Here is a 56,670-nt window from a genome sequence, read left to right on the forward strand (position 1 = left end):
TTTCAATGCGGTGCTGATGCAGAAGGCGCTTGGCTTCGTCCTGACTGACCTGCTCGGTGACGGTCACCAGATTGTCGCGGGTCATCAGTTCGTAGACGCGCTGGTCTGGGTCGGAAGCAAAGCGCAGATCGCGGTGGGTCAGGATACCGACCAGACGGCCGCCCTTGGCGCCGCTTTCCTTGGTTCCTTCAACCACGGGCACACCCGAGAAACCGTGTTTCTTGGTCAGAGCCTTGGCTTCAGCCACCGTGTAGTCAGGGGTGATCGTCAGCGGGTTGACGACCATGCCGCTCTCGAATTTCTTGACCTGACGAACCTGCTCGGCCTGCTCTTCATTGCTGAAGTTCTTATGGATAACACCCATACCGCCTGCCTGAGCCATGGCAATCGCCATCTTTGCTTCGGTCACGGTGTCCATGGCAGAAGAAAGCAGCGGCAGATTGAGCACGATTTCCTTGGTCAGATTGGTGGTGATGTTAACCTGACCAGGCATGACGACAGAATGATCTGGCTGGAGCAGAACATCGTCGAAGGTCAGCGCCTCGGTCCCGGTTGACGGTTTTAATATGATGGCCATGCCAACTCTCCTCTGAGTTTGGTCCACGCCACTTCATGGAAGCGTGAACGCGGTGCCAAAAGGATAAAAGCCTCTGCCTTGCCCGCAATGAAACCACGAGCCTGAGTACTTCAGACAGAAACAAATGGATAGAAGTTGACGCTGGTCACTACCATGGTTGAAGGGAAATGCATAGAGGAAAGATTGCCCCTGTTCAGCTTTTTGTATGCTTCGTGGTAAATGCGCAAGAATTGCAGCAGATCAGCGCAGAATGTTTGCAGAAAAAACCGAGAACTCGCCTCAGGATTGCGAAGTTGAAAAACCAACGTGTCCTTCTTTGCTGAAAAGGCCGTCGCCAAGCGCCATTCAAGACTCGGGGAAGACTCAGGCGTACCGAACAAATTACGCTAAATTCCACCTCCCGATGACCAACTGGCGACCTTCCCGGGCGATAGCGACACAATCATGGGGCACCATTGAGACATAAGGGAAATTACCTGAGGCATTTTAGCACAGGCCCATATGATTTTTATCAAGTAAAAGAGAACCTCAGGGCTTGAGAATGGATGCTTACAGCAGAGCTCCAGACCCGAGATCCGCTTGAACTGGCTCGAGAAACAGGGGGACACCCACATGTCAAACGGAACCGTGCGCAGCTTTCCGCCATTTGTCGCACGCGTCACGCGCTTTCTGCCGCTGCTGCCCCTTGAGCGCCTGATCTCTGAAGTTGCCAACCGAGTCGCAAGTCAGCATCCGGAATTCTTCGATCGTCTGGATGACTATGCCAGCAAGTCCTTTGTCATTGTCCCGACCGATCTGGACTGGGTCGCCAGCCTGACCTTTCACAATGAAAAGGTTCAGTTGCACCTCGCCCGCTCTCTCGACAGCTTCCCCAATCGCGACGTCACGGTAACAGCCCCCTTCTTCACGCTCGTCAGCCTGCTGGACGGCGAAGAGGATGGCGACGCGCTGTTCTTCTCCCGCGACCTGACCATCGAAGGCGACACCGAGGCCGTGCTGGCCCTGCGCAACGCGCTGGATGATGCCGAAATAGACTTCATCCACGAGTGCTCAGCCATTGCCGGGCCGCTCAGCCGTCCACTCGAAGCCGGAGGTAAGAAGGCCATCGGCCTGCTCAAGGCCAGCCCCTTCATGCGCGCCCGTCAGCAGGAGAACGCCGAACCGTCAATGGATGGCATGCCCGGCGCCTATCCGACCTGATCGAACCAATCGCAAGCTTTGGAAAGCACCCAATGACCCAAAAAGCCATGGAGCTGGTTTGCCCAGCAGGAACGCCCGCAGCACTGCGCACGGCAGTGGATGCAGGGGCCGACACCATCTATTGCGGTTTCCGCGACCAGACCAACGCCCGCAATTTTCCCGGCCTCAACTTTTCCCGCAAGGAAATGCAACAGGGCATTGAATATGCTGGAAAAAATGGTGCAAAAGTGCTTGTGGCCGTCAACACCTTCGCCCAGGCGGGCAACACAGACCTGTGGTACAAGGCCATTGATGACGTCGCAGCATCCGATGCGCACGCCATCATTCTGGCCGATATCGGCCTGCTCGATTATGCCGCCAGCAAACACCCGGACTTGCGTGTTCATCTGTCGGTGCAGGCAGCCGCTGCCAATGCCGACATGATCAACTATTACGCCAGCGAGTTCGGCGCCAAACGGGTGGTCCTGCCGCGCGTTCTGACGGTTCAGGAGATCGCGGCCATCAACAGGGAAATCAGCTGCGAGACGGAAGTCTTCATCTTCGGCGGTCTTTGCGTCATGGCCGAAGGGCGCTGCTCCCTGTCGTCCTATTGCACCGGCAAGTCACCCAACATCAACGGCGTCTGCTCGCCTCCCGGTTCGGTCAAATATGAAGACCACGGCACCCATCTGGAAAGCACGCTGGAAGGCATCACCATCAATCAGTATCCCAAGGGGGAAGCTGCCGCCTACCCGACCCTGTGCAAGGGCCGCTTCGAGTCGCTCGGCGAAACCGGCTATGTGTTCGAGGATCCGGTGAGCCTCAACGCCGCCCAGATCCTGCCCCAGCTACAGGAAGCCGGCGTTACCGCTCTCAAGATCGAGGGGCGCCAGCGCGGCAAAGCCTATATGGCGCAGGTGGTCAAGAGCTTCCGCAAGGCCGTCGACGCCGTTGCCAAGGGACAGAGTTTCGATCTCGATGCCCTGCTGGCACCATTGACCGAAGGCCAGAAGAGCACCAAGGGCTCCTATCAGAAGACATGGCGCTAGAAAGCGCGCAAGGAAAAGGGAAACAGAGATGAACACCGAACTGACCCTTGGCCCGTGCCTGTTCAACTGGTCGGAAGCCGACTGGCGTGATTTCTATTTCAGGATGGCCGACGAATCCGATTTCGACATCATCTATCTCGGCGAGGCCGTCTGCTCCAAGCGCCTGCCTTTCCGCAACAATGTCCTGCCGGATATTCTCGAACGGATGGAATCGGCTGGCAAGACCGTCATCATTTCCACGCTGGCACTGGTGACCACCAAACCGGAACGCAAGGTGCTCAGGGACCAGTGCGAGCAGGAGATGTGGACCGTCGAAGCCAATGACCTCACGGCACTTGCCTTCCTCAAGGACCGCAAGTTCGTCATCGGCCCCTATGTCAACATCTACAACGAGGCCACCATCCACTCACTGGCCGCGCGCGGCGCCGAACGGTTCGTTCTGCCGCCGGAAATTCCGGCAGAGACCATTGCCCAACTGATCAAGGCAGCACCGGAGCCGAAATATGAAATGCAGGTGTTCGGACGCCTGCCACTGGCGCTTTCGGCTCGCTGCTATCACGCCCGCCTGCACAACCTGCACAAGGACAGCTGCCGCTTTGTCTGCGATCAGGACCCAGATGGCCGTGACGTGAATAGTCTTGCCGGTCAGCCTTTTCTGGCAATCAATGGCATCCAGACCATGTCCTATGGCAGCCAGTTGCTGCTGGAGGAACTGCCTGCGCTGGCAGACGCCGGCGTCAGCGCCTTCCGCCTGTCGCCACACACCGGTGACATGCTCGGCGTGGCGCGCCTGTTCCGGGCCGTCATGAAGGAAGAAATGGATGCCGGAGAAGCCCGCGCCAAAATCGGCGAACTGATGCCGGGACACAGCTTCATCAACGGCTACAGCCACGGCGCACCGGGCATGGCCCAGATCGAGGAAGCTCTGGCGCTATAACGACCAACGCCACGGTGGCGATGGGCAGACAAACAAAAAACGGGCACCAGCAAACTGGTACCCGTCAAATCCAAATGGTCATCCTGTTGTCCGTCTACACGCGATCTTTCGAAAGTGTCACCTGTCCGGAACCAGTCGCTTTGTTCCGTAAGGCATAACGGAAAATCTAGTGCAGTCGAATCCACTCCCGTGCTTCGCGCAGCGCCTTGGCAACTTCCAGCGAAGACATTTCCTCAGCCAGTTCCTGACGGCGGATCGCAGCTTCGACGACACCCTTCATCGCAGCCAGGTTGAACCATTTATGCGCAGCGATCAGGTCCGGCTCGCCATCGTCACCAATCGAATGGGACAATCCCAGCTGAAAGAAAACCTCGCCGGTTGCTTCCATGCCCGAGCCGTGCAGCTCGCTTGCATCAAATTCCATACGTGCCATTTTGCTTCCCCATTTTACTCATCAAAAGCCTCTTTTCGAGGCCGGTTCCAAAGAGGCGTTATCGCCTGTTCTTATGAAGCCAATGGTGGAAGAAATCTCTCAATTCGACGTAAATACAATTGGTTACCGCAATAAAAACAAAAGGTTACACGCCCGTAAACTTAACTTTTTCTCAACCCTGGCTTTGGCGGGTTTCTGCCGGGATCGCAAAGAATTCGCGACAAATATGAACAAATGCCCTAACCCTTTTGTAACCATGGAATTGTTTTTCAACATGCCACTCATAAGGATATCGCCGTTTTCCCTGCCCGTCTGGCCCGGAATTGAATTGCACCGACACAACCAGAAAAGGCACCCCAAAGGGTGCCTTTGTGTAGCGGATACCAGGCCTTTTAGCGCTGGTTGAACAGCACGGACTGGGCGCCCTTGTCCTTGGACAGATCGAACCGGGCACGTTCATCCTTGCCAATGGCCAGACCGGTTGCCACGGCCTCCCGTGCCTTCAACGCCTCGAACCAGCGTTTGACATTGGGGAACTCTTCCAGATCGATCGCCTGCCGTTCGTGCGATACGACCCAGCCGACAATCGCCATGTCGGCAATCGAGTAATCGCCCGCAACATAGTCGCGCCCTTCCAGCGCCTTGTTCAGGACGCCATAGAGACGATGGGTCTCATCGCGGTAACGCTTGATGGCATATTCGATCTTCTCCGGTGCGTAGACGGCGAAGTGATGGTTCTGCCCGAGCATCGGGCCGAAACCGCCCATCTGCCACATCAGCCACTGTTCGACCGCGACGCGGCCCCGCTCATCCTGTGGCAGGAAGCGGCCGAACTTGCGCGCCAGATAGAGCAGGATGGCACCCGACTCAAACACCGAAATCGGTTCGCCGCCCGGTCCTTCCGGATCGACGATGGCTGGCATCTTGTTGTTGGGAGAAATCGCGAGGAATTCCGGCTTGAACTGATCCCCAGCACCAATGTTGATATAGTGGACATTGTAGGGCACACCCAGCTCTTCCAGCAGAATGGTGATTTTCCAGCCGTTGGGTGTCGGCCAGTAGTAGAGATCAATCGGTTTGGTCTGTTCAGTCATTGGTGTTCCTCACAAACGGCCCCACAGGGCCTGCAATCTGATGTAAGTGGCAATAAACGCGCGTCACGCGGACAGCCGTGTGACAGGTTTGTCCATAATGTAGGCTGTCACCGGGGGATGCTCAATCCGCATCATGCGATTGTGATCAGACCCCTTGTCAGCAAGATCAGAAAACCGATGGAAGAAAGCTGAGGTCCATGGCTTCCATGCCCGTGAAATACGGATGCGCCACAATGAGCAGCGCATAGACGACAACCGAGATCAGCACGATCCGCACTTCGGTTGCCCAGCTCTTCACAGCAGGCGGCACATTGGCCCCATCGCGGCGGTTTGTTCCGATGATGGAAAGCACCGACCAGATCAACATGCCGCCAAACAGCACCAGCGACCGTGGGTCATTGTTCACCAGCAAATGGCCGACAGCCCACAGCACCATGCCCGTCAGCATCGGGTTGCGAATGATGCGCCGGATGCGGGTCGGGGCCTTGGCCGCCCCGAACAGGATGATAGCAAAGAGCAAAAGCAGATGCGTCAGATGGCGCGGCCAGTCCTCGCTGTAGATATCTCCCACATAGCCAGCCTCACCTGCCCAGCGCCAGCCAAACACGATCATCACCAGCGACAGCACAATCAGCAGGGTGAACAGCCCCTTGTAGGGCCCTTCCCCAAGACGCACCACAACATCAGCCCGGGCAGCCGGCATGAAAATGGGAAAGAGATGCACCACGGACCAAAGCAGCACACCCAATAGCAAAATGGTCATCGTCAGGTCCTTTCAAGGATAAATAGTTATTGCAATAACTTTGCGGTCTTGCCCTGCCCGCGCCAAGCCCCGGAAAGCACGTATGTGCACAGCCCTTGGCCTGTCCGCTAGCCATCCGCCCCGCCATCCACACTGTAGAACGCAAAAAGGTGCGATGGCAAACCATCGCACCTTTCCATGACGTTTCTTTGCAGGTCTGTCAGATGACAGGCAGCAAGTCTTAAAGGCCGAGCTTGTCCTTCAGGATCTGGTTGACAGCCTGCGGGTTGGCCTTGCCCTGCGAAGCCTTCATCACCTGACCAACGAACCAGCCGATCAGGCTCGGCTTTTCCTTGACCTTTTCAACCTGGTCCGGGTTTTTGGCAATGATCTCGTCGATAATGGCCTCAATGGCGCCAGTATCGGTCACCTGCTTCATGCCCTTCTCTTCGACGATCTTTGCCGGATCACCACCTTCAGTCCAGACGATTTCGAACAGATCCTTGGCAATCTTGCCGGAAATGTCGCCAGCCTTGATCAGATCAATGATCGCGCCGAGCTGATCGGCGGAAACCGGGCTCTGGTCGATATCAAGCGATTCCTTGTTGATGCGGCCAAGCCATTCGTTGATGACCCAGTTGGCAGCGAGCTGGGCGTCGCGACCGGTTGCCACCTTCTCGAAGAAGGCAGCCAGACGCTTGGAAGCCACCAGTACCGAAGCGTCGTAAGGCTTCAGGCCCAGGTCAGAGATAAAACGGTCACGCTTGTCGTCCGGCAGTTCCGGCAGATCCTTGCGCAGCTCTTCGACATAGGCATCGTCGAATTCGAGCGGCAGCAGGTCGGGATCTGGGAAGTAGCGATAATCGTGTGCCTCTTCCTTGGAGCGCATGGAGCGGGTTTCGCCCTTCTTGGGGTCATAAAGGCGCGTTTCCTGATCGATGGAGCCACCATCTTCAAGAATGCCGATCTGGCGGCGTGCCTCATATTCGATCGCCTGACCGATGAAGCGGATCGAGTTCATGTTCTTGAGCTCGCAACGGGTGCCCAATGGATCGCCCGGACGACGCACGGAAACGTTGACGTCGGCGCGCATGGAGCCTTCTTCCATGTTGCCGTCAGAGGTGCCCAGATAGCGAACGATGGTCCGCATCTTGGTCATGTAGGCCTTGGCTTCCTCGGAAGAGCGGATATCCGGCTTGGACACGATCTCCATCAGCGCCACACCAGAACGGTTGAGGTCGACAAACGACATGGTCGGATGCTGATCATGCATCGACTTGCCCGCATCCTGTTCCAGATGCAGACGCTCGACGCCAATGCGCACTTCCTCGCCATCCAGCATATAGAGAACAACTTCGCCCTCGCCGACAATCGGATCCTTGTACTGCGAGATCTGATAGCCCTGCGGCAGATCGGGATAGAAGTAGTTCTTGCGGTCGAACAGCGAGCGATTGTTGATCTTGGCCTTGAGGCCAAGGCCGGTCCGGATCGCCTGACGCACGCACTCCTCGTTGATCACGGGCAGCATGCCGGGCATGGCCGCATCAACGAAGCTCACATGGGCGTTGGCCTCGCCACCGAACTTGGTGGAAGAGCCGGAGAAAAGTTTTGCTTCAGAGGCGACCTGGGCATGGATTTCCATGCCGATGACGACTTCCCAGTCGCCGGTAGCCCCCTTGATCAGTTTGCTGGACGCTTCAGCCATATTCTCGTCCTCAGCTTTCAATATCGGAGCGCGATGCGCTGCTCCTGATTGCAATGGCGGCGCGTTGCATCACGCGCCAGATGTCTCATTCCCCTCGCCATGAAGGGCGGCAATAGCCATCTCCTCATAGGCGATGTTGACCTCGATCAGGTCTTCCCAGAACTGCATGTAGAGATCAGGAGCCAGCTCATGTGTCTCCAGTTCGGCCAGAACCTTGTCCAGCACCGCCTTGACGCGATCATCATCGCGCGCCTCGGACGGGTCGGCCTTCAGTTCCGCCATGCGCCGCACATAGGAATCCCGCTCGGAAAACAGCGCCACCAACGCCCGATCAATCCGATCGATCTCGTCGCGAATATGAGCCTTTTCCGTGCATTCTTCTGGTTTACGCATTGGTTCGACCTTGTCGTTTCTCTGTCTGGTTACCACCATTTGGCCGGGGCTTCGAGGATGCCGGCAGCCTCTTCCAGCACACCGGCGGTCCGGAACAGGGTTTCCTCGTCAAAGGCCTTGCCGATCAGCTGCAAGCCCATGGGCAGCCCCTGACCGTTCTTGCCGGACGGAACCGAAATGCCCGGCAGACCGGCCATGTTCACGGTGACAGTGAAGATATCGTTGAGATACATCTCGACCGGATCGGTGATTTCCTTGTTCAGCTCGAAAGCAGCCGAAGGCGTCGCCGGTGTCAGAATGGTATCAACCGTCTGGAACGCCTTGTCGAAATCCTGCTTGATCAGCGAGCGGATCTTCTGGGCGCGCAGATAATAGGCATCATAGTAACCGGCTGACAGCACATAAGTGCCGATCAGGATGCGGCGCTTGACCTCGGAGCCAAAACCGGCGGCGCGGGTCTTCTCATACATGTCGACGATGTCGTTGCCATTGACCCGCAGGCCATATTTGACGCCATCATAGCGAGCAAGGTTGGAAGACGCCTCTGCCGGAGCCACGATATAATAGGCGGGCAGCGCATATTTGGTCATCGGCAGGGAAATGTCGACGATCTCGGCACCAGCGGCCTTCAACCAGTCAATCCCCTGCTGCCAGTTGGCTTCCACTTCCTCTGGCATGCCATCAACGCGATATTCCTTCGGAATGCCGATCCTCATGCCCTTGACGTTGCCTGTAAGAGCAGCCTCATAGTCAGGCACCGGCAGATCAACGCTCGTGGTATCCTTCGGATCAACCGAAGCCATCGACTTCAGCATGATGGCAGCGTCGCGCACGGTGCGGGCAATCGGGCCAGCCTGATCAAGCGAAGAGGCAAAGGCGATCATGCCCCAGCGGGAGCAGCGGCCATAGGTTGGCTTGATGCCGACAGTGCCGGTAAAGGCGGCGGGCTGACGGATCGAACCGCCGGTATCCGAAGCGGTCGCCCCGGCGCAGATGCGGGCAGCAACAGCGGCAGCAGACCCACCAGAAGAGCCGCCGGGCACGCGGTCGATGGTCTCGCCTTCGGCGCGCCACGGGTTCTTGACCGGACCGAAATAGCTGGTCTCGGTGGTCGAGCCCATTGCAAATTCGTCCATGGCCAGCTTGCCGAGCATGACAGCGCCGTCGTCCCAGAGATTCTGCGAAACGGTGCTTTCATATTCCGGCTTGAAGCCATCCAGAATATGCGAGCAGGCATAGGCGCCGACGCCCTTGGTGCAATAAAGATCCTTGATGCCGAGCGGAATGCCTTCCAGCGGGCGGGCTTCGCCCTTGGCGAGCCGTTCGTCAGATGCCTTTGCCATCTCAAGCGCCTTTTCCGGCGTCTTGGTCACATAGGCATTCAGCTGATCGGCACCATCAATCGCCTTGATGTAGCTGGTCGTCAGCTCGGTCGCGGTGAATTCTTTCTTTGCCAGCCCTTCGCGGGCCTCTGCAATAGTCAGAGACGTGAGATCTGTCACGTGGCTATCCTCACATTTTGCAGGACAGGAACCGGCAAGGTCCCCTCATCCCGACACTCTTCAATAAACGGGTTCTGATGCGGCTCGACAATCTGTCGATGCCAGCGGGGTCTATTCGATGACCTTGGGAACCATGAAATAATTTTCTTCGGAAGCAGGCGCATTGCTGACCACCAGATTGGCATAATTGCCATCGGTTACAACATCATCCCGCTTCTTCATTTCCTGGGTAACGACTGAAGTCATCGGGGCGACGCCGTCGACATCGACCTCATTGAGCATTTCAACCCAGTTCAGGATGGAGTTCAATTCACCCTTAAGGCTTTCCGCCTCTTCTTCTGTAACGGACAGGCGGGCGAGACGCGCCACGCGCTTGACCGTATCCTTGTCAATTGACATGAATGCAAGCCTTCCAAATAAAGGCCCGGACAGCGCTTGCCATGAGCGCACGATACCGGACCAACTACGAGTCTTATTCCACTCTCCTCCGGCTATAGCATCTCAGGACTTTTACGCGCAACTCCAAGGGAGAAAGGAACAGGCTCAACCGAGCATTTTTCCCACATCGGGGCATCAATGGCCCTGTTCTTTGCCATTCAGGCACCTCCGCGGCACCTCCCCGGCACCTCCCCACTACCTCCACAGTATCTCCCCTCGCATCTTTCCAAAGCCAAAGCCGCTGCCACGCCCTTCACGACGGCGCTCTGGGATTTGTGCTAAGGAAAGAGACGGGAGAGAAAGAAGTTGGCAGGAAGAGAAGAAGGAAGCCTACCCCTTGAGCAGTTGGACCTGTTTCGGCAACGGCCCCCGATAGCGCTCGATGAAGGCGCGTGTATCTTCGACAGTCATTGGCCGGCCAAGATAGAATCCCTGAGCCTGCTCACAGGAGATGCTGCGCAGGAAGTCCAGTTGATCCTCGATCTCCACCCCTTCGGCAATCACGGTCTTGCCGAGTGTCTTGCCCAGTTCCACGATGGCGCGCAGGATGACCGCTGAGGCGTCCTCAGGCCGATCCGCCCGGAAGGCACGCAGGAAGCTGCGATCGATCTTGATCTTGTCGAAAGGGAACTGGCTGAGATAGCTCAGGCTTGAATAACCCTTGCCGACATCATCAAGAGCGATCTGGACGCCCAGCTCCCTCCAGCTTTCAAGCTGGACGCGCTCGCCCTCATTGCCATCAAGCAGGACGGATTCCGTGATTTCCAGCTCCAGCTGTCCCGGACACAGCCCGGTTTGGGCCAGCACGCGCGCCACGATCCGAGCAAACTTGGGGTTCTTGAGCTGCAACGGCGACACATTGACCGCAACGCCAAGATCCTGTGGCCAGTGGCTTGCCTCTTCACAGGCAACTTCCAGCACCCAGCGCCCGAGCTGTTCGATCAACTTGTTCGCTTCCATGATCGGAATGAACTCATCCGGCGGCACGAAACCGCGTTCGGGATGGTTCCAGCGTGTCAGCGCCTCGAACCCGACGAGATCCCCGGACAGGGTATCGAACTGCGGCTGATAGTAGAGTTCGAACTCCTCCCGCTCAAAGGCAACCCGGATGTCTTCCAGCAGGGCAAACTGTTTCATCATGCGCGCCCGCATATCGGGATCGAACACCCGATAGGCGCTGGTCGGCTGCCTTTTGGCCTCATACATTGCCAGATCGGCATCCCCGAGCAACGTCACCAGATTGGCCTCCGGCCCGTTCGCCGTGGCAATGCCAACGCTGGCACCCAACTGGAAGGTCGTGATGCCGTTGCTGATCGGCGCACTGATGATCGTCAGGACGCGTTCCGCCAGAATTTCTAGCTCGGTGCCGGAAACTTCCCGTTCGAAGACCAGAACGAATTCATCGCCGCCATAACGCACAATGACATTGCTTTCCAGAACGCCCAATTGCAGACGCCGCCCGATCTTGCGCAGGATTGTGTCGCCTGAATGATGCCCGAAGGTGTCGTTGACATATTTGAAACCGTTGAGATCCACCCAGAAGACCGAGACGGCATTAAGCGCCCCACGCTTGAGACGCCCTGACAGCGTTTCAATATATTCAAGAAAATAGGCGCGATTGTGAAGGCCGGTCAGCGTGTCACGATAAACGAGTGACTGCAGCTGCTTTTCCCTCTGCCTGAGGCGAGCCTCGGCCACGGCCTGATCCGTAATGTCGATGCGCCGCGACATGATGGCACCGGAAACCGAGCGCGTGCGTGTATAAATGTAGGTCTTGTCGCCGATTTTCTGAATCTCGCGCTGGGTATCAACCAGACTGTCGGCCAGTTGTTTGCGGGTTTGCATATACCCGGCGGGATCCTCAAGCGCGACCCGATCGGATATGACCCCGGCGTCCAGATCCATCTGGTAAAGCTCCAGATGCTTCTTGCCGAGCAGTTCCTGACGTCCCGGATAGTGCGGAAAGACCCGATGATAGGCATCATTGCTGAAGATGACACCCTCATCATCCTCACCATAAAAGACGATCGCCTCTTCGCTCTGTTCCAGCGCTTCCAGCACCATCGTTGACATGCGCTTCCTGCGCAGTGTTACCAGAGACCGCGCCCCCAGCCGTGCGAAATTCTCGACCAGCGCATTGTTGATTTCCCCGCCATCGGGGTTGGGAAAGGCAAGAAAAATGCCCCCAAGCACATCGCCCCCCTCAACAAGCCGCACACAGGTCTGCAAACAAGGGCTTTCGACCGCGCAGTGAAAATCCGGCGCAGGCCCATCTTTCAAAAGCCAGTCGGACACAGCCTCATGTCCAACATCAATCCGGGCGGGACCAAACTCCGCCGATAGCCTTATGCCGCTTTTCTGGGAACCCACCACAAAAGCGCTAAAACAGGTCACCCCACGGATGGTCGAGACAGAATCAAACATGGCCGCAAACAGATCATGCTCGCAGGTCGCCTCGGCAATGCGCAATGCCAAAGACACCGCCATTTCAACATTGATTTCTAACCGCTTCATTGTGCACCCCAACCAAAATCCCCGGCCAATATAGCTTCATAGTTGTAAAGATTGAATTACCTCAAATATGGTTAAGAACAAAAACCCTTTTAAAATCAATGACAAAATTCAACACACATTCAAATATCCGCTTTTATGCGCAACCTGCAATTTCACCAAACCGTCAAAATGGAATTGTCAATTTCTACAATTGCTTACCAAAATTTTCCCTCCCCGATGCAGTAACGCCACCCAAATATTACTGCATATATTGCAGTGCAAAACAGGAATACTTTGAATGAAGACCTGCCCCCTCCAATGCCCGATTGGTATTGCAAAGGAGCCATGCTAGAACCAGAGAGACGCCCCCCAGCCCAGTGTGACCCCATACTGGAGCCTCAGACCCTTGACTGCATGACTGCAGCCCGGTCTGCAAAACACAGAGACAACGAGACGCAAAGACATGGCCCGCAAGAAGAAGAACAAGCCACCGATCGACATTTCGCTTGCAGAGCTGGTTGCCGGCCTGACAAGGAACCAGCGGCTACTGGGGTTGGATCTGGGCACCAAGACCATAGGTCTGGCCATTTCAGACACCGGTCGGCGTATTGCCTCGCCGCTGGAGACCATCCAGAGAACCCGGTTCGGCAAGGATGCCGAGCGCCTGCAGGCCATTTGCGCCGAGCATGAAATCGGCGGCTTTGTGCTTGGCCTGCCGCTCAACATGGATGGCACCGAGGGCCCGCGCGCCCAGGCCACCCGCGACTTCTGTCTTTCCATGCGGGATTTCTGGCGAGATCAGGACCTTCCTGCAATGCCTCTGGCTTTCTGGGACGAGCGCCTGTCCACAGTCGCCGTAACCCGCACCCTGCTGGAAGCGGATACATCCCGCGCCAAACGGGGCGAAGTGGTTGACAAAATGGCCGCATCCTTCATTCTGCAAGGAGCGCTGGATCGACTGCGACTGTCTGCTGACCATGCCTCTGCCGCCTCCCCGACCCCAAAGGATGACACCGAGGATGACAAAGAGGAAGACACCCCGGACTAAATGCGCTCCTGAGTTTCAAACCCAAGACACCTACTCTGCTCTCCTGCCCCGCTTTGTTCACCAGATCGTTTTAGAGCCACCCGGCTCCAAGCTTGCCTGAAGCGCCCCAGAAAGACCCCGCCATGTACGTGATCATTGAAGCCATCATCCCAACTTTCTTTCTTGTCGGGCTCGGGCTTTACATCCGCCGCAGCGGGCTGGTTCCGGAAGAGCAATGGAGCGGGCTTGAAACCATTTCCTATTGGCTGTTCTTCCCGGCACTGATCTTCAATTCGCTGTTCAAGGCGGATCTGCGCAACGTGCCGCTGGGCGACATGACCTTTGCGCTTGTCGCGGCAATCCTGTGCATGGCCGCCGTCATGCTGGCGCTCTATCCGGTTCTGCGCTCTGTCTTCTCGGTCGACAATCCGTCCTACACCTCGATCTATCAGGGCGTTCTGCGCTGGAATGGCTTCATGGCGCTGGCCATCGTCCAGAAGGCCTACGGCGATGATGCCATGGCGCTGGTCGCAGTGGCGATGGCCTCGATGATTCCGCTCATCAACATCATCATTGTCGGCATCATGGCCGTCTTTGGTGCCAACAGCCGCCCAAGCTTCGGCAATGTCCTGCTCAATATCATCAAAAACCCCTTCATCATTGCCTCACTGGTCGGGCTGACGATCAATCTGTCGGGCATCCATATCTGGGATCCGATCGCCTCCACCGTCGAGATCACCGGCCGGGCGGGGCTTGCCTGTGCTCTGCTCATCGTCGGGGCAGGCATCCGGCTGAAACATGCCTTCCCGCCGGTGCGTGAAGTCTGGTTCGCCTGCATCCTGCGCCTTGTCGGCATGCCCGCCATGGCGATCGGCTTTGCCATCCTGTTCGGCCTTGGCGGCCAGCCGCTGGAAGTGATCATCATAAGCACCGCCGTGCCAACCGCCATGAACAGCTACGTCCTTGCCAAGAAGATGGGCGGCAACGCTCCCTTGATCGCTGCCATCGTCACCTGGCAGACGCCCCTGTCCGCCCTGTCCATCACCTTCTGGCTGGCCTTTGTGAGGATGCTCGGCCTCAGTTGAGGCCAGTTGACAGCCTCTGGAAAATGGATTGAAAAGTCATCAAGATATATACAGAGTGCGAACACCTACTTGCGGCGAATCCGATTTCCTCCTATAGCTATAAATCTAGCGAAAACCCAGAAACGCTAGGAATGAGATCGTGGCATTTGCGCACCACCATCTGCTCGGAATTGCCGGGCTGACCCCCCCAGAAATCACGGCTTTGCTTGATCTTGCAGAAGATGCCGTTGATATTTCCCGTCAGGTTGAAAAGAAAAAGGTGATCCTCAAGGGACGCACCCAGATCAACCTGTTCTTCGAGGCATCCACTCGCACGCAAAGCTCCTTCGAGCTTGCCGGCAAGCGCCTCGGAGCGGACGTGATGAACATGTCCGTCAAGAATTCATCCGTATCCAAGGGCGAAACCCTGCTGGACACGGCAACCACCCTCAATGCCATGCACCCGGACATTCTCGTCGTGCGCCATAACGCCGCCGGAGCACCTCAGCTGCTGGCCCGCAAGGTCGGCTGCTCGGTGATCAACGCCGGGGACGGTGCCCATGAGCATCCCACCCAGGCCCTGCTCGACGCCCTGACCATCCGCCGCCACAAGGGCACGCTGGAAGGTCTGGTGGTGGCCATCTGCGGCGATATCCTGCACTCGCGTGTGGCCCGCTCCAACATCCTGCTGCTGACAGCCATGGGCGCGGAAGTGCGTCTCGTCGCTCCGTCCACATTGTTACCGGACAGCGTGGAAGCCATGGGCGTCAAGTGCTTCCGCGACATGCGCAAGGGTCTTGATGGCGCTGACGTGGTGATGATGCTGCGCTTGCAGCTGGAACGGATGAACGGCGCTTTCGTGCCATCCATTCGCGAATATTTCCACTTCTACGGCCTTGATGAGGAAAAGCTCAAATATGCCCGCGAAGACGCCATCGTCATGCATCCCGGTCCGATGAACCGCGGCGTCGAAATCGACAGCTCGGTTGCCGACTCCGGACGGTCGGTCATTCATGAGCAGGTGGAAATGGGCGTCGCAGTGCGCATGGCCATCATTGAATTGCTGGCCAAGAACAGCCTAGAAGCCCAGCCGGTCGAGCAGGATTGAAAGGGAAAATGAAAATGCCAGAAAGACAAAAAGCCCCCTTCGCCCTGACCAATGTCAAGCTCCTCGACCCTTCCACCGGGCTCGATGAGCCCGGCGCAATCCTCATCGAGGACGGCAAGGTCAAGGCCATCGGTGCAACCGTCGCGAGCCAGCTGTCGTCCGACATCCTGCGCGTCGATGGTGCAGGCAAGATTGCCGCCCCCGGCCTCGTCGACATGCATGTCACGACCGGTGAGCCCGGCGCCGAGCATCGCGAAACCCTCAAGAGCGCCAGCCAGGCTGCCGCAGCCGGTGGCGTGACTACCATGGCCTGCATGCCGGACACCGATCCGGTCATCGACGACATCGCACTGGTGGACTTCATCAAGCGTCGTGCACGAGATACCGCCAAAGTTCATGTCCACCCCTATGCGGCCATGACCCGTGGCCTCAAGGGCAAGGAAATGACCGAAATCGGCCTGATGATCGAGGCCGGGGCTGTCGCCCTGTCCAACGGTCGCAAGGCGATCACCAACGCCCAGATCATGCGTCGGGTGATGTCCTACGCCCGCGATTTCGACGCCCTCATCGTCCACCATCCGGAAGACCCGGATCTTGTCGGCAACGGCGTGATGAACCTTGGGGAAACCTCGACCCGGCTCGGTCTTGCCGGCATTCCGGCCGAAGCGGAGACCATCATGGTCGCCCGCGACGTGCGTCTTGCCCAGTTGACCGGTTGCCGCTACCACGCCAGCCAGATTTCCTGCGCCGAGAGCCTCGACATCATTCGTCGGGCCAAGGACAAGGGGCTTGCCGTCACCTGTGGCGTTTCGATCAACCATCTGACCCTCAATGAAAATGACATCGGGCTCTATCGCACCTTCTACAAGATGTCCCCGCCACTGCGCAGCGAAGCTGAACGGCAAGCCATGATCGAGGGCGTCGCCGATGGCACCATCGACGTCATCGTTTCCGCACACGACCCGCAGGATGTGGACACCAAGCGCCATCCGTTCGCCGAATGCGCTGACGGCGCTGTTGGTCTGGAAACCATGCTGCCGGCCGCGATGCGGATGATCCACAGCGGGCAATTGACCATGATGCAGGCCATCAAGGCCCTGTCCACAACCCCTGCCCAACTGCTCGGCCTTGATGCTGGCAGCCTCAAACCGGGCATGCCTGCCGACATCATCATTTTCGATCCGGACCTTCCATGGGTCATGGATCGGGACATGTTGCAGTCGCGCTCCAAGAACACCGCCTTCCACAAGGCGCAGCTTTCAGGCAAGGTTCTGCAAACTTACGTTGAAGGTCAGCTGGTTCACCATTACGATCCGCGCTGAACAAACCAATAAGAGAATCGCCCGGGTGGCAGACGAACTTGCTCTCGCCACCCGGACCACATGCCAAGGCACACGCCTTGCAACAAGGACGAGGGATCACTGCCCATGATCGACCCCACAAGTTGGAGCCATTCCTTGCCTCAATTCCTGATCGCCCTCCTGTTCGGATATGTCCTTGGCTCGACGCCCTTTGGCCTCATACTGACGAAGATGGGCGGGCTGGGTGACGTCCGAAAGATCGGCTCCGGCAACATCGGCGCCACCAACGTCCTGAGAACCGGCAACAAGAAACTCGCTGCGCTCACCTTGCTAGGCGACCTGCTCAAGGGCACGCTTGCCGTCATCATCGCACGGGAAGTCGCCATCGCCTTTCTGCCCGACAGCCCGCAGCAGATTGCCAGCCTCGCGGGACTTGGTGCCTTTCTGGGCCATCTCTTCCCTTTCTGGCTGAAGTTTCGCGGCGGCAAGGGCGTCGCCACCTATCTCGGCGTGCTGCTCGGCCTCTATCCTGCGGCCTTCCTCGCCTTTGCCTTCATCTGGCTGACGTCAGCCTATCTGACGCGTTATTCGTCACTTTCCGCCCTCATCGGCAGTGCGCTGATGCCCTTTGTGCTATTCGGCTTCGGCCAGTGGAATCTCACCGGCCTGTTCGCAGTCATGACGCTGTTGCTCTGGATCCGCCACAAGGAAAACATCACCCGCCTTCTGGCCGGAACGGAAGGCAAGATCGGCGGCAAAAAAGAGCGCCCATCTGACGCGCAGTCCAAATCCGATGCCTCCGATGCATCAGAAGAGACCGACAAATGACCAGCGAGGTGCCATCTTCATCGCAAACTGAAGCGGATCGGATGGCCCCATCACAATCCCTGCAGACCACGGCAGCAGACCGGCACGGCAATGGCTACGCCAGCCGCCCCGCCTTTCGCCTCAGCGAGAAACAGCGCTTCAGCTGGTTGCGTCTCATCCGCTGCGAAAATGTCGGCCCGGCCACCTTCCGCGATCTCATCAATCATTTCGGCAGCGCCGAAAAGGCCCTTGAAGCCCTGCCGGACCTGTCCCGCAAGGGCGGTGCCCGCCGCGCTTTTCACATCGCCTCCGAACAGGAAGTCGAAGCGGAGTGGACCGCGCTCCACCGGGCCGGAGCCCGTCTTGTGGCAACCGGTGAGCCGGATTATCCCGAAGCGCTCGCCCATATCCCCGCACCGCCGCCGCTGCTCACCGTCATGGGCAGTTCGGATCTGGCAAAAAGACCCGCCATCGCCATCGTCGGCTCGCGCAATTGCTCGGCGAGCGGCGCCAAACTGACGGAAATGATTGCACGGGAACTGGGCCAGAACGGCATTGTTGTGGTCTCGGGGCTGGCGCGGGGCGTTGACACCCATGCTCATCGCGCCTCTCTGACGCTGGGAACAATCGCCGTGGTGGCAGGCGGCCTCAACCAACTCTATCCCAGACAGAATGTCGAACTGGCCAAGGCCATCGCCCAACAGGGCATGCTGATTTCGGAAATGCCATGGAATGCGCCCGCCCGATCACAGGATTTTCCGCGCAGGAACCGGATCATTTCAGGCATTGCGTTGGGGACACTGGTGGTGGAAGCGGCCAAGCGCTCCGGCTCCCTGATCACCGCCCGCTATGCGTTGGAACAGGGCCGCGATGTCTTTGCCATTCCCGGCTCGCCACTGGACCCACGCGCAGGAGGCACCAATCATCTGATCAAGCAGGGTGCCTGCCTCGTCTGTGAAGCGCAGGATATTCTGGATGCCATCGCGGACCAGCGAACCACGCTTCAGCCCTTTGCTGCCGAACAGCTGCCACTGCCCTTGCGGGAGCTGCCCCCGGACGACACCGGCGACATGCGCCCTTGCGAACCGGAGGAAGCTGGCAAGAGCCGTTTCATCCAGAGCCTCAGCCTGACCCCGATTGCCATTGACGACCTGATCCGCCAATCCGAACTGACCATGGGACAGGTACAACTGCTTCTTCTGGAACTGGATCTGGCCGGAAGGCTGGAACGACACGGCAATCAGACTGTCTCGCTCAAGGCATAGGTGCCCAAACAGACAGTCAGACCGAGAACCGGGCTGACAGCCAGACCGGCGACAATATGGACAGAACCTAAGGCAAAACCAAAGCGCGTTTGCGTGACGCGCCCCGCCTTGGACTACACAAACACATAGCCGCGACGCTCCTGCGGCGATCCGTCACCCCGCATCACAATCCCAAGTCGCCTCCCGTCCATGGCTGGCATCAGGGAATGGAACGGCGAACCGGGCGTGACCAAAGCTTGTCATTTGCCCAAACTTTAAAAAGCCCGGGTTGGCCTAATCTGCTTGGCAACTTCCATGGCTTCTATCTGGGCCATTTCCAGCAGATAGACCAGCATAGCAAGGTCATTCTGGCGGGCCATGCGCGTGAGGTCTTGCAAATGAGCATATATATATTCAGCCGTTTTCGTCGGCGACCCGATTTCCAGCACTTGAGCTTCTTCTCTCACGTGGCTCTCCGCAAATATGATTTTTATAAAATGTTTCAGCAAACAAGCTTCTGCAGCTCCGGAGCATACAACCAATCTTTTTGATTGTATACAACCATATTATATACATTAGGTTGTATTTTCACAATCTACTTGCATGTATGCGAGAGAAATTATATCCGCTTATAGCGTTCGTCACCCTTGACGGATGGGGGCGAAGCAGTCATGTGACTAGCATTGACTTATAGAGAATCAGCTCCAGACACCAGCAACCAGCCACAACCCGATGATGGGTTGGAAGGCTGAAGAGCGAATGGATAGTACGGAATTCAAATGGACGTCGTAATCGTAGAATCGCCAGCAAAAGCCAAGACAATCAATAAGTATTTGGGCAAGAATTACAAAGTCTTGGCTTCTTATGGGCATGTGCGAGACCTCCCTTCGAAAGACGGTTCCGTGCTCCCCGAAGACGACTTCGCCATGACCTGGGAAGCGGATGCGAAATCGAAAAAGCGGCTCTCCGAAATTGTCGAAGCCGTCAAGGATTCCGACCGTCTGATCCTCGCGACTGACCCTGATAGAGAGGGTGAAGCGATCTCCTGGCACGTGCTTGAGGTGTTGAAAAAGAAGCGTGGCCTGCTCAAGGACAAGCCGATACAGCGGGTTGTGTTCAACGCGATCACCAAAGAGTCCATTCTCAACGCGATGCAACATCCGCGCGATATCGATACGCCGCTGGTTGATGCCTATCTGGCCCGTCGCGCCCTTGACTATCTCGTCGGTTTCACCCTGTCGCCGGTGCTTTGGCGCAAGCTGCCCGGCGCCCGCTCTGCCGGACGCGTGCAATCTGTTGCCCTGAGGCTCGTCTGCCAGCGGGAAGAGGAAATTGAAGCCTTCGTGCCACAGGAATACTGGTCGATTCTGGCCGATCTCCAGACGGCAGCAGGCGCTGACTTCCAGGCTCGCATCACTGCGGTTGACGGCGAGAAGAAAAGCCGCCTCGACATTCGAACCGGGACAGAGGCAGCCGACATCAAGAAGCTGGTCGAAGGGGCCAGCCTCGCCGTGCGCTCCGTCGAGGCAAAGCCGGTCCGCCGCAATCCCTTTGCGCCATTCACCACATCGACCCTGCAACAGGAAGCCTCGCGCAAACTCGGGTTTGCAGCAGCGCGCACCATGCAGATCGCCCAGAGGCTCTATGAAGGCGTCTCGGTCGGCGGGGAAACCACCGGCCTCATCACCTATATGCGTACGGACGGCGTCGAGATTGCGCCCGAAGCCATCGCCCCCATTCGCAACGCCATCGAGCGGGAATATGGCAAGCAGTATCTGCCCGACGCGCCGCGTCATTATACTGTGAAGGCCAAGAACGCACAGGAAGCGCACGAGGCGATCCGGCCGACCGACATCAACCGCCATCCCAAGCAGATGGCAAAATATCTCGATGACGAACAGCTCAAGCTCTACACTCTGGTATGGCGCCGGACGCTGGCCAGCCAGATGGAATCGGCCCAGCTTGAACGCACCACCGTCGAGATCACCGCCACCAACGGCTCCCGTAGCGCCGAGCTGCGCGCCACCGGTCAGGTCGTCCGCTTCGACGGCTTCCTGACGCTCTACACAGAATCCAAGGATGACGAGGACGACGAGGACAGCAACCGCCTGCCGCCAATGAGCGAAGGCGAGGCGCTCAAGCAGAAGGCCGTTACCGCCAGCCAGCACCACACCGAGCCACCGCCGCGCTACACCGAAGCAACGCTGATCAAGCGCATGGAAGAGCTCGGTATCGGTCGCCCGTCCACCTACACGGCAACCCTGTCCGTGTTGCGGGATCGTGGCTATGTGGTGCTTGACAAGAAACGCCTGATCCCGGAATCCAAGGGACGTCTGGTCACCGGCTTCCTGTCCAATTTCTTCGAGCGCTATGTGCAGTATGATTTCACGGCGGAGCTGGAAGAGAAGCTCGACCTGATCTCCAACGGCGAGCTGGAATGGAAGGACGTGTTGCGCGACTTCTGGAAGGAGTTTTCCTCCCACGTCGACGGCACCAAGGAACTGCGCGTCAGCCAGGTTCTGGATACCCTCAACGAGGTGCTCGCCTCCTATGCCTTCCCGCCACGCGAGGATGGCTCGGACCCGCGCGCCTGCCCGTCCTGTTCAGATGGCAAGTTGAGCCTCAAGACCAGCCGCTACGGCGCCTTTGTCGGTTGCTCCAACTATCCCGAATGTGGCTATACCCGCCAGTTGTCGAACGATGGCGATGGCGACGCGCAACAGGTTGGCGAAAACGGCACCAAGCTGCTTGGAACGGATCCCGCCACCGGTCTCGACGTCACCCTGCGCTCGGGCCGCTTCGGCCCCTATGTCCAGCTCGGCGAGGAAGCAAAGCCCCCCCGCTCGTCCATTCCGAAGGGATGGGACATCGAGAGCCTTGATCTTGAAAAGGCCCTGCAGCTGCTCTCCCTGCCGCGCGAAGTGGGCGAACACCCCGAGGACGGCAAGATGATCACCGCCGGGCTTGGTCGCTACGGTCCGTTTGTGTTGCATGACGGCACCTATGCCAATCTACCCGGCATCGACGATGTCTTCACCGTCGGCCTCAACCATGCTGTCAGCCTTCTGGCTGAAAAGCGCGCCAACGGCGGCCGTCGTGGCGCCGCCCAGTCCCTCAAGGAACTGGGTGAGCATCCCGATGGCGGCGGAGCCATCACCGTGAAGGCCGGTCGCTACGGCCCCTATGTCAACCACGGCAAGGTCAACGCAACCCTGCCCAAGGACATGAAGCCGGAAGACGTTACCCTCGAGCAGGCGTTGGAACTGATTGCTGCCAAGGCTGGCAAGACCCCGGCCAAGAAAGCCACTGAAAAGAAGGCTTCGGCCAAAAAGACGGCAGCGAAGAAGACAACCGCCAAAAAATCGACAACCAAGAAATCAACGGCCAAGAAGAAAGCAGCATCCGACGACGCGGCAGACGAAGCCGGGGAAAAAGAGGATAGCTGAGATTTCGGCAACAACCAGTATCCGTTGCCCGCATCGCCTTGTGTGTAACCCTCCCGTTGCCCATGGTGCATGCGGCCTTTCGGCCATGATGAGAAGGACCGCCCAGTGATACGCAAACGCAGACCCACGATGGAGGACGGCCTTCCCTCGAAAGACGAGATCCTCGCCTTCATTGCAGAAAACCCCGGCAAGGCAGGCAAGCGTGAGATTTCCCGCGCCTTTGGCATTTCCGGCGGCGCCCGCATCGGGCTGAAACGCCTCCTGAAGGAATTGACCGAAGACGGTCATATCGAGAAGAACCGCAAGCGTCTGGTCAAGACCGGCGAGCTGCCCGCCGTGGGCGTCTATCGCATTCTTGAGCGCGATGCGGAAGGCGATCTTATCGGCGTTCCCGTCAACTGGGAAGTCGGAGAAGAGGGGCCGCCCCCTCGCCTGCTGATCGAGCCTGACAAGAAATCAAAAGCCATTCCCGGCGTCGGCGACCGTGTGCTGGCCAAGCTGATCGACCGCGAAATCGACCAGTTCGAGATGCCCGGCGTGCGTCAGGCGGTCCGTGTCATCAAGATCCTGCCCAAGCGTGAGGATTCCATCCTCGGCATCTATCGCCGCGACCCGATCAACGGCGGCGGCAGGCTTGTGCCCATCGACAAGAAGACCCAGGAACTTTCCATCGACGATGCCTCCAAGGGGGATGCGTCCGATGGTGATCTGGTTGCCGTGTCCATCACCCGCTCTGGCCGTTCCAAGACACCGCGGGCCCATGTGCGAGAAGTGATCGGGCCGATGGCCTCCGAGCAGGCGGTCAGCATGATCGCCATTCACGCCCTTGGCATCCCCTATATCTTCCCTGACGCCGTGTTGGCCGAAGCCGAACGCGCCACCCCGCCCGATCTTCGGGGCCGGGAGGACTGGCGCGATGTGCCGCTGATCACCATCGACCCGGCCGACGCCAAGGACCATGACGACGCCATCTACGCCGAACTCGATGAAGACCCGGCCAACGAGGGCGGGGTCATCGCCTATGTCGCCATCGCCGACGTCGCCTATCATGTCCGCATGGGCGGCAACATCGATCGCGAGGCTCTCAAGCGCGGCAACTCGGTCTATTTCCCTGATCGCGTCGTGCCAATGCTGCCCGAACGCATCTCGAACGATCTCTGCTCCCTGAGGGAAGGTGAAGACCGTCCGTCGATGGCCGTGCGCATGGTATTCGACAAGTCTGGCAAGAAGAAGCGCCACAGCTTCCACCGGGTCATGATCCGCGTGGCCGCTGGTATCTCCTACAATCAGGCTCAGAGCGCGATTGACGGCAATCCGGATCAGGTTACCGGACCGATCCGGGAATCGATCCTGAAGCCTCTCTGGGCCGGTTACGAGGTACTCAAGGCCGGACGTGACGCCCGCGAGCCGCTTGAACTGGACATTCCCGAACGCAAGCTGACCCTCAAGCCCGACGGCACCATCGACAGCGTCTATGTGCCGCCACGCCTCGACGCCCACAAGCTGGTCGAGGAATTCATGATACAGGCCAACGTGGCCGCCGCCGAGACACTGGAGAAGCACAAGCAGGGTCTGATCTACCGCATCCATGACAATCCGTCCCCGGAAAAGCTGGAAGGCCTGCGCGAATTCCTGCAATCGATGGACCTGAGCTTCCCCAAGGGCGGCAACCTGCGCCCATCGATGTTCAACATCATCCTCAGGCGAACGGCTGAGACCGAACATGCACCGCTGGTCAGTCAGGTGATCCTGCGCTCGCAGGCACAGGCGGAGTATAATCCCGAGAACATCGGCCATTTTGGCCTCAACCTCTTGAAATATGCCCACTTCACCTCGCCGATCCGCCGCTATGCCGACCTTGTGGTCCATCGCGCCCTGATCGCCGCCCTGAAGCTCGGCGATGATGGCCTGCCCGTCGGCTTTGACGGCAAGCTTGCCGATATCGCCGGCCATATTTCCACCACCGAACGCCGCGCCATGGCTGCCGAGCGGGATACCAAGGATCGCCTCATCGCCTCCTTCCTGTCCGACCGGGTCGGCGCCCGCTTCAAGGGCAAGATCTCCGGCGTCACCCGCGTCGGCCTGTTCGTCCAACTTTCGGAGACTGGCGCTGACGGGTTTATTCCGGCATCAACACTGGGCTACGACTATTACCACTTCGACGAAACCAACCATCAGCTGGTAGGCGAAGCCACTGGGGAAACCTTCCGGCTGGGCGACAGCGTCGATGTCAAACTGGTCGAAGCTGCACCCTTTGCCGGTGCCCTGCGCTTCGAAATGCTCTCGGAGGGTCGCAAACACCCCAAGGGCAAGGCGCCGAGCCATCTGACCCGCAACGGTCGCGGCAACAGCGGCTTTGCGGCACGGGGGCGCAAGAAGCCCGGCACCACGCAACCGAGGACTGTCAAGCCAAGGGGCAAGAAGGGACGCAAGCGCTAACCGAACCCAAAGCCCGAGCAACGGCAGTTTGACCATGATACGGAAGATTGAAAAAATCGAGATCCACGCGGAACTGACTGCCAACGCGCAAAGGCTTTATGACGGCACCCTGCCCAAGGTACGCCCCAAGGACGCCGCCACGCTCATCATTCTGGATCGCACCCACGGCGCGCCCAAGCTTCTGATGGGGCGTCGCCACATGCGCCATCGCTTCATGCCGGGCAAGTTCGTCTTTCCCGGCGGGCGCCTCGACTCCGATGATCGTCTGGTGCCCTGCGCCAGTGACCTTGACGACAGGGTCATGGAGAAGCTGCGATTTGAAGCCAGAAACGGCGCCAGCGACATGCGCATGCGTGGGCTCGCTGTCTGTGCCATCCGCGAGACCTACGAAGAAGCAGGCCTGTTCATTGGCGCTCCGGGAGAGAGCGCGCGGCTCAAGGGCACCGACTGGGAAGCCTTCAGAAGCCGCGGTCTGTTGCCCGCCCTCGCCCCCTTGCGCTTCGTCGGGCGCGCCATCACACCGCCGGGCAGAAACCGCCGCTTCGATACCCGCTTCTTTGCCGTCGACGCAGAGCACATCACAGATCATCTGGTCGAAAAGACCGGTCCATCAGGCGAGCTGGAGGACCTCCACTGGCTCACCATTGCCGATGCGCACGCACTGGATCTGCCGCGCATCACCAAAGAGATTCTCCACGAGCTCGATGAAAGACTGAAGCGCGATCCCGATCTGGCGCCGCAGACGCCGACTCCCTTCTTTTTCATGCGGGGAAAATCCATGCTACGGGCAGAAATCTGATCTCTGCTCCGAAATGGTAAAAGGCGCAGAATTCCGAGCTTTTTCAATCCGCACAGGACGCCATATTTGGCCATTTTGCAAGATTGGCGTCGATAAATCGAAGCATCCTCTTGACAATAGGCCAACTTTGCGTAGTTTGGCGGCTCGAAACAGGTTTTTGCTGAGCCGGTCTCTTTTCCGCTCAGCACATCTTCGGCCCGACAGTCGAGACCACAGGATGCCCAACGCATCCAACCTCTAATGCGGGCCCAAAAGACGGAAAAGACTCATGGCTAAGGCAACAACAATCAAGATCCGTCTGGTCAGCACCGCTGACACGGGTTACTTTTACGTCACCAAGAAGAATTCCCGCACCATGACCGAAAAAATGGTCAAGCGGAAATACGATCCGGTGGCTAAGAAACACGTCGAGTTCAAGGAAGCTAAAATCAAGTAAGGCCTCCCTGTCTTGTCGACAGTTCAAAAACCCGCTTGCCGACGGCAGGCGGGTTTTTTGCATTCCAGCCTTAGAGAAGATCTCTTTCCACCCTTCTCCCCTGTTCTGCGTTGTTGCCCCTCCAGTGGCCCGTCCGCCCGGCGAGCACCTCCACGGACGCCCCTCCGATTGGTATCGGCTCCGAAATGGCTACATATTCCGACAGAAAGGTCACAAAAAATGGACCTGTCCAGCAGGATAAAAGCGCAAAGAAATGGGGTGGAATGAGGATAAAGGATGGCCGGTCCAGTTGCAGACCACTTGAGGAGGCCACTCTTGCTGCTACTGAACCGACCAAAACCCTACGGCCCCAGGAGATGCGGCGGACCTGAAGAACCCGTAGGGAAAAACGATGACAACGACGACAAGAGAGCGCGCATAAACCTGCAGTCCCACTGCATGGCTAGCAAACGGCGTCCCCATCCCGTTCTCCAACGCTTACAAGCCTAACAAAAAAAGTGACAATTTCAACGAATTGTTTACCTGAATCGATAGAATCTTATCGGTTGATAAAGAATTAAGGTAAATTATCGCGGTTTTTGAACCTCAATTCTTGGATAACACGCGCATACGTTGTTCATTTGACGTTTTCTCACCTAAAAAAACAACTTAAGGCAGGCAACCATCAACAGATTCGCAGCCCTTTTTGGGCAGCTAGTTGGAGTTGCATGTCAATGGTGGAAAACCCTGCCGAGAAAATACATACATTGGCAAAGAACTGCAGGACCAATGGATTACCACTAAAGACGCTATCGGATAGTTTTGATTCTTGAAGGCGCAAGGCTGCAGTCACAATCAAGCATCCAGCCGCACCGCCTTCAGCCACCAAGATGTAATTACTTACAAACAAGATTAGATCAAGATATACGAAGTAATACTAAGCAGCACAAACTTGAGCGACAACAACACGGTTGCGACCATCATGCTTGGCCTGATAGAGCGCCTGATCTGCCCGCTTGAGCAGTTCGTCCTGCGTTTCAAGGCCCTTGCAGCTTGACGCCAGTCCGATCGAGACGGTCACATCGATCATCTGTCGGCCCTTGTGAATGATGAAGGGCTTCTCGAATACCTTCTTGCGAATGCGCTCAGCCACCACCGTTGCCAACGAATGGTCCGTATCCGGCATGATGACGACGAATTCCTCTCCACCATAGCGGCAGACAAGGTCGATCCCGCGGGTGTTCTTGCGCATGCGCTGGGAGAATTCCTGCAACACCTCGTCACCGGCATCATGGCCATGGGTGTCATTGACGGACTTGAAGAAATCGATATCCATCAGCAGCACCGACAAAGGCTTTTGCTTCTCCCGTGCCGACGACAGAAGGGCGTTGAGGTGGGATGTCATGTAGCGGCGATTGTAGAGCTGGGTCAGTCCATCCATGATCGCCAGCTCCATGGTATGCTGAATCGAATCGCGCAAGGCATCGGTGTAGCGCTTGCGCAGAACCTGGGTATGCAGGCGCGCCAGCAACTCGTTCTTGTCCACCGGCTGACAGACATAATCGTCCACACCCAGATCGAAGGCCCGCATGATGCGCTTCTGATCGGCTTCCTGAGCCAGAATCAGAATGGGAACGAGACGCGAGGATTCGATGGACCGCACCTGAGCACAGAGCCGCAACGGGTCGCCGGTCTGCATGTCCAGATTGATCAGCAGACAATCGAAAGCCTGATCGGAACAGCGCCGCAAGGCCGCCGTGATATCATTTTCCAGAAACAGATCGAACTGTCCGGCGACCTGTTTGCGGATGCGTTCTGAATTGGAACGCGAGTCATCGACCAGCAGAATCTGCCCGCCCTCATGGTGCATCAGCCGTTGGAACAGAGCGCTGCTGTCCAGCCCCATCTGCTCCGAGGTGTGGGCACGGGAGCGCAGCTCGTCGAGCATCATCTTGACACGGACCAAGCTCTTGACCCGCGCAATCAGCGCCAGATCATTGACCGGCTTGGTCAGGAAATCATCCGCCCCGGCCTTCAGCCCGGCAACCCGGTCGCTGATCTGGTCAAGCGCCGTAACCATGATCACGGGAATATGCATCATCTGCGGATCGGCCTTGATCCGGCGACAGACTTCAAACCCGTCCATTCCGGGCATCATCACATCTAGCAGAACGATATCAACCGTGTTGTGGGAGAGAATCTCAAGCGCTTCCGGACCACTGCTGGCACAGAGAACATCAAAATATTCGGCAGACAGACGGGCTTCCAGAAGCTTGACATTGGCTGGATTGTCATCAACGACGAGGACGCGGGCAGACATTTGCTTTCAACTCCGGGCTAAGCGTCACCTGCATAGGTGCGCACAGTCTCAATAAACTTCGCAACCGAAATGGGTTTGGACAAATAGGCTTCGCACCCGCCTTGACGAATTCTTTCCTCATCCCCCTTCATGGCAAAAGCGGTTACGGCGACCACGGGGATGGGTCTGAGATCGTCGTCTTCCTTCAGCCACTTGGTAACTTCGAGACCGGAAACTTCAGGCAGCTGGATATCCATCAGGATCAAATCCGGCATATGTTCCCTGGCAAGTTTCAGCGCATCCAGACCATTGCGTGTTCCCACCGTCTCGTAGCCATAGGCTTCGAGCAGATCAAGAAACAGTTTCATGTTGAGTTCATTGTCCTCGACAATGAGAATCTTCTTGGCCATGGTCCAGTCCGCAGCTCGAATGTGATGGACAGAGCTGACACACCGATCAATCAGATCTGGGTTTCCGTATCAGATGCGCATAGTATTACCTATATCGTACATACAGAATAAACCTTTCAAAAGGGCAAACGCTGAATCATGCAGAAAAAACAATTTGGCCTGACACTCGAGGAAGCCGAGACAATTGGCATCAAGGCGCTGGGATTTTTATCAAATGATCCTGACCTGTTAGGTCGGTTTCTGGCTCTCTCCGGTCTTGACCCGAGCAGCCTGCGCGACGTCGCTTCGGAGCCCTCGTTCCTTGCTGCCATACTCGATTTCCTGCTCTCGGACGATTCGCTGGTTCTGGCCTTTGCCAGCAACATGACCCTTGCCCCGGAAGATGTCGTCACCGCCAAGCTGCGGCTGGATCCCATGAGCATGGCAACCACGGGCGCATTATAAGCTCACCACCACAACGGACCGCACGATCAGGATGGAACAGTTTCTCTGCCGCGATTGCCTTGAGGAAGGAAACGGAGCACCCCGACGCTGCCCCCGTTGTGGCTCGCCGCGTCTCATCCATCATGAGGAACTCAGAGCGCTGTCCATCGCCCATATCGATTGCGATTCCTTCTATGCCTCCGTCGAAAAGCGGGACAATCCCGAGTTCCGCGACAAACCGGTGATCATCGGCGGCGGCGAGCGCGGTGTGGTCGCTACCGCCTGCTACATTGCCCGTATTCGCGGCGTCAAATCCGCAATGCCGATGTTTCAGGCCCGCAAACTCTGTCCGGAAGCGGTGATCATTCGGCCAAACATGAAGAAATACAGCGAGGTAGGCCGACAAGTTCGCGCAGCAATGCAGGCGCTCACGCCCCTTGTCGAGCCCCTTTCCATCGATGAGGCCTTTCTCGACCTGTCCGGCACCGAGCGCCTCCACCATGCCTACCCCGCCCTGACGCTGGCCCGCTTTGTGCTGCAGGTTGAAAAGGACATCGGCATCACGGTATCGGTCGGTCTCAGCCACAACAAGTTTCTGGCCAAGATCGCCTCGGACCTTGAGAAGCCTCGCGGCTTTTCGATCATCGGCAAGGAAGAGACAAGGCGGTTCCTCAAAGACAAGCCCGTCTCCATGATCTGGGGTGTCGGCAAGGTCTCGCAGGCCCATCTGGCAAGGGACGGCTTCCTGACCATCGGGCAGTTGCAAACAGCAGATCCGGCCAAACTAGCCAAAACCTATGGCGCTCTGGGCCTGCGCCTTGCCAAACTGGCGCAGGGCGAAGACAGCCGCACAGTCTCTCCCGATTCGGAAACCAAGAGCATCAGCTCCGAGACCACCTTCAGCAAGGATCTCTCGCAAGCCGACGACCTGCTGCCGGTCCTGAGGCGCCTTGCCGAAGACACCTCCAAACGCGCCAAGGCGGCAGGGCTGGCCGGGCGAACCGTGACCCTCAAGCTCAAGGACGACCACTTCAAAAGCATCACCCGCAGCCGCTCCCTTTCGGATCCGACTCAATTGACTGACAGGATCTTCCTGATCGGCAAGGACCTGCTGCTGCGCGAGCTGGCCGCAAAAAAGGCCGCCTATCGCCTCATCGGTATCGGCATCAGTGAACTGCACCCCGGCGAGTTCGCCGACCCGCCGGATCTGGTTGACATTCAGGCAGGCAAACGGGCAAACGCGGAAAAGGCCATGGACCTGCTCTCCAGCAAGTTCGGCGGCAAGATGGTGGAACTGGGCCTGACCATGAAAGGCAAGCTTGTCGCCGATCGCAACCCCGAGGCCCAGAAGAATGTGATTCATTCCGCGCAGAAGCCCGACAAGGACAGCGGCCTCGACTGACACCGCAACAGCACCCACCGTCCCGCAGAACCGCAGATATGCAGCCAGAGCAGCCTCATGCGGGGAGAGATGCGGTAAAATGCGTGTGCCAGACAAGCTTTTGCTTTCAATACCGTACCGCCTCGCCTAAATGTTGATCATGCTCACGGACCGGGCAGCCTTTTTGCTATCCGCGCCGGAGACCAGAACAAACCAGACCTTTCTATGGAGTTGAACATGTCAGGCGTCATCGAAGCCAAACTTGCAGACCTCGGAATCACCCTTCCGGAAGCAGCAGCCCCTGCTGCCAACTATGTTCCCTTTGTCAAAAGCGGCAACCAGCTTTTCATTTCCGGTCAGATCCCGCTGAACGCTGCTGGCGAAAAAGTCATCGGCAAGCTGGGTGACACCATGGAAACCGCCGCTGGTCAGGAAGCTGCAAAGCTCTGCGCCATCAGCCTCATCGCCCAGATGAAGGCCGCCACCGGCGATCTCGACAAGGTGGCTCGCGTGGTCAAGCTGGTCGGCTTTGTCAACTCCACTCTTGAATTCGGCGATCAGCCGGCCGTCATCAACGGCGCTTCCAACTTCATGGTCGACGTCTTTGGCGACAAGGGCCGCCACGCCCGCTCCGCCGTCTCCGCAGCCTCCCTGCCGTTCGGCGTTGCCGTCGAAGTGGAAGCCATTGTGGAACTGGAAGACTAGGCGTTTCGCCTTTCTGTAATCTGGCTAATGGCGGCAGCGGCTGCCGTTGGCCCCCTGCCAGCTATCCCTCATCTATTTTTTCCGTTCAGGCCTCTTAGAGGGTTACAATTTCAGCAAAGTCTCTTAAATCTCAGCTATAGTTTGATTTTTGCGAGAGGCCATGCCTGACCCATGTCTGAAACATCCGGTTACCAGTTGCATGTCGTTCATTCCATGCGAGAGATCGGAGAGGAACACTGGACGGCCTGTCTTGAAGACACCCTGAGCAAGACCAGATCCAACCCCTTTCTGTCCTATGCCTTTCTAGACGCTCTGGAGCGCTCGGGCTGCGCCAGCGAGGAAACCGGCTGGATGCCGCACCATCTGGTCCTCAAGGACGAAAATGACGCTGTACTGGCCGCCCTGCCGCTTTATCTCAAGTCGCACAGTCAGGGCGAATATGTCTTTGACCACGGCTGGGCCGATGCGCTGGAGCGGGCTGGCGGGCAATATTACCCCAAGCTGCAAAGCGCCATTCCCTTCACCCCCGTCAACGCCCCCAAGGTGCTGACCCGCAAGGGCGTCAACGAGGCGGTGGCCGTTGCCGCCATGGCCAGCGGCATGAAGCAGCTCTGCGAGCGTTACCCCATCTCCTCGGCCCACCTGACCTTCCTGCCCGAAAGGCAGAAAAGCGAATTCGAAGAACAGGGCTTTCTCGTCCGACGCGATCAGCAATTCCACTGGATCAACGAGGATTACGACAGCTTTGATGATTTCCTCGCCCAGCTTTCCTCCCGCAAGCGCAAGAATATCCGCAAGGAACGCCAGACCGCCCACAGCCACGGCCTGACCATCCATCGCAAGCAGGGCGATGCCATAACCGAACAGGACTGGGACGCCTTTTTCGCCTTTTACATGGACACCGGCTCGCGCAAATGGGGCCGCCCCTATCTCAACCGGGAATTCTTCTCGATGATCGCCGAGACCATGGCCGACCAGATCCTTCTGGTACTGGCCTATGAGGGCGACAATGCGGTGGCCGGGGCGCTCAATTTCATCGGCGGTGACACGCTCTATGGTCGCTACTGGGGCACCATCGGCGACTATCCCTGCCTGCATTTCGAGCTGTGCTACCACCAGGCCATCGAATGGGCCATCGAGCACAAATACCTGTGCGTGGAAGCAGGCGCACAGGGCGAGCACAAGATCGCAAGAGGCTATGTGCCACAGACCACATGGTCGGCCCACTGGATCGACCATCCGGCCTTCCGCGAGGCCATTGAGGACTATCTGAACAGGGAGCGGCGCGCAGCGGCCGCCGAGCAGGAGTTCCTCACAACCCACACCCCTTTCAAGAAGGGCGACGGATAGATTTCACAGCCGCGCGCTGCTAGTCTCGCCGCCAACAGTTTCAACCAATCAATGGATTCGATCATGAACACGCCAGCTTATGACAGCGACAATATCTTTGCGAAAATCCTGCGTGGCGAAATCCCCTGCCACAAGCTCTATGAAGACGAGCTGACCTTTGCCTTTCTGGACGTCATGCCCAAGGCAGACGGCCACGCCCTTGTGCTGCCCAAGAACCCGTCCCGCAACATTTTCGACACCGCTCCGACCGATCTGGCAGCCGTTGTTGCCACCACCCAGAAGCTTGCCATGGCCGCGATGATCGCCTTTGATGCCGATGGCATCACTGTGCAGCAGAACAACGAGGGTGCTGGCGGGCAGGAAGTCTTCCATCTGCACTTCCACGTCGTGCCGCGCCACGAGGGCGTTGCCCTGCGCCCGCAGACCGGCAAAATGGCCGACCCGGAGTTGCTGGCAGGCCACGCCGAACAGCTGCGCAAGGCGCTCGAAAGCCTCTGACTTTCAGGCGACAATCGCTCAGATCTGAAAAGGCAAAGGGGCTCAAAGGAGCCCCTTGTCATATAAAGTCATGTCATCGGAACGCTAAACAGAAGCGCAAGGCCTGTGAGCGTTGCGGCCCCGAGCAACACCGCAACAAACAGATTGCGGACCAGCCCGAAATAGAACCCGACCGACACCGCCACGGCAACCAGTCGCATCCAGACCGGCACCTGTAGCAGAGCGCCTGTAGGGAACAGGATCAGCCGAGTGATGACCCCGGCCACCAGCGCATTGGCGATCGCCCGCGCCAACAGGATCCATTCGCTGTCATCGCGCAAACGACCAGCAAAGGCCACCCCGAGCCAGCGCCACATCTCCGTGGGCAGCGAGGCTGCCAGAAGCATGAACAGATAGGGCCACCATGCCGTGTCAAAGCTGTCAAACAGGATCGTCATGCCAGCCGCCTCTTCCAGTAGCCCACCGCATAGGCCCCAATGCCGCCCACAAGCCCTGTGAGCACCAGCCCGACCTCCGGCACGATCAGCGCAAACAACGGACCGAGCGCGAAGCCGAACACCAGTGCCAGCTTGTCCGACAGCAACCGGGCGGCGCTTGGCAGCGTCAGGAGGAAATAGAGCGGTGTCATCAGAAACAGCGCAGCGGCCACGACGGGCGGCACCACCCCTGCGATGCCATGCCCAAGAGCAACGACCCCGATGCTGAGAATGGCCAGAGAAACCGCAAACCCGGCAAAAAACGGCACGCGTCCATAGCGCGGCAGGCCAGGCAGCTCTCGCATGCCGAACACCCATGAGGTGATGGCCGTGAAATGGGCCAGCAGCACCAGCTTCCAGGTCTGCGTCCCCTTGTCCCGAACCTCGGGCACGAAGGAAACGACCATCGGCATCATCCGCACCGACGCCAGCGCCACCGCCACGAAGATGGCCAGCGCGCCCGACCCAGACAGGATGCCGCCAATCAGAATCACATTGCTGGGAATGGCCCACGTGGTGAAGGTCATGAACATCGCCAGATAGAGGTCTATGCCACTCTCATGACAGAAACTGCCGAACCCCAAGAGGGAGAAATAGAGCACGATGGCAGGCGTCGACAACAGATGGCGCATGCCCCGGCGATACCAGTGCCAGCCAGAAAGCCGCTCCTGAGGCAAAAGCCCGGAGCCGTGATCGGAAAACTTGTTTGATGACATGATGAGGAACTTGGCAAGATGACAGGGTAGCCACAATGGCATAGAGCCTTCCCGCATTCAACCCACGAGCCACACCTGCCACATCGCCCATGCTGCGTGCTCGCAGTGTCGGGCCTACCAGCGCCAGAAGGCCGGCATCAGGATGGTCAGCGCGGAGAGAATTTCCAGCCTCCCCAGAATCATTTCAATACTCAAAAGCCATTTGCAGATTTCCGGCAGGCTGCTGAAGTTGCCTGCAGGCCCGATAATGTCGCCAAGGCCGGGACCAACGTTTGCCAGTGCCGTTGCAGAGCCGCTCATTGCCGTCACGAAATCAAGCCCGCACAGCTGCAGGGCAATGGCAAAAACAATGAAGGTCGCAAAGAACAGGAAGATGAAGCTGAGCGTCGATGCGGCCATTTCGTCATCCACAACCTGCGTGCCATAACGCATCGGGATGATACGGTTGGGATGGATCAGCTTGGCAACCGCCTTCTTGATGATCAGCCAGGCAATCACGAAACGGAACTGCTTGATGCCACCAGCCGTCGAGCCCGAACAGGCGCCAAAGAAGGTGAGGATCAGGAACATGACCACGAACAGAGAGCCCCATTCCTGATAGTCTCCCGCACCAAAGCCGGTCGTCGTCACGATGGAAATGACATCGAACAGCGCAATCGCGAAATCCTTGATCACCGGACCCGGCGACAGCCACTGCTTGGCAAAAAAGATGACGACCGCAGCGATCAGGACGCCCTTGAGATAGAGCCCGATCTGCGGATCCCTGCCCCGGTCAGCAGAAAAAAAGCGGATCATGTAGAGAAACGGCAGGCCACCAAAGAACATGAACAGCGAACCGGCAAAATAGATGCCGACGCTATCAAAATGCGCCATCGAACCATCGGAGGTCGAGTATCCGCCCGTGGAAAGGGTGGTCATGGCATGGTTGACCGCCTCAAAGAAGGTCATGCCCAGCACAAAGTAGGAAACGGCGCAGGCCGCCGTCAGAGCCATGTAGACAAAGGCAATCTTGACCGCAAACTCGCGAATGCGCGGGTAAGGATTGTCACTCTGCTCGGACGATTCCAGAAAGAACAGCTTCTGTCCACCAGAGCCAAGCATCGGCAGAATGGTGATGCCGATGGCCACGATACCCAGACCACCGAGCCATTGCATCAGCGACCGCCAGAACAGAAGCCCCGGAGCCATGGTGTCCAGTCCGCTCAGGACCGTCGAGCCGGTGGTCGTGAAGCCCGAGGCCGACTCGAAATAGGCATCCGCATAGGTGATATCGAGCGACGAGAAATAGAGAGGCAGAGCCGCAAAGGCACTGAGGACGAACCAGCTGCCATTGACGAACAGGATGGAGCTGCGAATGTTCCACTCCCCTTCCTGCCCACGCATGGCCAGAAACAGGGCGATGCCAAAACCGATCGATATCGACCCGCCGCCCAGAAAGGCGTGCCAGTCCTGACTTTGATAGGCCAGATCGACGATTGCGGGAAAGAACATCATCCCGCCCAGTGCGGCAATCAATATCCCGAGTGCTGAAAGCACGGGGTCACCTCTTCATTCGCGGAGTCATCTGGCTTGTTTATCCACCAAACGTATTCCGGGTCAAGCGCGAGCATGTCTTTTGGCGAGAAGGCCACCGCCTTCCGCTGCTGTAGCATGCATTCATAGCGTGCGCGAACCGCGAGAGCTTAGCTTGCTCGCTGTCCCTTGCATAGAGCCATACGCCCGCCCAAGACCCGGACACCGGCCTCAGACCGGTTCTCCTGATACCGCAGCGGGGGAATCCAGCAGATCCGTTCCATAGGAATTATCAACAGTGCAGAGCCAGTCGCCGCTGTCCGAGCGCTTGAAAACATAGCTTGCCCGACGCACCAGCGTCAGATCCCAGCCATCGGAATCAACCGTGTCGAGAAAGGTCTTCATCACCACCAGCGCCGTATCACCACCTTCAAACACTTCCATTGGCCCCTGACGAACCGTCAGGTGGTGGTTGAAATGATCGGCGATGGCCTCGAAGGCTTTTCTGATCCGCGCCTTGCCCGTCACCGCCATGCCGGGCTGAACGACCAGCGTCGCGTCTTCGGCATAGAAGGCCATCAGACCATCAAAATCCTCTGCCGAGATCGCCCGGTCAGCGGCTTCGATAACAGTTTGCAATGCTTGGGAGGTCATTTCCGTCTCCTTGAAAAATCCCGAGAGACGGCAACAAAAAACCCGCCTCAGGCGGGTTCCGATAAGTGATATGCGCACACGAAAACCCACCATTCAAGGAATGGTGAGAATAATCGACTGAAACTGGTTGCACATCTGGTTCATGCCCAATCATGTATCGTCAAATCGCCTGCATTGCAAGCGGACTCTGACCTCGACCTGCCCTGGCCCACACTCATTTGTCGTCAAAGAACTGCTGATAGAGCAGCAAGAGCACCAGCATCAGCCCAGCGGCAAGAGTGAGGATATTCTTCAGAAGCTCCATGCCGTCGGCCCGTCCGGTTGCCGGATCAATGAGACTGCCAAAAATCCCGTTAGGAAAGGCCGCACGCATGATGGCGCTTGCCCCCATAAGGGAAACGAGGGCAAAGGCAAAGAACAACAACAGATTTCGCAACCAGCCGGGCATTTGGGGAAACATGGAAAAAAGCGCCCACGTTACCGCAGGCGCTCCTTGTTGCTATTTCTTGTCGGCTTTGGCGACGCTCGGAACCGCCGCCTTTTTCCTTGCTGGCGATTTGCGGCCAGCCTTCTTGCCCGCATCGCTGTCGGCAGCCTTGGCGCTCGACTTCTTCGTCTTTGGCGCTTCGGCCTCTTCCTTGGCTGGTTCTGGCTCGTCCTCGTCGATGACCTTGAGGAACAGCTTCTCCATGTTGTCGAGATCGATGTCGACGCGCACGGTGCCGCCCTTGACCAGCTTGCCAAACAGGATCTCCTCGGCCAGCGGCCTCTTGATATGCTCCTGAATGACCCGGCCCAACGGACGGGCGCCCATCTTCGGATCGTAACCCTTCTTGGCCAGCCATGCGGTGGCAGCATCGGTCAGCTCGAAGGTCACCCCGCGATCGGCCAACTGGGCCTCCAGCTGCATGACGAACTTGCGCACCACCTGATGGATAACCTCCGTCGGCAGAGCCGCGAACGGAATGACCGCATCAAGACGGTTGCGGAATTCCGGCGTAAACAGCTTGTTGATCGCTTCCTCGTCGTCCCCTGAACGGGCAGACTGGGTGAAGCCAATCGCGGGCTTGTCCATTTCGCTCGCCCCGGCGTTGGTCGTCATGATCAGGATGACATTGCGGAAATCCACCTGCTTGCCGTTATGGTCGGTCAGCTTGCCGTGGTCCATCACCTGCAAGAGGATGTTGTAGAGATCCGGATGTGCCTTCTCGATTTCGTCAAGCAGCAGCACGCAATGCGGATGCTGGTCAACGCCGTCAGTCAGAAGACCGCCCTGATCAAACCCGACATAGCCCGGAGGCGCACCGATCAGACGGGAAATGGTGTGCTTCTCCATATATTCCGACATGTCGAAGCGCAACAGTTCCACGCCCATCAGATCGGCCAGCTGGCGCGACACTTCGGTCTTGCCAACCCCGGTCGGACCGGAGAACAGATAGCTGCCAATCGGCTTTTCCGGTTCGCGCAGGCCCGCCCGCGCCAGCTTGATCTGACTGGTCAGGGCATCAATGGCCTGATCCTGTCCATAGACCATCCGCTTGAGATTGAGCTCCAGATTGGACAGAACCTCGCGGTCGTCCTTGGAAACGGTCTTCGGCGGAATCCGGGCCATGGTCGCGACAGTGGCTTCCACTTCCCGCACCGTGATGCTCTTGCGGCGTTTGGACACTGGCAGCAACTGCTGGGCAGCGCCGGTTTCGTCGATGACGTCAATCGCCTTGTCCGGCAGTTTCCGGTCATGGATATAGCGCGCCGACAGCTCGACGGCCGACTTGATCGCCTCATTGGTGAACTTGACGCTGTGATAATCCTCGAAATAGGGCTTCAGGCCTTTCAGGATATCGATGGCGTCCGGAATCGACGGCTCATTGACGTCGATCTTCTGGAACCGGCGCACCAGTGCCCTGTCCTTCTCGAAGAACTGGCGATATTCCTTGTAGGTGGTTGAGCCCATGCAGCGCAAATTGCCCGCAGCCAACGACGGCTTGAGCAGGTTGGAGGCATCCATGGCCCCGCCCGAGGTCGCCCCGGCGCCAATCACCGTGTGGATCTCGTCAATGAACAGGATCGCTCCGTCATATTCCTCGATCTCCTTGATGACGCGCTTGAGGCGCTCTTCAAAATCACCGCGATAGCGGGTGCCTGCCAAAAGCGTGCCCATATCGAGCGAGAAGATGGTTGCCCCCTTCAGCACGTCCGGCACCTTGTCCTCGACGATCCGCTTGGCCAGCCCTTCGGCGATGGCGGTCTTGCCCACGCCCGGGTCGCCGACAAACAGCGGGTTGTTCTTGGACCGGCGGCAGAGCACCTGGATGGTGCGATGGATCTCGGCGTCGCGCCCGATGAGCACATCGATCTTGCCCTCGCGGGCCTTGTCGTTGAGGTTGACAGCATAGGCCTTGAGAGCCTCGGCCTTACGACCGCCCTCTTCCTCATCGTCCTCGTCGAAGTCGAAATCCTCTTCCATGTCATCGTCAACACCGGTCGGTGCAACGCCATCGGCGAAGCCCGGAGCCTTGGCAATGCCATGGGAAATATAGTTGACCGCATCATAGCGGGTCATGTCCTGCTCATGCAGGAAATAGGCCGCATGGCTTTCCCGCTCCGCAAAGATGGCAACGAGCACATTGGCCCCCGTCACTTCCTCGCGGCCGGAGGATTGCACATGGATCACCGCACGCTGGATGACGCGCTGGAACCCGGCCGTCGGCTTGGAATCCTGCCCATTGGTCATGACGAGATTGGAAAGCTCGTTGTCGATGTAATCGAGCAGGTTCTTTTCCAACAGATCCAGATCCACCCCACAGGCACGCATAACCGCAGCCGCGTCGCTGTCGTCAATCAACGCGAAAAGCAAATGTTCCAGTGTTGCAAACTCCTGCGAGCGCTCATTCGCGGTCATCAGAGCCTTATGCAGGGCAGCTTCCAGACTGTTAGAAAATGATGGCACTTGGTATCCTCACTTTTTTTCCATGATGCATTGCAGCGGATGCTGGTGCTGATGGGCAAAATCCATCACCTGGCTCACTTTGGTTTCCGCCACTTCATAGGTAAAGACTCCACACTCCCCGACACCGTGATGGTGAACGTGAAGCATAATACGGGTTGCATCTTCCCGGCCCTTGTTGAAAAACGCTTCCAGGATGTGAACAACGAACTCCATCGGGGTGAAGTCATCATTCAACAACAGAACGCGATACATGTTTGGACGCTTGGTCTTGGGTTTGGCTTTTGTCGTCAACCCCAGGTCTTCATCTTCATCCAGGCGACGAATATCCTTACTCATTGCTTGAATTGTCTCCACAAATCCCCCGGCCGAATGCCGGGATGGTCATCTTGTCAGTCTTCCCCAACGGGGCTTGTCGGTCAAATCTGTTGCCGGTTTGGGGCATAGTTGGCTGGCTTTGAATCAAGACGTGACACCCAAGAGTGTGACATACAAAAAACCTTTGATGCCACAAAATAATGTAAGCACGTCATTCTCGCATTGTAAGGGTATATGCTTCGATATCAAAATAACTGAATTATCGAAATTCACCGATAGATATCAGCCACATGGGACAATTTCATTGCAACTGACGCAATAATAATTTTTTGCAAATTGATCTGAGGGCCTCATTTTTTACCTTTTCCTAACCGAGTTTACATACCCTTTTTAAAAAGGTTGCGAGAGGCGACGAATTTGTCCTGCCCATCTCGCCCAACGAACAAAACCCAAAGCGGAAAAATCCGTCAGTCATGACAACATTCAAAGGACGTCAAGTGTTTAGAGTAGCGTTCAGAGCCACACGGCGTGCAGTGCTTGCGCGCCCAGTATACATGATCGCCGCAACCGCATTCCTGGCGATCAGCGCGCTGGCTTTCACTCAGTCTGCCCTAGCAGCCAACTCCAAATATGCCGGCTACGTTATCGATGTCAAAAGCGGCAAGGTCCTTTATTCAGAGAACGCCAATTCTCTGCGTTATCCTGCTTCGCTTACCAAGATGATGACCCTTTACATGCTCTTTGAAGAGCTGGAAGCCGGTCGCATGTCCATGAACACGCGCCTCAGCGTGTCCAGACATGCCGCAGGTCAGGCTCCCTCCAAACTTGGTCTGAAGCCGGGCAGCACCATCGCTGTCAAGGACGCTATCCTCGCTCTGGTCACCAAATCCGCGAACGATGTGGCCGCCACAATCGCCGAGAATATCGGCGGGACCGAGTCCAAATTCGCGCGCATGATGACCGACAAGGCGCATTCCATCGGCATGAGCCGCACCACGTTCAGGAACGCATCTGGCCTTCCGAACTCCCAACAGCGCACAACGGCCGCCGACATGGCCCTGCTTGGTCGTGCCCTGCAGGACAGGTTCCCCACCTATTACAAACTGTTCAACACCCGTGTCTTCCAGTATGGCAAGGCCCGCTACGGCAACCACAACAAGCTGCTTGGTCGCGTCACCGGTGTTGACGGTATCAAGACCGGCTACACCCAGGCTTCCGGTTTCAACCTTGTCACCAACGTCAATACCGATGGCCGTCACATTGTGGCCGTTGTCATGGGCGGCAACACCGGAGCAAGCCGCGACGCTGAAATGCGGTCCCTTATCAAGAAATACCTGCCCAAGGCCAAGAGCGGCCGCAGGGAAACCGCCCTTGTCGGCGTACCGTCTTCGTCGTCACGCAATTATGTGCAGCTGGCCGAGACCGTGCCTCTGCCGAAAGCCAAGACGATCGAACCTGCCGGAACGATTGAACTTGCATCAGTAGCGCCGGTTCTGCCGCAGCCTGCCGTAGAGACCGTGTCTGTACAGCCTGCCATGCAGCTGGCCAAAGCGGATGCCGGAGAGCTCGAAGTCTTGCCGAAAGCGGGGCTGACCACGGGTTCAACCTTGCGCGCCGCGATCACTGCATCCGTTCAAGAGATGCCGGCCCCTCGGCCACGCCTGACAACCGCCGCACTTGCAATCCCTCCGCTGCCACGGGCTGCGAACGATCCGGTTGGCGATCTGTCTACCCATTCGGCCCCGCTCCCGATGGCAGCGCCAGCAACTCGCGAAAGCGTTCCTGCAGGCTGGCAGATCCAGCTCAGCGCAACCCCGTCACTTGAAGCTGCCAACGAAATCCTTGACAAGGTAAGAGCAGACAACAAGCGCATGCTCAAGGGCCGCGTCAATCATACCGAAGCAGTTGAAAAAGGAAGCACCACACTCTATCGCGCCCGCTTTGCCGGTTTCCCGAGCAAGTCTGCAGCCCGCGATGCCTGTGCGGTCCTGAAGAAACAGAAATTTGCCTGTCTGGCACTGAATCCTTAGTTGTAGTTGAGTAGTAGGAGATCAGTCATGTTTTCCGAGCAAGACGGACTTGGCAGCGTTGATCTTGGAAGCGAGAAAAGTGGAGCCCCCATGGTCCGGGTGGAGACGCTTCATCAGGCGCCGGTGGGCGTCAACAACTTCCGCCTCGCTGGCACCCGCCGCAAGCCCAAGCACCTGATAGGCTTCCTCCTTGGTCATGGTGCCAGAGTCCGCCGTGCGTCCTTCCCACGCTGTCGGGTCAACATTGAAGCTTTCTCGCCAATCGGGATGCCGGCCGTCAAGATAAGCTTCAAGTAGATCGCGGCTTTCCTTGTCCGCCGCCACTTCATGCCAGAGGCTGGTCAATTCAGCCTCTGTCAACCCATCAAGCTCCCTTCCCTCGAAATGCCCAGCCAGGACCTGTCCGATAATGATCCCCGTGTCGTGATCAAGAGTCATTTCAAGCGCCGCGGTCCGAACGGTAGAGCCTCTTCCCCCTTCCCGATCAGCACCTGCCAGATAGGATTTCTTGCGCAGCAGCGACCAGGCAAAGACCGCCAGCGGCATGCCGACCAGCCATTGTCGGCGAAAGACAAAAACAGCCGCCACAATCAGCAGGACGATTCCCCCGAGCTTGTAGAGCAGCGTTGCGACATCCGCTGAAGGGGCATAAGCCGCCCATCGCATCAGCAACAGCGCGCCAAGAAATACCAGAAAGCCGGCAAGCAAATAGATCATGATGAAACGCTCATTCCTTATTGGATCTTATCGGAACCCTATCGTCGAGATTTGGGGCCGGGCAATTGCTTTTGCAGATCATGCGGCAGACGTGTGACATCACGACCAGACGCAGCGTAGGCCGCGATCCCCTTGAGATACTCGGCCAGTTTAAGTTTGGCACCCGCATCGAACTGACCATAGGCACCGCCAGTCAACCTCGCAATCACCTTGAAGACATGGGCCGCCATGGCATCTGAACCTTCCTGAAAGACGAACACAGGCACACCCTTCAGAGCGATATCACCCGCCAGTCCGACGATGACGTCCGGATCCTCTTCTACGCAATCACCCACATACACCACCGCGTCAATCCTCGTCGACCGGGCCTCATTCTTCACATGTTGCAGGATGCGGCCAAGCTGGGTTCGCCCGGCCCGGCAGTCAAAGCGCTCCATCCAGCCGACCATATCTGCAGACGACCGCGTCCAGCGGCTGGCCTTGCATTCACTCGTGCCGCGGAAATAGACAAGCTGGGTTGCCAGCCCACCCTGTTTTTCAGCAACACCGAACATCTCGCTTTGCAGGGAACAGGCCACATCCCATGTCGCCTGTCGGCTCATGGTCGCATCAAGGGCAAACATCAGACGCCCGTTGGCCGGCTTCAAGCCCTTGGCCTCCTGTGCCTTGCGTACCAGCCTGGTCTTGGAAAGAAAGGCGGCAACATCCTGCTTGTCGGACTTGATGTCCGGAGCAAGCTCGGTGTCCTTTACCGTCAGTTGATCCCTTTTTTCAGCCATGGCCCCGCCTCCCGAACAGGTTCAAGCCGGGTCCATGCCCGACATAGGATCCAGACCAGATATTTAGGTATCAAAACAGAAATGCCAACCGGTCAATTGGTTACACTGACAACCGAGAGGCTAAAGCAACCCCAGATCGGCCAGTTCCCGTCGAAAATCCGGAGGCAGGTCATCGTCGCCCCGCAACGGATCGATATCCCTGGGCGCTTCACCGGCCTTCAGATAGCGCCAGCCCTGAAACGGACGCTTCGGTTGTGATTCTGTACGAAACAGGGTCGGCTCCATGACGATCTGGCAACGGCCAATGCCATCATCCCCGGTAATCTGCCTGAGATCGATGATCGGCTGCCTTGCGAGGATCATTCCCTTGATGACCCAGTAGAGCGAACCGCCGTCAAGGATCTCGTCGCGCCGTTTCGGCGTCATGCGCGTGGTATGGATATGTTCAAGCGGTTCACCCGCCATTGTCAGCAGGTGATTGCGATGCTCGATCCATCGTTCCAGATCGTCGACACTGTCGACTCCTACGCACAATTTAACAATATGGACAGTCATGCAGGTTCCTTATCACGCTGTTCATACGCTATAAAGATTAGAACGGATCGACAAAACTTGGTCATAGATTTATGCACATTTTGCTATAAGTTAGATAAAAACGGACTATCGAAGCATACGGCTTCAAATGGGGAATTGGCTCATGCGAATATTTGTTACTGGCGGTACTGGCCTTGTCGGCCGGGCGATTGTCAAGGCTTTCGTGGCGCGAGGCGATGAAGTAACGACCCTGGCTAGGTCTGAAAGAAGCGCTGAAATTCAAAGCGAATTGGGAGCGACGCCTGTTCCAGGCAGCCTTACCGATCCCGGTGACTGGGTCAATCTAGCCCTTACACACGATGCCTTCATCCACACCGCAGCAACCTTTGACAATGACATGGCAAATGTTGATCAGAACCTCGTTTCGGCGCTGGTTAATATTGCCCGGGATCTGCCCGAAGACCGACTGATTCCTTTCCTCTATACCGGTGGCTGCTGGCTCTATCCGGAAGAGCCGGTCATCCCGATCACCGAACGGCATGTGCTGGACCCGACGCCCGAATTCGAATGGATGCTGGACAGCATCGAACGGCTCAACGCCTGCCCCAATTTCCAGCTGACCGTCATTCACCCCGGTCTTGTCGTTGACAAGGGACGCGGCATCATCGCCAACTTTGCCGAAGATCTGAAGGAGAATGGTGAAATCACCATAGTCGGCTCAACCGACACCCATTTCCCCTTCGTTCACGCCGATGATCTCGCCCAGCTCTATGTCCTTGCGGTTGACAATCGGGCAGACGGATTGTTGCTGAACGCCAGCACGATCAAGAGTGCAACGGCTGGTGAAGTCGGCAAACTGGTCGCCCAGTCCCTCGGCCTGCCCTATCAGGCAAACGTCATTACAATCGAGGAGGCGCAGGAGCGGTTCGGCGCCTGGGCCTCTGCCTATGCCCGCTCTCAGCGCATGTCCTCTGACCGGGCCCGCGCCACACTGGGCTGGGCACCTCTCTATGACACCATCGAGGAAATGGTCAGGGACAGCCTCGTCACGGAAGCATGACGGGAGTATTTGCGCCTCACCACAACAGGTTTCAAGGGTGCCGCTTGGCACCCTTTTTCGTTTCAGCAAAGGGCATTAGCCGATGGGCAGCAGGACGACAACGGCCCGGCCTCCCTCCGTCGCAATCGCACTTTTCTGCGCTTCCTTGCAGCGGGTACCACCATTTGACAGGTCACTAGGTGAAAATTGCACTTGACTTTATATTCGAATATACTAAATTAGCAAAATCTAATGATAATGTCGGTCAGATTGAGACCTGCCCAAAGTGTCCCCCAAATTCCTAGGGCAATCCCGATCTGGCCGACGGAACAACGGGAGCATGAATGGCGGAGGAATCCTCAATCGAAGCTTTGGCCGATCAGGCGGATGAAGTTGCCCGACTTCTGAAGTTGCTCGGCAATGGCAATCGCTTGCGCATCCTTTGTCAGCTCACCGACGGCAAAGACAAGTCCGTGAACTGCCTGGCTGAACATCTGAACATCAGTCAGAGCGCCCTTTCTCAACATCTTGCCAAAATGCGCGAAGATGGCCTCATTGCAGGACGTCGAGACGCACAAACGATTTATTACTCCATTGCAGATGGAAACGCGGAATTGCTTCTGAGCGTTCTCAAAGACCTCTATTGCTCAAACGATGACAGTCAAGGCGCACCAGCGGTCACCAAATGACACCGCCCTCCCAGCCTTTGACCCCTGAAGGAAAGCCCACAATGGCAAAAAAGCAAATTGTCAAACAGATCAACCATGACGACGCAAAGGCGCTACTGGACAAGGGTGCCATTCTGATTGATGTGCGTGAAAAGATGGAACTGGTGATGAAGGAAGTGCCTTCGGCGCTTCACTATCCCCTGTCGTCCCTCGGCAAACCAATCGACACCAATGGCGCTCCGGCCGCCATATTCTTCTGTGCCTCCGGTGCCCGCACCAACGGCTACGCCATGCAGCTGGCCCAATGCGTCAACTGTGACGCCTATATGCTGATTGGCGGCATTCACGCCCTGTCTCGCATGGGGGTCCCCACAAAGGGTGGCCTGTCGAAGCTCTTCGGTCGTTGATCAACCTCTGACATGAACAAGGCTCAAAGCCGTCGCCTCAAAAGCGGCGGCTTTTTTCATTTCCACCTGCCGCTGTCCGTTGGTTACGTCGGAAGGATCGGGAGGAACGGGCTTCAGAAACCCATCACCGGGTTGCCCGAGTCAAGGAGCCGGGATCATTTCACAAAACCATGTCCTGAAAATGAAACATGTCCTGAAAATGAAAAAAGCGTGGGTTCGGCCCACGCTCTTTTTTCGGATTCTCCGCACATCATCTTCTTGATTATTTTGTGCGCTTAACCAGCAGCAACTGCTACCGTATCAAATGCTCCGAAGAAATACACAATGGCAAGAATGGCACCAAGGGCCAAAACTGCTTTCATTGTAACGCCCCAACAAGAAACGTTGACTTCGTTGTCCATGTAACCTCAGCTATCACGTGACTCTATGATACCGCACACTCATCAGTAGAGTGCGGAGGACCTCTTGTTAACGTCTCGGCAAGATTTTGGCAACTATTAAGGCATGCGCAGGATGCAGGGCTGCCGAGAGGAACCGAAAATCACATATATTTCATAAACATAAGCGTTAAGAAATTTGTGCGTAATATGGCAAATCCGTGTTCCCTTCGCCTTCAAGATATCGGAATATCTGTAAAATTGGAAAAATCGACACAATTTCAAGGAAAGCATCCATGATTCCCTTTTCCAACCTGGATATCATTGCGCTTGGCTGGTATCTGCTGACCTGGTTCGGCTTCACCTATATTGTCGATTATTCCCCGCTCAAGAAACACAATATATCCGTCTCGATGAGCGAACACAGACGCCGCTGGATGCGGTCGCTGTCAAAGCGGGAATTCCGCATGATTGATACCGGCATCATCAACGGCCTGCAGAATGGCACGGCCTTCTTTGCTTCCACCTCGCTGCTGGCCATTGGCGCCGGTTTCGCCATGCTCACGGCAACCGATACCGCCATGAAAGTAGCCGGTGACCTTGCCCTGCCCGTCGATACTTCACCAAAGCTTTGGGAAATCAAGGCGCTGTTGCTCACCGCCATCTATGTCTACGCCTTTTTCAAGTTCGGCTGGGCCTACAGGCTGTTCAACTATACCTCCATTCTTATTGGCGCCTTCCCCTATCCCGGAGAAGTCTCTGAGCAGGAACTCGAACATGCCATCGAGCAGGCCGCAGAAATGAACACTCTCGCCGGACATCACTTCACGCTCGGCCTGCGCGGCTTCTTCTTCTCTGCTCCCGTGTTCGGCTGGTTTGTCCACCCCGTGCTGATGATTGCCGGGGCAACGCTGGTTGCCTTCGTACTGGCCAGACGCCAGTTCTTCTCGCGCTCGCAGATCATTGCAAAAAACAATATCTAGCGCCGATCACAGACCTTGCCGACAAGGCTCGCCAAACTTTCGACATGGCCGGAGTGTCGGAGGCAGAGCGCCGGAAAATCCGGGACAATCATAGCAAAACAGTTGCATGCTGCAAGCAATTGAGCGAAAGGGAGAAAGCTTTCCCTTTATGCAAACCATGAACTGACTCTGCCGATGGCGAACCACACGATCCGCAAACCGACACCGCTCGATCTGTCCCTGCTGCTCTTTCTGACGCTGGTCTGGGCCTCGTCTTTCATCGCCATCAAGGTTGCTGTGCCGGAAACCGGGCCTGTCTGGCTGGCAGCAACGCGCGTCGGCATCGGCTTTCTGGTTCTTCTGCCGTGGACGCTCTACAAGGGCCTCGTCATGCCGGGCTCGATCAAGAGCTGGCTCAACCTGATTGTCATTTCCCTGCTGAACGTCTCGGTGCCCTTCATGCTGATTTCGTGGGCGGAGCTGACCATCAGCGCAGGCATCACCTCGCTGCTTCTGGGCACAGGGCCGCTGTTGTCCCTGATCTTCAGCCACCTGACCACCCACGACGACAAGTTCAACCGGTTCAAACTCGTCGGTATCGCCTTCGGCTTCTCCGGCATTGTGCTGGTGGTTGGCAACGAGGCCCTGCAATCGGTTGGCACGGGTTCGGTCATCGCGATGGCCGCCGTGCTCGGCGCTTCGGTCTGCTACGCCATCTCGGGCGCCATGATCCGTCAGGTCAAGGACATCCCGCCAGCCCGTCTGGCGACGGTCATTCTGGGCTTTTCATCCGTCGAACTGATCGGCATCGGGCTCCTCGACGGGATTCCAGATGTTGCTGCCATATCCGGCAAGGCATGGGGCAGCCTGCTGTTCCTCGGCCTGTTGCCGACCGGCCTTGCGACGATCCTGCGCTATCGCCTGATCTGGGCCATTGGCGCCAGCTTCTTCTCGCTGGGAATGAATCTCATCCCCGTCTTCGGCGTCATACTGGGAGCTTTGCTGCTCTCCGAACAGGTCGCAGCAACAACATGGGCAGCGCTTGTGTTGATCCTCGCAGGCCTCATGATCGCCCGCACCCATCCAAAGGACCGGCCCGAAAAATAGCAATGGCTGCCGAGGTATCCCCGGCAAGTTGGTCTCATTCGTCTGGCTCAATTCACATAGGACTTTACAGGGGACTTCACATGAGATCAAGAAATTTGGCGTCGACAAAGCCGACCTTGCCATCAACCTGAACCTCGCAGACGCGGCTCTGCAACATCTTGCGCCGTTGGGAGAGCGAGCCATAGGCCCAGTCCCGGAAGCTGAATTCATTCCGGCACCAGCGCATCATCACCCCTTCCGTGCCCTTGGCAAGAGGAAACTTGCGCGCCGAGGCTTCCTCGGGCGCGGCCCGCAGATAGGTGTCCGTCATCACGACATAGAGTGTGTCATAGGGACTTTGCGCACCCTTGCCCGCATCGGCAACAGACGGCAGCGCAAGACTGCCCATCATCAGCAGTGTCGCAGCAAGCGCCTTTCTGGTCGAAATCATGTCTCTTCCCTTCTTGTATCTTCCTATTTCTTCCTGTGCCATTTGGCATCCCCCAATGTGGCAACAGTATGAGACGCACGAGGCAATGGGCAGGCATCCGACAGAAAAACGCCCCCTATATGTGAGCAGGTCCACCTTGACCCAATGGCTCAGGAATCCAGCGGATCGTTAGGCCAGATCCCCGCTGTTGCCAGTTCCACCACATTGTCAAAGGGATCGCGAAAATAGAGGCTGGTCCCACCCAAGGGCCAGTTGACCCGGCTCTCAAGGGCAACACCCGCCGCCGCAAGCCGCTCGCTCCACGGCTCCAGATCATGCCTGTCGATGCGAAAGGCAAAATGGGCCGGCCCGATCGAATGATGCCCCGGGACCCGCTGGCCGTTGATCTCGGCGTCAGCATCACACGCGCCGCGCAGACAGACAATCAACACCTGACCGGGCGCCACATCATAGGCATGGATGCGGTCTCCCTCGACCATGCGGGAAAGGCCAAGCAATCCATGGTAGAAGGCATGGGCCCTTTCCAGATCATCCACATAGACCGGGGTTTCCAGAATCGCCTTGATCTTCGGAGCCATGGCTTCCTCCCTGTTGTTGATCACCGCGTATCGGAGCACCGCTTGCGCCTTGTCGCAGCGCGCCCAATAGCAAATCCCGCCTAAAGCAGGCCAAACCACCAGCCAGCAAGCCCGAGAAAGGCGAAAAAGCCGACGACATCAGTAACCGTGGTGATGAAGACCGACGACGCCACCGCCGGGTCGATGCCCGCCTTCTGAAGACCGACAGGAATGAGAATGCCCGACAGCCCGGCAAAGAACAGATTGATCACCAGCGCTGCCCCCATGACGAAGCCAAGCTGCAGGTTGGTGAACCAGAGCGCAGCGATGGCACCCAGAATGATGGCGAAAGAAATGCCATTGACGATTGCCACGAAAATCTCACGCGAGACCACGCGCAACATGTTGAATTTGTCGAGGTCTTGCGTTGCCAGCGCGCGCACCGCCACGGTCATCGTCTGGGTGGCCGCGTTGCCCCCCATAGACGCCACGATAGGCATCAGCACAGCCAGTGCCACCATCTGCTCGATTGTGCCGTCAAACAGGGCGATCACCTGCGACGCGATCACGGCCGTTGCCAGATTGACGATCAGCCACGGCATGCGCGAGCGCACGGTGGCAATGACCGTATCGGTGATTTCTTCGTCGCCGACACCACCGAGGCGCTTGATGTCTTCTGCGGCTTCTTCGTGGATAACGTCGACGACGTCGTCAATGGTGATCACGCCGACCAGCCGCTCGCCATCATCGAGCACGGCAGTGGACAAAAGGTCATAGCGTTCAAACAGGCGCGAGACTTCTTCCTGATCCTGATCCGCCATCACATAATGGCGTTCCTCGTTCTGGATTTCCGAGATACGGGTCGGACGACGCGAGCGCAACAGCGTATCGAGCGAAACAGTGCCGAGCAGACGGTGGCCGGGATCAATCACAAAGATCTGATAGAAGGAATCGGGCAGATCGGTGGTTTCACGCAGATAGTCGATCGTCTGCCCAACCGTCCAGAAGGGGGCGACGGCAATGAAATCCGTCTGCATCAGACGACCAGCCGAATCCTCCGGATAATCAAGGGAGCGTTTGATTTGCAAGCGGTCGATTGCTGGCAAGGCCGCGAGAATTTCCGCCTGATCCTCTTCTTCCAGGTCCTCCAGAATGACGACGGCGTCATCCGAATCCAGCTCACTGATACCTTCGGCGACCAGTTCGTTGGGCAGCGATTCGACGATCTTGGAACGCAGGGAGTCATCGAGCTCGACCAGCGCGGTATAGTCGAAGGCATCGCCGAGCAGTTCGATAAAGGAGGAATGGTCGCGTGGATTGAGGGCCTCGATGATGTCACCAAGGTCGGCCTCGTGCAAATCCTGCGTCAGACTGACGAGAAGATCCCGGTTCTCCTCCTCGATCGCGGTTTCGATGAGCTCAACCAGATCCTGGGAGATCATCCCGCTGTCATCGCGCACCTGATCCAGTACAGAGGCGCCATCCTGATTCATTTCGTCGAACTGCACCTGACACCCTCTCTTAAGCAAACCATACGCGATTAAGGCATGTACCTTGCCCTGTTCTGCCGCAAAGCACCCGGAGTCTTCAACCCCTGTTTCAGTTCAAACACGGATTTTCTGAATAACAAAATATATATGTATGTCAAACGCATAAAAGGCACGAAAGGCTCATCTGGAAATATTATACTTTCCTACTAGATTGCAACTTTCGCATGATATCCCGCTCGAATTGAGGCCATCTGCAAGCAATTGGGAAGGTCTTCAGACTCAGAACGCCTGCCCGGCCCGGCTTTTGCGCCACAGCGCAATGGCCTCCGTCGAGGATCGATAAACGGCCTTGCCGATCGCCTCGCCCAGCGCTGTGTGCAGACCGGAATAGCATACGTCGCCATGCGGAGCCGCTACAGCAACGCAATCGGTGCCAGTGCCGGTTGCCCGTCCGGTCTGGATTGCGATCTGAGCATCAAGAACCGCCGTCGTGCGTGCCTCCGTGGCAATCGACATTGCTTCAAACAGCGCCCATTCCGTGAGCCCCTGTTCGATGATGACCGCCAGATTGATGGTTCCCCATCCGTCCTTGCTCATGTCGACCCGAGTGCCGACCCGCTCTGCATTGGAAAGCCCCACCGTGACGATGGCCGTTGCCATGGTGCCCTCAACCTGTGCCTCTGCCACGCAATAGTTGCGGATATCGCAGGAGGTCAACATGGTGACCGCGTCGGTGCTGTTGCGCGCCTTTAGCTGGGCGCCGAGCCATTGATTCGGATCGACATCCAGCGGCAGATCCTGATTCTTCACCTCGCGCCAGAGAATCTGGTCACCCTGTACCAGACCCGGGCGGTTGACCGCCCAGCTGACAATCTGAACAGGCTCGCTCAGACGGACAGCAAGCCAGGGGGCATCGAGATCAATTGAGGCAATAAGGGGCATCTATCTTGTGAATCTCACGGGCAGCGTCAGGGTGTGACGAGACCCTGAGAACTCTTCAGGCGGTTTGGGTGCCGGAGACGCACGCTTTGGCAATTGCCGGATTTCATCATCAAGAACCCGGTCCCCTGCGCTTTGAACGAGAGAGGCCTGCAAAACCCGTCCGGCACGATCGATCGTGATCCGTACCACGCCCGTGCCCTCGACGCCACGCATTTTGGCAGAGCGGGGATAACGCTTGTGCCGTTCGATCCAGCGTCGCAACTCGGTCGCGTAACTGACGCGCACGCCCTTCGAGCCGGCCCCGGCAGCACGATCAGACGTTCCACCATCCCCCCGGATGGCGGCCTTTTCCGACGAGCCTGTGCTGGCTGTGCGGCCAGCCTTGGCCGGTTTGACCGAAGCGGATACTGCGCCGCTCTTTCCGTCAGATGCTGATGCATTGGCCACCTGTTGTCTTTTTGCCACAGGAGCCGGTTTGACCTTCGGTCTTGGAGCCGATACGGGCAGCGAAGACAAGGTCCCCCCTTCTGCCAGCGTCAACGGCGGTGTCGGCTGGGGCTCCGGCTCCTGCTGGTCGGCAGCGTCCTTTTCGGCGGCGGCCTCTTCGACGGGTTTCGCTTCAGAGACGTTATCCTGTTTGACAGCAGCAGGCTCCACTATAGTACCCTCTGATGCCTCCGGCTTCGCGTCCTCTGGTGGCAGGACATCCGGACCGGGGGTCGGGTCGCTCAGCATCTCGGCTTCGGCGTTGGCCTCTTCAACCATCTGAGGCTCATTTTCCGCTGGCACCACGTCGGACATCACATCCGCCTGTGTAGCAACGGCATCAGGCTCGGGAGTCTCCTCAGCGGCAACGGGCGAAACTTCCGGAGCCGAAACAACATCAGCAGACGGAGGCGGCGTCTTGGCAAGCTGTTGCGGCTGTGGTTCAGAGACCGGCTCGGCCTCAACCGCAGTCTCAGGAACCACATCAGCCTCAGACGCTTCCTCGTTTTGCGGTGCAGGCTCCTCTGGCACAGAAACGGGCTCTGCCTCAGCAACCTCAGTGTCGTCCACGGGCGTTGCATCGGCTGCGCCATCCGTTTCCGCGGTCGTATCTGGCGTGACAGGATCGACATCGCCGGAAAGATTCTCCACGTCACCACCGACAAGCCCCTGCCCCATGTCCGGCATGATGCTGACCTGCATGTTGCCCATGAAGGCACCACCCAGATCATAGCGGGATTCACCTTCCAGATCGGCCCAATAGGCAAAGGCAATCGCCAGATGCAACAGCACCCCAACCCCGATGCCACACAGCCACAGAATGACCCGCTTCATCGCTGGCGTACCTCCAGCTTGACGTTGCCCTTGCAATAGGGCCGGAAGATCTGCACCAACTCCAGAACCTGGGCAAAGTCAGCCCCGGCATCGGCGCGGATCACCAGATCACGGCTCTCCTCGTCGTCCTGCAAGGCCTGCTTGAGGGCAGCAAAGGCAGCCTCGCGCTCCAGCAGGGAACGGAACTGCACGGCCCCCGTAGCATCGACGAACAGCGTCAGCGCTGCGCCTTTCTCCTGACTGGATTCACTCTGCGCCGCCTCGATATCGAGTTCCGGGCGCTCGGTTATGCGCCCCATCAACATAAGGAAAATCAGCAGCAGGAACACCACATTGATCATCGGCAATATGGTCTCGCCAAAGGCAGGGCGTTCAGGTTCATTGAAGATCATGACGCGCCTCCGGAACGAGTGAAACGGCCTCAACGCCCAGCGATTTCAACCGGTCGAGCGCATCGACGCCACGCTGGATGGGCACTGAGCGTTCCAGAAAGACGCTCACAGCCTGCCGGTTGGCAACAGCTTGCGCAAGCGCCTCGTCAACCGCCTGACCATCGCTGGCCACCAGTTGGCCGTCGGCCCTCAAAACCAGCCTCAGCGCACTGGCCTGCCCGGCGACACCACCCGGCCCCTTGACCAGATCGATCACTCGATATTGGCTGAAGGAAGAAACCAGCATGAAAAAGACAATCAGAATAAAGATCACATCGATAAGCGATGTGAGGCTCACTTTCGGTCGCCGCCGTCTCTCTTCTGAAAAGTCGAACGCCATCAGTCAGCTCCACTTCCGGCACTCACCGGCTCTGCCGAAAGGGACGGCTCGATCTTGTGCTCGCCACGCTCGGGCACATTGCCATACAACGCATCCGTGGCCACGCATTCCAGACGATAGCGCAGGCTGTCGACCTGACTGTCCAGAAGTGCATGAACGACCATGGCGACCAGCGCGATGACCATGCCTGCTGCGGTGGTGATCAGCGCCACCCAGATGCCGCCAGCCAGATCTGACGGGTTGACGGCATCGCCTGACGCCTGCATTGCCTGAAAGGCATCAATCATGCCCAGCACCGTCCCTAGCAGCCCCAGCAAAGGCGCAGCCGTAACGATGAGCTCCAGCAGGCGAAACCCGGTGCGGGCCTGCCTGAGAAAGCCGCGCACCGCAATCGTCACGCTTTCCTCAATCTGTTCACGGCTGGCACCGGCAGCCTTGCGTTGCTCGATGTGGTAGCGCAAGTCCTGTGCCGCGCCACTGCGATAGGAATGCGGGTGCAGCAAGGCGATCTGTACCGCCGACACAAGCGCGGTGGCCACCGTCAGGATCGAAAGCCCGGCCAGCGCGACAAGGGTCCAGCCGCCCATATCGAGCAAAAGCGTCCAAAGTTCAATGATCTGCTGCTTAAAGGCCATGGGTTTCGTCTCCATCGAGAGGAACAAGGGGCGGTGTTCTGGTGTCGATCAGGCCGGTCGGTACAACGAAGGACTGTCCCCCCGCCTCCACTTTCCTGATCTGGACGCCGTAGACTTCTTCCATCCGCCCCGGTGTCATCACTTCGCGGGCGCTGCCATCATCCAGTAGAACCCCGTCATTGAGAATGAGGATACGCTCACACCAGCGGCTGGCAAGGGACAGGTCGTGCAGTGAAACAAGCACCGTCTTGCCATTGGCAACGAGGTTTTTGAGGATCTGCATCAGGGCGATCTGGTGGGCCGGGTCCAGCCCGTTGATCGGCTCATCAGCAATGATTACACTGGCTTCCTGTGCAACCAGCCGGGCAATGAGAACCCGCGCCTGTTCGCCACCGGACAGGGCATCGAACGGACGGCTTGCCAGCGCCTCCAGCCCCATGACACTGATGGCGCGATCAACCGCTTCATTGTCCTGCTGCGATGCCCTCCCGAAGCCGCTCTGATAGGGCATGCGACCGAGCATGATGATGTCGCGCACCGCCAGTGGCCAGTGAACAACCCGCTCCTGTGGCAGATAGGCAACCTTGCGAGCCAGCTCGAGGGCACTCATCTCGTAGCTCGGCAGATCATCAAACATGATCTGCCCGGAGCTCTCGACCAGCCCGACAAGCGCGCGCATCAGCGATGACTTGCCCGCTCCGTTGGGGCCGATCAGTCCGATCAGCTCCGGCTGGTTGGAGGAGAAGGTCACGTGCCTGACGACCTGACGCTTGCCCAGTTTGACGCCCACGCCCATGCATTGGATTGACATCAGACGATCCTCTTTCTGATCTTGATCAGCAGCCAAAGGAAGAAGGGCGCACCGATGATGGCGGTGACCACCCCGAGCTTGAGGTCTCGGTCAGGCAGCATCAGCCGGATGGCCAGATCCGCCGTGATCAGGAAGGCCGCCCCGCCCAGCGCGCTCACCGGCAACAGCTTGCTTGGCCGCGAGCCGACAAGCGGCCGCATCAGGTGAGGCACGATCAGACCGACAAAGCCGATGGCGCCGGCAACGGCAGTGGCAGCGCCGACGCCCATTGCCGTCCCCATGATGGCCAGAAAACGTGTCCGCTTCATGTCGACCCCGATCGACCGCGCGACATCCGTACCCAGACTGAGTGCATCGAGCGCCCGTGCGGTCGACAACAGCATCACGCCACCGACGGCAATCAGTGGCACGGCCAGTTGCACATGCACCATGCTGCGATCCGTCAGGGAGCCGAGCATCCAGAAGACGATCTCAAGCGAGGCAAAGGGATTGGAAGTCATGTTGAGGGCAAGTGACGTGAGAGCACTGGCAAGCGAGGTGATCGCCACCCCGGACAGGATCATCGTCAGAACGTCGGAGCCACGTCCGGCCAGAGACAGCAGCAGCAAGACCCCCAGCAGCGCCCCGATGAGCGCAGCAATCGGCAGCGCATAGGCAAAGCTGGTCGTCAGGCCGGAATAGATTGCCAACACAGCCCCGAGTGAGGCCGACGCAGAAACCCCCAGCACGCCCGGCTCGGCCAGCGGGTTGCGCAGAAGCCCCTGCAATACGGCGCCGGACAACCCGAGAATACACCCCACGAAGACGGCAAGAAGCGCACGCGGCAAACGGATTTCCCACAGGATGACCTTGTCTGCCTTGGCAAGCTGATCGCCATTGGCAACAAGACCATTCCATGGGTTGATCCAGACCTGCCCCACAGCAAGGGACAGGAAAAACAGCACCACGACCAGACCGATCAGTGCCAGCAAGAGCACCGGATATGAAGGACGCCCCATCCGCTATCGCCTTTTCTCTTTGTCCAAATAGATCCGCTGCAAGGCGGCAACCGCGTCAAGGGTGAATGGCCCGCCACAGATCCAGTGGGCCGTATCGACGGTGATCCGGCGCTCCGGTCCGAACCACGCATCAAGCGCCGGATGCCCAAGAACCTCGGTAGCGCGTGCCTGACCGCCAGACCATTGCGACCAGGTCATGACATAGTCTGGATTGT

Annotated in this window: 58 protein-coding genes (2 of these 58 running past the window's edge); 24 read left to right on the top strand and 34 right to left on the bottom strand. The window is 57.7% G+C overall.

Annotated features, from left to right (window positions below; translation table 11 throughout):
- Positions 1-577, bottom strand: partial view of an IMP dehydrogenase gene (gene guaB / locus DSL70_RS09565; protein WP_119307673.1) — the 5' portion only. It extends 926 nt beyond the left edge of the window; the window shows 577 of its 1,503 coding nt (coding positions 1-577); it begins with the start codon at positions 575-577; its stop codon lies off the left edge, out of view.
- A gap of 612 nt (positions 578-1,189) precedes the next feature.
- Here guaB and ubiT point away from each other — a divergent pair.
- From ubiT to ubiV, 3 genes are read left to right on the top strand one after another with little or no spacing between them, the layout of a single operon-like run.
- Positions 1,190-1,777 carry a ubiquinone anaerobic biosynthesis accessory factor UbiT gene (gene ubiT, locus DSL70_RS09575; protein WP_162916535.1) on the top strand — a complete coding sequence of 196 codons (588 nt, stop codon included), beginning with the start codon at positions 1,190-1,192 and terminating at the stop codon, positions 1,775-1,777.
- Positions 1,778-1,824: 47 nt separating this feature from the next.
- Positions 1,825-2,805, top strand: a complete 981-nt coding sequence (ubiU, locus tag DSL70_RS09580; RefSeq protein WP_119307903.1) for a ubiquinone anaerobic biosynthesis protein UbiU — start codon at positions 1,825-1,827, stop codon at positions 2,803-2,805.
- A 28-nt stretch (positions 2,806-2,833) separates the two neighbouring features.
- Positions 2,834-3,742 carry a ubiquinone anaerobic biosynthesis protein UbiV gene (ubiV, locus tag DSL70_RS09585; protein ID WP_119307676.1) on the top strand — a complete coding sequence of 303 codons (909 nt, stop codon included), beginning with the start codon at positions 2,834-2,836 and terminating at the stop codon, positions 3,740-3,742.
- A 166-nt stretch (positions 3,743-3,908) separates the two neighbouring features.
- Here ubiV and DSL70_RS09590 read toward each other — a convergent pair whose 3' ends face one another.
- The 8 genes from DSL70_RS09590 to DSL70_RS09630 all read right to left on the bottom strand — a co-directional run bounded on the left by DSL70_RS09590 (position 3,909) and on the right by DSL70_RS09630 (position 12,563).
- Complete coding sequence (locus tag DSL70_RS09590) at positions 3,909-4,175, bottom strand: SEL1-like repeat protein (RefSeq protein ID WP_119307677.1); 267 nt, start codon at positions 4,173-4,175, stop codon at positions 3,909-3,911.
- A gap of 392 nt (positions 4,176-4,567) precedes the next feature.
- Entirely contained in the window at positions 4,568-5,269 is a 702-nt protein-coding gene (locus DSL70_RS09600; RefSeq protein WP_119307679.1) for a glutathione S-transferase N-terminal domain-containing protein, read from the bottom strand.
- Between the two features lie 166 nt (positions 5,270-5,435).
- The gene (locus DSL70_RS09605; RefSeq protein WP_119307680.1) at positions 5,436-6,032 is read right to left on the bottom strand and encodes an NnrU family protein; all 597 of its coding nucleotides are present in this window, start codon (positions 6,030-6,032) and stop codon (positions 5,436-5,438) included.
- Positions 6,033-6,252: 220 nt separating this feature from the next.
- Positions 6,253-7,716 (bottom strand): Asp-tRNA(Asn)/Glu-tRNA(Gln) amidotransferase subunit GatB, encoded by a 1,464-nt coding sequence (gene gatB / locus DSL70_RS09610; RefSeq protein ID WP_119307681.1) that lies wholly within the window; start codon positions 7,714-7,716, stop codon positions 6,253-6,255.
- Between the two features lie 69 nt (positions 7,717-7,785).
- Positions 7,786-8,109, bottom strand: coding sequence for a chorismate mutase (locus DSL70_RS09615; protein ID WP_119307904.1), 324 nt, complete (start codon positions 8,107-8,109; stop codon positions 7,786-7,788).
- Positions 8,110-8,138: 29 nt separating this feature from the next.
- Positions 8,139-9,611, bottom strand: a complete 1,473-nt coding sequence (gene gatA, locus DSL70_RS09620; RefSeq protein ID WP_119307682.1) for an Asp-tRNA(Asn)/Glu-tRNA(Gln) amidotransferase subunit GatA — start codon at positions 9,609-9,611, stop codon at positions 8,139-8,141.
- Between the two features lie 111 nt (positions 9,612-9,722).
- On the bottom strand, positions 9,723-10,010 hold the full coding sequence (gene gatC, locus DSL70_RS09625) for an Asp-tRNA(Asn)/Glu-tRNA(Gln) amidotransferase subunit GatC (protein ID WP_119307683.1): 288 nt from the start codon (positions 10,008-10,010) through the stop codon (positions 9,723-9,725).
- A gap of 369 nt (positions 10,011-10,379) precedes the next feature.
- A complete protein-coding gene (locus tag DSL70_RS09630) occupies positions 10,380-12,563 on the bottom strand; it encodes a putative bifunctional diguanylate cyclase/phosphodiesterase (RefSeq protein ID WP_119307684.1) in 2,184 nt (727 codons plus the stop codon).
- A gap of 442 nt (positions 12,564-13,005) precedes the next feature.
- On the opposite strand from DSL70_RS09630, the gene ruvX reads away from it, so the two are divergent.
- The 6 genes from ruvX (at position 13,006) to dprA (ending at position 19,114) form a co-directional block, all read left to right on the top strand.
- Positions 13,006-13,590 carry a Holliday junction resolvase RuvX gene (ruvX, locus tag DSL70_RS09635; protein ID WP_119307685.1) on the top strand — a complete coding sequence of 195 codons (585 nt, stop codon included), beginning with the start codon at positions 13,006-13,008 and terminating at the stop codon, positions 13,588-13,590.
- A gap of 122 nt (positions 13,591-13,712) precedes the next feature.
- A complete protein-coding gene (locus tag DSL70_RS09640) occupies positions 13,713-14,654 on the top strand; it encodes an AEC family transporter (RefSeq protein WP_119307686.1) in 942 nt (313 codons plus the stop codon).
- A 139-nt stretch (positions 14,655-14,793) separates the two neighbouring features.
- On the top strand, positions 14,794-15,741 hold the full coding sequence (locus DSL70_RS09645; RefSeq protein ID WP_245418150.1) for an aspartate carbamoyltransferase catalytic subunit: 948 nt from the start codon (positions 14,794-14,796) through the stop codon (positions 15,739-15,741).
- A gap of 8 nt (positions 15,742-15,749) precedes the next feature.
- A complete protein-coding gene (locus DSL70_RS09650) occupies positions 15,750-17,063 on the top strand; it encodes a dihydroorotase (protein ID WP_425359350.1) in 1,314 nt (437 codons plus the stop codon).
- Positions 17,064-17,171: 108 nt separating this feature from the next.
- Positions 17,172-17,870 carry a glycerol-3-phosphate 1-O-acyltransferase PlsY gene (plsY, locus tag DSL70_RS09655; protein WP_425359355.1) on the top strand — a complete coding sequence of 233 codons (699 nt, stop codon included), beginning with the start codon at positions 17,172-17,174 and terminating at the stop codon, positions 17,868-17,870.
- 41 nt (positions 17,871-17,911) lie between these two features.
- Complete coding sequence (gene dprA, locus DSL70_RS09660; protein WP_119307906.1) at positions 17,912-19,114, top strand: DNA-processing protein DprA; 1,203 nt, start codon at positions 17,912-17,914, stop codon at positions 19,112-19,114.
- Between the two features lie 254 nt (positions 19,115-19,368).
- On the opposite strand, the gene DSL70_RS09665 is transcribed toward dprA, so the two are convergent.
- Positions 19,369-19,560, bottom strand: coding sequence for a hypothetical protein (locus DSL70_RS09665; RefSeq protein WP_162916537.1), 192 nt, complete (start codon positions 19,558-19,560; stop codon positions 19,369-19,371).
- A gap of 312 nt (positions 19,561-19,872) precedes the next feature.
- Between DSL70_RS09665 and topA the strand changes: the two genes are divergently transcribed.
- The 4 genes from topA (at position 19,873) to rpmG (ending at position 26,213) form a co-directional block, all read left to right on the top strand.
- Positions 19,873-22,539, top strand: coding sequence for a type I DNA topoisomerase (gene topA / locus DSL70_RS09670; RefSeq protein WP_119307690.1), 2,667 nt, complete (start codon positions 19,873-19,875; stop codon positions 22,537-22,539).
- Positions 22,540-22,668: 129 nt separating this feature from the next.
- Complete coding sequence (rnr, locus tag DSL70_RS09675; RefSeq protein WP_245418172.1) at positions 22,669-24,978, top strand: ribonuclease R; 2,310 nt, start codon at positions 22,669-22,671, stop codon at positions 24,976-24,978.
- 34 nt (positions 24,979-25,012) lie between these two features.
- Complete coding sequence (locus DSL70_RS09680; protein WP_245418151.1) at positions 25,013-25,777, top strand: NUDIX hydrolase; 765 nt, start codon at positions 25,013-25,015, stop codon at positions 25,775-25,777.
- Between the two features lie 268 nt (positions 25,778-26,045).
- A complete protein-coding gene (rpmG, locus tag DSL70_RS09685) occupies positions 26,046-26,213 on the top strand; it encodes a 50S ribosomal protein L33 (protein WP_090071899.1) in 168 nt (55 codons plus the stop codon).
- Between the two features lie 916 nt (positions 26,214-27,129).
- Here rpmG and DSL70_RS09690 read toward each other — a convergent pair.
- Together DSL70_RS09690 and DSL70_RS09695 are read right to left on the bottom strand one after the other, a co-directional pair.
- Positions 27,130-28,512 carry a PleD family two-component system response regulator gene (locus DSL70_RS09690; RefSeq protein WP_119307692.1) on the bottom strand — a complete coding sequence of 461 codons (1,383 nt, stop codon included), beginning with the start codon at positions 28,510-28,512 and terminating at the stop codon, positions 27,130-27,132.
- A 17-nt stretch (positions 28,513-28,529) separates the two neighbouring features.
- Positions 28,530-28,901, bottom strand: coding sequence for a response regulator (locus DSL70_RS09695; protein WP_090071903.1), 372 nt, complete (start codon positions 28,899-28,901; stop codon positions 28,530-28,532).
- Between the two features lie 138 nt (positions 28,902-29,039).
- Between DSL70_RS09695 and DSL70_RS09700 the strand changes: the two genes are divergently transcribed.
- The 5 genes from DSL70_RS09700 (at position 29,040) to DSL70_RS09720 (ending at position 33,258) form a co-directional block, all read left to right on the top strand.
- A complete protein-coding gene (locus DSL70_RS09700) occupies positions 29,040-29,345 on the top strand; it encodes a DUF3572 domain-containing protein (protein ID WP_119307693.1) in 306 nt (101 codons plus the stop codon).
- Between the two features lie 31 nt (positions 29,346-29,376).
- Positions 29,377-30,726, top strand: a complete 1,350-nt coding sequence (locus tag DSL70_RS09705; RefSeq protein ID WP_119307694.1) for a DNA polymerase IV — start codon at positions 29,377-29,379, stop codon at positions 30,724-30,726.
- A 216-nt stretch (positions 30,727-30,942) separates the two neighbouring features.
- The gene (locus DSL70_RS09710) at positions 30,943-31,410 is read left to right on the top strand and encodes a RidA family protein (RefSeq protein WP_119307908.1); all 468 of its coding nucleotides are present in this window, start codon (positions 30,943-30,945) and stop codon (positions 31,408-31,410) included.
- Positions 31,411-31,581: 171 nt separating this feature from the next.
- Positions 31,582-32,760, top strand: coding sequence for a GNAT family N-acetyltransferase (locus DSL70_RS09715; RefSeq protein WP_119307695.1), 1,179 nt, complete (start codon positions 31,582-31,584; stop codon positions 32,758-32,760).
- Between the two features lie 63 nt (positions 32,761-32,823).
- Positions 32,824-33,258 (top strand): HIT family protein, encoded by a 435-nt coding sequence (locus tag DSL70_RS09720; protein WP_119307909.1) that lies wholly within the window; start codon positions 32,824-32,826, stop codon positions 33,256-33,258.
- 68 nt (positions 33,259-33,326) lie between these two features.
- Here the strand turns inward: DSL70_RS09720 and DSL70_RS09725 are convergent, their stop codons facing one another.
- The 7 genes from DSL70_RS09725 to clpS form a co-directional block, all read right to left on the bottom strand.
- Positions 33,327-33,695, bottom strand: a complete 369-nt coding sequence (locus DSL70_RS09725) for an AzlD domain-containing protein (protein ID WP_119307696.1) — start codon at positions 33,693-33,695, stop codon at positions 33,327-33,329.
- A complete protein-coding gene (locus DSL70_RS09730; protein ID WP_162916539.1) occupies positions 33,692-34,492 on the bottom strand; it encodes an AzlC family ABC transporter permease in 801 nt (266 codons plus the stop codon). Before DSL70_RS09730 ends, DSL70_RS09725 begins: the two co-directional genes overlap by 4 nt.
- Positions 34,493-34,564: 72 nt before the next feature.
- Entirely contained in the window at positions 34,565-35,986 is a 1,422-nt protein-coding gene (locus tag DSL70_RS09735; protein WP_162916541.1) for a TrkH family potassium uptake protein, read from the bottom strand.
- A gap of 207 nt (positions 35,987-36,193) precedes the next feature.
- Positions 36,194-36,616, bottom strand: a complete 423-nt coding sequence (locus tag DSL70_RS09740; RefSeq protein WP_119307699.1) for a YybH family protein — start codon at positions 36,614-36,616, stop codon at positions 36,194-36,196.
- 214 nt (positions 36,617-36,830) lie between these two features.
- The gene (locus tag DSL70_RS09745; RefSeq protein ID WP_119307700.1) at positions 36,831-37,076 is read right to left on the bottom strand and encodes a hypothetical protein; all 246 of its coding nucleotides are present in this window, start codon (positions 37,074-37,076) and stop codon (positions 36,831-36,833) included.
- Positions 37,077-37,115: 39 nt separating this feature from the next.
- Entirely contained in the window at positions 37,116-39,566 is a 2,451-nt protein-coding gene (gene clpA / locus DSL70_RS09750) for an ATP-dependent Clp protease ATP-binding subunit ClpA (RefSeq protein ID WP_119307701.1), read from the bottom strand.
- A gap of 9 nt (positions 39,567-39,575) precedes the next feature.
- A complete protein-coding gene (clpS, locus tag DSL70_RS09755) occupies positions 39,576-39,902 on the bottom strand; it encodes an ATP-dependent Clp protease adapter ClpS (RefSeq protein ID WP_119307702.1) in 327 nt (108 codons plus the stop codon).
- A 476-nt stretch (positions 39,903-40,378) separates the two neighbouring features.
- Here clpS and DSL70_RS09760 point away from each other — a divergent pair, with 476 nt between their 5' ends.
- On the top strand, positions 40,379-41,911 hold the full coding sequence (locus tag DSL70_RS09760) for a D-alanyl-D-alanine carboxypeptidase (protein ID WP_245418152.1): 1,533 nt from the start codon (positions 40,379-40,381) through the stop codon (positions 41,909-41,911).
- Positions 41,912-41,932: 21 nt separating this feature from the next.
- On the opposite strand, the gene DSL70_RS09765 is transcribed toward DSL70_RS09760, so the two are convergent.
- The 3 genes from DSL70_RS09765 to DSL70_RS09775 form a co-directional block, all read right to left on the bottom strand.
- Positions 41,933-42,628, bottom strand: coding sequence for a DnaJ domain-containing protein (locus DSL70_RS09765; RefSeq protein WP_119307704.1), 696 nt, complete (start codon positions 42,626-42,628; stop codon positions 41,933-41,935).
- 38 nt (positions 42,629-42,666) lie between these two features.
- A complete protein-coding gene (locus tag DSL70_RS09770) occupies positions 42,667-43,407 on the bottom strand; it encodes a VWA domain-containing protein (protein ID WP_119307705.1) in 741 nt (246 codons plus the stop codon).
- Positions 43,408-43,527: 120 nt separating this feature from the next.
- Positions 43,528-43,962, bottom strand: coding sequence for a DUF1489 family protein (locus DSL70_RS09775; RefSeq protein ID WP_119307706.1), 435 nt, complete (start codon positions 43,960-43,962; stop codon positions 43,528-43,530).
- Between the two features lie 142 nt (positions 43,963-44,104).
- Between DSL70_RS09775 and DSL70_RS09780 the strand changes: the two genes are divergently transcribed.
- The 3 genes from DSL70_RS09780 (at position 44,105) to DSL70_RS09790 (ending at position 46,055) form a co-directional block, all read left to right on the top strand.
- On the top strand, positions 44,105-45,001 hold the full coding sequence (locus tag DSL70_RS09780) for an NAD-dependent epimerase/dehydratase family protein (protein ID WP_162916543.1): 897 nt from the start codon (positions 44,105-44,107) through the stop codon (positions 44,999-45,001).
- A gap of 323 nt (positions 45,002-45,324) precedes the next feature.
- Positions 45,325-45,669 (top strand): ArsR/SmtB family transcription factor, encoded by a 345-nt coding sequence (locus DSL70_RS09785; protein WP_119307708.1) that lies wholly within the window; start codon positions 45,325-45,327, stop codon positions 45,667-45,669.
- 41 nt (positions 45,670-45,710) lie between these two features.
- Positions 45,711-46,055 carry a rhodanese-like domain-containing protein gene (locus DSL70_RS09790; protein WP_119307709.1) on the top strand — a complete coding sequence of 115 codons (345 nt, stop codon included), beginning with the start codon at positions 45,711-45,713 and terminating at the stop codon, positions 46,053-46,055.
- Between the two features lie 275 nt (positions 46,056-46,330).
- On the opposite strand, the gene DSL70_RS22740 is transcribed toward DSL70_RS09790, so the two are convergent.
- On the bottom strand, positions 46,331-46,456 hold the full coding sequence (locus tag DSL70_RS22740) for a hypothetical protein (protein ID WP_280955346.1): 126 nt from the start codon (positions 46,454-46,456) through the stop codon (positions 46,331-46,333).
- 272 nt (positions 46,457-46,728) lie between these two features.
- On the opposite strand from DSL70_RS22740, the gene DSL70_RS09795 reads away from it, so the two are divergent.
- Complete coding sequence (locus tag DSL70_RS09795; protein WP_119307710.1) at positions 46,729-47,415, top strand: DUF599 domain-containing protein; 687 nt, start codon at positions 46,729-46,731, stop codon at positions 47,413-47,415.
- Between the two features lie 174 nt (positions 47,416-47,589).
- Positions 47,590-48,501, top strand: a complete 912-nt coding sequence (locus DSL70_RS09800; RefSeq protein WP_119307711.1) for a DMT family transporter — start codon at positions 47,590-47,592, stop codon at positions 48,499-48,501.
- A gap of 76 nt (positions 48,502-48,577) precedes the next feature.
- On the opposite strand, the gene DSL70_RS09805 is transcribed toward DSL70_RS09800, so the two are convergent.
- From DSL70_RS09805 to DSL70_RS09855, 11 genes are all read right to left on the bottom strand, one after another.
- The gene (locus DSL70_RS09805) at positions 48,578-48,931 is read right to left on the bottom strand and encodes a hypothetical protein (RefSeq protein ID WP_119307712.1); all 354 of its coding nucleotides are present in this window, start codon (positions 48,929-48,931) and stop codon (positions 48,578-48,580) included.
- Between the two features lie 149 nt (positions 48,932-49,080).
- Positions 49,081-49,509 carry a VOC family protein gene (locus tag DSL70_RS09810; RefSeq protein ID WP_119307910.1) on the bottom strand — a complete coding sequence of 143 codons (429 nt, stop codon included), beginning with the start codon at positions 49,507-49,509 and terminating at the stop codon, positions 49,081-49,083.
- 80 nt (positions 49,510-49,589) lie between these two features.
- On the bottom strand, positions 49,590-50,981 hold the full coding sequence (gene mgtE, locus DSL70_RS09815; protein ID WP_119307911.1) for a magnesium transporter: 1,392 nt from the start codon (positions 50,979-50,981) through the stop codon (positions 49,590-49,592).
- Positions 50,982-51,257: 276 nt separating this feature from the next.
- A complete protein-coding gene (locus DSL70_RS09820) occupies positions 51,258-51,920 on the bottom strand; it encodes an adenosylcobinamide amidohydrolase (RefSeq protein WP_162916545.1) in 663 nt (220 codons plus the stop codon).
- Complete coding sequence (locus DSL70_RS09825; RefSeq protein ID WP_119307713.1) at positions 51,921-53,240, bottom strand: energy transducer TonB family protein; 1,320 nt, start codon at positions 53,238-53,240, stop codon at positions 51,921-51,923.
- Positions 53,237-53,632, bottom strand: a complete 396-nt coding sequence (locus tag DSL70_RS09830; protein ID WP_119307714.1) for a biopolymer transporter ExbD — start codon at positions 53,630-53,632, stop codon at positions 53,237-53,239. The genes DSL70_RS09825 and DSL70_RS09830 overlap by 4 nt, the downstream gene beginning before the upstream one ends.
- Positions 53,619-54,011: an ExbD/TolR family protein gene (locus DSL70_RS09835; protein WP_119307715.1), complete on the bottom strand. Its 393-nt coding sequence runs from the start codon at positions 54,009-54,011 to the stop codon at positions 53,619-53,621. The genes DSL70_RS09830 and DSL70_RS09835 overlap by 14 nt, the downstream gene beginning before the upstream one ends.
- Positions 54,011-54,646: a MotA/TolQ/ExbB proton channel family protein gene (locus DSL70_RS09840; protein ID WP_205563210.1), complete on the bottom strand. Its 636-nt coding sequence runs from the start codon at positions 54,644-54,646 to the stop codon at positions 54,011-54,013. The genes DSL70_RS09835 and DSL70_RS09840 overlap by 1 nt, the downstream gene beginning before the upstream one ends.
- The gene (locus DSL70_RS09845) at positions 54,636-55,457 is read right to left on the bottom strand and encodes an ABC transporter ATP-binding protein (RefSeq protein WP_119307717.1); all 822 of its coding nucleotides are present in this window, start codon (positions 55,455-55,457) and stop codon (positions 54,636-54,638) included. Before DSL70_RS09845 ends, DSL70_RS09840 begins: the two co-directional genes overlap by 11 nt.
- Entirely contained in the window at positions 55,457-56,455 is a 999-nt protein-coding gene (locus DSL70_RS09850) for a FecCD family ABC transporter permease (RefSeq protein WP_119307718.1), read from the bottom strand. Before DSL70_RS09850 ends, DSL70_RS09845 begins: the two co-directional genes overlap by 1 nt.
- 3 nt (positions 56,456-56,458) lie before the next feature.
- Positions 56,459-56,670, bottom strand: the 3' portion of a protein-coding gene (locus DSL70_RS09855; protein WP_162916546.1) for an ABC transporter substrate-binding protein. Its footprint extends 559 nt past the window's final position; only the last 212 of its 771 coding nucleotides appear in the window; the start codon falls outside the window, past its right edge; the stop codon is at positions 56,459-56,461.

The sequence above is a fragment of the Cohaesibacter haloalkalitolerans genome, from assembly GCF_003574655.1.
Taxonomy (GTDB): Bacteria; Pseudomonadota; Alphaproteobacteria; order Rhizobiales; family Cohaesibacteraceae; genus Cohaesibacter; species Cohaesibacter haloalkalitolerans.

Coding starts and splice junctions, on each gene's coding strand:
- DSL70_RS09805 (WP_119307712.1), bottom strand. CDS start 48,931: ATGATTTCGACCAGAAAGGCGCTTGCTGCGACACTGCTGATGATGGGC.
- DSL70_RS09770 (WP_119307705.1), bottom strand. CDS start 43,407: ATGGCTGAAAAAAGGGATCAACTGACGGTAAAGGACACCGAGCTTGCT.
- DSL70_RS09800 (WP_119307711.1), top strand. CDS start 47,590: ATGGCGAACCACACGATCCGCAAACCGACACCGCTCGATCTGTCCCTG.
- DSL70_RS09785 (WP_119307708.1), top strand. CDS start 45,325: ATGGCGGAGGAATCCTCAATCGAAGCTTTGGCCGATCAGGCGGATGAA.
- DSL70_RS09850 (WP_119307718.1), bottom strand. CDS start 56,455: ATGGGGCGTCCTTCATATCCGGTGCTCTTGCTGGCACTGATCGGTCTG.
- DSL70_RS09590 (WP_119307677.1), bottom strand. CDS start 4,175: ATGGCACGTATGGAATTTGATGCAAGCGAGCTGCACGGCTCGGGCATG.
- DSL70_RS09680 (WP_245418151.1), top strand. CDS start 25,013: ATGATACGGAAGATTGAAAAAATCGAGATCCACGCGGAACTGACTGCC.
- ubiT (WP_162916535.1), top strand. CDS start 1,190: ATGTCAAACGGAACCGTGCGCAGCTTTCCGCCATTTGTCGCACGCGTC.
- rnr (WP_245418172.1), top strand. CDS start 22,669: ATGGAGGACGGCCTTCCCTCGAAAGACGAGATCCTCGCCTTCATTGCA.
- topA (WP_119307690.1), top strand. CDS start 19,873: ATGGACGTCGTAATCGTAGAATCGCCAGCAAAAGCCAAGACAATCAAT.
- DSL70_RS09795 (WP_119307710.1), top strand. CDS start 46,729: ATGATTCCCTTTTCCAACCTGGATATCATTGCGCTTGGCTGGTATCTG.
- ruvX (WP_119307685.1), top strand. CDS start 13,006: ATGGCCCGCAAGAAGAAGAACAAGCCACCGATCGACATTTCGCTTGCA.
- DSL70_RS09605 (WP_119307680.1), bottom strand. CDS start 6,032: ATGACCATTTTGCTATTGGGTGTGCTGCTTTGGTCCGTGGTGCATCTC.
- DSL70_RS09775 (WP_119307706.1), bottom strand. CDS start 43,962: ATGACTGTCCATATTGTTAAATTGTGCGTAGGAGTCGACAGTGTCGAC.
- DSL70_RS09600 (WP_119307679.1), bottom strand. CDS start 5,269: ATGACTGAACAGACCAAACCGATTGATCTCTACTACTGGCCGACACCC.
- DSL70_RS09780 (WP_162916543.1), top strand. CDS start 44,105: ATGCGAATATTTGTTACTGGCGGTACTGGCCTTGTCGGCCGGGCGATT.
- DSL70_RS09840 (WP_205563210.1), bottom strand. CDS start 54,646: ATGGCCTTTAAGCAGCAGATCATTGAACTTTGGACGCTTTTGCTCGAT.
- ubiV (WP_119307676.1), top strand. CDS start 2,834: ATGAACACCGAACTGACCCTTGGCCCGTGCCTGTTCAACTGGTCGGAA.
- DSL70_RS09765 (WP_119307704.1), bottom strand. CDS start 42,628: ATGATCTATTTGCTTGCCGGCTTTCTGGTATTTCTTGGCGCGCTGTTG.
- DSL70_RS09690 (WP_119307692.1), bottom strand. CDS start 28,512: ATGTCTGCCCGCGTCCTCGTCGTTGATGACAATCCAGCCAATGTCAAG.
- DSL70_RS09715 (WP_119307695.1), top strand. CDS start 31,582: ATGTCTGAAACATCCGGTTACCAGTTGCATGTCGTTCATTCCATGCGA.
- DSL70_RS09695 (WP_090071903.1), bottom strand. CDS start 28,901: ATGGCCAAGAAGATTCTCATTGTCGAGGACAATGAACTCAACATGAAA.
- dprA (WP_119307906.1), top strand. CDS start 17,912: ATGGCCCCATCACAATCCCTGCAGACCACGGCAGCAGACCGGCACGGC.
- DSL70_RS09810 (WP_119307910.1), bottom strand. CDS start 49,509: ATGGCTCCGAAGATCAAGGCGATTCTGGAAACCCCGGTCTATGTGGAT.
- DSL70_RS09615 (WP_119307904.1), bottom strand. CDS start 8,109: ATGCGTAAACCAGAAGAATGCACGGAAAAGGCTCATATTCGCGACGAG.
- DSL70_RS09835 (WP_119307715.1), bottom strand. CDS start 54,011: ATGGCGTTCGACTTTTCAGAAGAGAGACGGCGGCGACCGAAAGTGAGC.
- DSL70_RS09845 (WP_119307717.1), bottom strand. CDS start 55,457: ATGTCAATCCAATGCATGGGCGTGGGCGTCAAACTGGGCAAGCGTCAG.
- DSL70_RS09820 (WP_162916545.1), bottom strand. CDS start 51,920: ATGCCCCTTATTGCCTCAATTGATCTCGATGCCCCCTGGCTTGCTGTC.
- ubiU (WP_119307903.1), top strand. CDS start 1,825: ATGGAGCTGGTTTGCCCAGCAGGAACGCCCGCAGCACTGCGCACGGCA.
- mgtE (WP_119307911.1), bottom strand. CDS start 50,981: ATGAATCAGGATGGCGCCTCTGTACTGGATCAGGTGCGCGATGACAGC.
- DSL70_RS09825 (WP_119307713.1), bottom strand. CDS start 53,240: ATGAAGCGGGTCATTCTGTGGCTGTGTGGCATCGGGGTTGGGGTGCTG.
- DSL70_RS09710 (WP_119307908.1), top strand. CDS start 30,943: ATGTCAGGCGTCATCGAAGCCAAACTTGCAGACCTCGGAATCACCCTT.
- gatB (WP_119307681.1), bottom strand. CDS start 7,716: ATGGCTGAAGCGTCCAGCAAACTGATCAAGGGGGCTACCGGCGACTGG.
- DSL70_RS09740 (WP_119307699.1), bottom strand. CDS start 36,616: ATGACCTCCCAAGCATTGCAAACTGTTATCGAAGCCGCTGACCGGGCG.
- DSL70_RS09640 (WP_119307686.1), top strand. CDS start 13,713: ATGTACGTGATCATTGAAGCCATCATCCCAACTTTCTTTCTTGTCGGG.
- DSL70_RS09790 (WP_119307709.1), top strand. CDS start 45,711: ATGGCAAAAAAGCAAATTGTCAAACAGATCAACCATGACGACGCAAAG.
- gatC (WP_119307683.1), bottom strand. CDS start 10,010: ATGTCAATTGACAAGGATACGGTCAAGCGCGTGGCGCGTCTCGCCCGC.
- DSL70_RS09705 (WP_119307694.1), top strand. CDS start 29,377: ATGGAACAGTTTCTCTGCCGCGATTGCCTTGAGGAAGGAAACGGAGCA.
- DSL70_RS22740 (WP_280955346.1), bottom strand. CDS start 46,456: ATGGACAACGAAGTCAACGTTTCTTGTTGGGGCGTTACAATGAAAGCA.
- DSL70_RS09720 (WP_119307909.1), top strand. CDS start 32,824: ATGAACACGCCAGCTTATGACAGCGACAATATCTTTGCGAAAATCCTG.
- DSL70_RS09745 (WP_119307700.1), bottom strand. CDS start 37,076: ATGTTTCCCCAAATGCCCGGCTGGTTGCGAAATCTGTTGTTGTTCTTT.
- DSL70_RS09725 (WP_119307696.1), bottom strand. CDS start 33,695: ATGACGATCCTGTTTGACAGCTTTGACACGGCATGGTGGCCCTATCTG.
- DSL70_RS09830 (WP_119307714.1), bottom strand. CDS start 53,632: ATGATCTTCAATGAACCTGAACGCCCTGCCTTTGGCGAGACCATATTG.
- DSL70_RS09630 (WP_119307684.1), bottom strand. CDS start 12,563: ATGAAGCGGTTAGAAATCAATGTTGAAATGGCGGTGTCTTTGGCATTG.
- clpS (WP_119307702.1), bottom strand. CDS start 39,902: ATGAGTAAGGATATTCGTCGCCTGGATGAAGATGAAGACCTGGGGTTG.
- DSL70_RS09700 (WP_119307693.1), top strand. CDS start 29,040: ATGCAGAAAAAACAATTTGGCCTGACACTCGAGGAAGCCGAGACAATT.
- DSL70_RS09650 (WP_425359350.1), top strand. CDS start 15,750: ATGAAAATGCCAGAAAGACAAAAAGCCCCCTTCGCCCTGACCAATGTC.
- DSL70_RS09730 (WP_162916539.1), bottom strand. CDS start 34,492: ATGCCATTGTGGCTACCCTGTCATCTTGCCAAGTTCCTCATCATGTCA.
- rpmG (WP_090071899.1), top strand. CDS start 26,046: ATGGCTAAGGCAACAACAATCAAGATCCGTCTGGTCAGCACCGCTGAC.